The organism is Pseudomonas sp. MM213 (assembly GCF_020423045.1).
Taxonomy (GTDB): Bacteria; Pseudomonadota; Gammaproteobacteria; order Pseudomonadales; family Pseudomonadaceae; genus Aquipseudomonas; species Aquipseudomonas migulae.
In genome coordinates this window covers 3,733,011-3,789,254 of sequence record NZ_CP081943.1, presented here as the reverse complement: position 1 = coordinate 3,789,254, position 56,244 = coordinate 3,733,011, and the positions used below count along the sequence as shown (strand labels likewise).

Below are 56,244 nucleotides of genomic sequence, written 5' to 3'. Positions count from 1 at the left end.
GCAGGCGCTCAACAGGACCGCGAGGCCCATCACCAGCAAATTGCGTTTGATCATCTTGTTGCTCCCCTTGAAACCATGTGGGCCGATCATGCGGCCCGAAAGGTTTTACTCGGCGCCAGGCTCACCTGGCGCCTGATCCAATTAGCTGGCGACGATATTGACCAGTTTCCCGGGCACTACGATCACTTTACGAATAGTCAGGCCATCGACAAAACGCAGCACGTTTTCGTTGATACGGGCAGCGGCTTCGATCTCTTCACGAGTCGCGCTGGCCGGCATTTCGATCTGGCCGCGCAGCTTGCCGTTGACCTGGATAACCAGTGTCAGGCTGTCCTGCACCAGTGCGCTGTCGTCCAGCACTGGCCAACCGGCGTCGATCACCGGATCGGCGTGACCCAGGCGATGCCACAGCTCATGGCTGATGTGCGGGGTGATCGGAGCCAGAAGCAGCGTCACGGTTTCCAGACCTTCGTGAACCAGCGCGCGATCCTGTTCGGTCGCTTGCGGGGCTTTTTCCAACACGTTCATCAGCGTCATCACCTGGGCGATGGCGGTGTTGAATTTGTGGTTCTGGCCAACGTCGTGGCTGGCCTGTTTGATGGCCTGGTGGATCGAACGGCGAATGACTTTCTGCTCGTCGTTCAGGCTGGCGATGTCCAGTTTGCCCGGCAGACCCTGAGTCACGTGTGCTTGAGCCAGACGCCAGACGCGCTTGAGGAAACGGTGCGAACCTTCTACCCCGGAGTCGGACCATTCCGCGCTCATGTCAGGCGGCGAGGCGAACATCATGAACAGGCGGCAGGTGTCTGCGCCGAACTGGTCAATCATCGACTGAGGGTCGACGCCGTTGTTCTTCGACTTGGCCATCTTCTCGGTGCCGCCGATTTCCACCGGCAGGCCGTCGGCGATCAACTTGGCGCTGATGACCTTGGCCTTGCTGTCGCGTTCGAGTTCGACGTCCGCCGGGTTGAACCAGGTGTAAGCACCATTGGCTTCGCGACGATAGTAAGTCTCGGCGATCACCATGCCCTGGGTCAGCAGGTTCTTGAACGGCTCGTTGGAACTCACCAGGCCTTCGTCACGCATCAGCTTGTGGAAGAAGCGCGCGTAGAGCAGGTGAAGAATCGCGTGTTCGATACCGCCGATGTACTGATCCACCGGCAGCCAATGGTCGGCCGCGGATTTCTCCACCAGGCCGCCTTCATAGTGCGGCGAGGCGTAACGGGCGTAGTACCACGAGGACTCGACGAAGGTGTCCATGGTGTCGGTTTCACGTTTGGCCGGTGCGCCGCATTTCGGGCAAGTGCACTCGTAGAACTCGGGCATGCGGGCCAATGGCGAACCGGCGCCGTCCGGAACCACGTCTTCCGGCAGTACGACAGGCAGCTGGTCTTCCGGGACCGGCACGTCACCGCAGGTGCCGCAGTGGATGATCGGGATCGGGCAGCCCCAGTAACGCTGACGGCTGATGCCCCAGTCGCGCAGGCGGAACTGGGTACGCGAGGCGCCGAGGTTTTTCTTGATCAGCGCAACTTCAATGGCGTCGAAAGCGCCTGCGAAGTCGAGGCCGTCAAATTCGCCGGAGTTGATCAGCGTGCCATGTTCGCCGTAGGCGTCTTGCCACGGCGCCGGGTTGGTGTCACCTGAACTGGTGCGCACCACCGATTTGACCGGCAGGTTGTACTTGTGGGCGAACTCGAAATCACGCTCGTCGTGCGCTGGAACCGCCATGACAGCGCCGTCGCCGTAGTGCATCAGCACATAGTTGGCGACCCACACTGGCAGTTTCTCGCCGGTCAGTGGGTGCTCGACGAACAGGCCGGTCGGCAGGCCTTTTTTCTCTTGGGTGGCGACGTCGGCTTCAGCGACGCTGCCGCCCTTGCATTCAGCGATGAACGCTTGCAGCTCGGGATTGTTCTGTGCGGCCAGGGTGGCCAGGTGGTGTTCGGCGGCCACGGCGACGTAGGTCGCGCCCATCAGGGTGTCCGGACGGGTGGTGAAAACCTTCAGCGCGCCGGCTTCGCCGATGGAGTCGACGTTGTACGGGAACTGCACTTCCATGCCGCGGGACTTGCCGATCCAGTTGCGCTGCATGGTCTTGACCTGTTCAGGCCAGCCCGGCAGATCGTCGAGACTCTCCAGCAGTTCATCCGCGTACGCGGTGATCTTGAAGTAGTACATCGGGATTTCGCGTTTTTCGATCAGCGCGCCGGAACGCCAGCCGCGACCGTCGATCACTTGCTCGTTGGCCAGGACGGTCTGGTCGACCGGGTCCCAGTTCACGGTGCCGCTCTTTTTGTAGATCACGCCTTTTTCGAACAGGCGAGTGAACAGCCATTGTTCCCAGCGGTAGTAATCGGGCTTGCAGGTGGTCACTTCACGCGACCAGTCCACCGCCAGGCCCAGGCTGCGCAGCTGGTTTTTCATGTAGGCGATGTTTTCGTAGGTCCACTTGGCGGGCGCTACGTTGTTCTTCATCGCGGCGTTTTCCGCCGGCATGCCGAAGGCGTCCCAACCCATGGGTTGCAGGACGTTCTTGCCTTGCATGCGCTGGTAGCGGGAGATCACGTCGCCGATGGTGTAGTTGCGCACATGCCCCATGTGTAGCTTGCCGCTGGGGTAAGGGAACATCGACAGGCAATAGAACGTCTCCTTGCCTGGCTGTTCACTGACTTCAAAGGACTTTTGCTCGTCCCAGAACGACTGGGCGGCGGCTTCGATTTCACGGGGCTGATATTGTTCGTGCATGGCTACTTTTGAACTGAATAGGGGTGGCCTAATCCTCTTCAATGCGACGCTGGACGGTGATCACGCCAAATCGGCGTTTCGGTGCCCAGACGAGCTGGAAGTGGAGTTACAGGAAGCGCCGTAGCATACATGACCGCACTCTACCGAGGGAAACCCTGATTACTGCCGCGCGTCTCGCAGAAATGGCTGCGAGGGCCGTTGGTCGCGGCGTTCAGCCGGTTTGTTCATGGAAGCTAAGCTCTAAATGGGGAGTGAGTCTTATCTTCAATGAGGTGAGGGATGGTTGAGTCACAGCAAAAAGTTACAAAACCGGAGTTGTACGAAAGACTGATCGATCGTCTGGGATTGGCCTTGGACGCGGCAAAAACCGCTGGCCGGTTGCGCGATGAACGTCCCCTGGAGCTGGAGCTGCGTGGCCTGAGCCCCGCAGAGTTTGAACTGGTCAAGGCGTATCTGGATCGCAGTGAACGTGAAACACACGGATGCTTGTCAGAAGCAGTGAAGCAACTCGACGCACCACGTTCGGCCAAGATCATCTGGCTCAAGGACAAGGCACCCGGCAAAGACGCGGTAAAGGTCCGGTCTCTGCAATTCAAGTAAGGGCACTTGAACCCATGGCGTATGGTTTTTTAAAGCATAGTCCTTTCGCATTTGTTGTCGCATTGCGTCAACCCACTTAGGCTTCGGGCATCTTCAGGAGATGCTCGATGCCTTTTCGTTACTTCGTTAAAAACCTTCTCATGCCGCCCGGCATTTTGTTGCTGTTGCTGGTGCTTGCCTGGTGGTTTCGCCGCTCAAGACCGCGCCTGGCCGGTGTGTGCTTTGCGCTGGGGGCGGGCGGCTTCTGGCTGATGAGCCTGCCGGTGGCTGTGCAATGGGGCGCCAAAGCCCTGGAGCGCGAGCCGCCGCTGGCTCGCGAGGAGTGGGCAACCCTGGCTCAGCGCGCCGACGCGATCATCGTGCTCGGTGCGGGGCGCGAACGTGGCGACCTGGCCTGGGGCGCCGACCAGCCGACCGGTGTCGCGCTGGAGCGCGAACGCTATGCGGCGCGGCTGGCGAAGGCGTCGGGCTTGCCGATCCTGACCAGCGGCGGATTGCATTACGGGACACCTCCGAGCGAAGCCAGGTTGATGGCCGATTCGTTGCGCGATGATTTCGGCGTGACCGTGCGCTGGCAGGAAGAGCGCAGCCGCACCACGTGGGAGAACGCTCTATTCAGTGCTGAGATGTTGCTGCCGCAGGGGATCAAGCGTGTTGTGGTCGTGACGCAGGCCTGGCATATGCCGCGGTCAGTCTGGAGTTTTCAGAAAGCCGGCTTTGAGGTGGTGCCCGCACCGGTAGCGTTTCTGGGCGTGGACAATGCCCGGCCGCTGGGCGGCTGGATGCCGGAGTTCAAGTCGATCTGGCAGAGCGGGCAGTTGTTGAATGAGGCGGTGGGGCAGGTGGGGTATTCGTTGTTTTACCGATAACCCAAAGCTCACCCATTTCCTGTAGGAGCGAGCTTGCTCGCGATGGGCGTGAACGATGACGCGTGTTTGCGGGAAACAGGCGCCGCTTTCAAACTCATCGCGAGCAAGCTCGCTCCTACAGAGATTCAGACGGTTTTGGCCATCCGGTTCGCGACCAGCGTCCAGCCGAACAACAACACGCACACGATGATCAGCGGCCACGAGCGCCATTCAAGATACGGCGTCAGGTTGTGCATTGGCACCACTTCGCCATACAGAATGCCGCGTTCGAACTGTGGGATCTGGACAGTGATCTGCCCAAACGGGTTGATCAGGCCGGTGACGCCGTTGTTGGTGGCACGGATCATCCAGCGACCGGCCTCCAGCGCGCGCATCTGCGCCATCTGCAAGTGTTGCAGCGGGCCGATGGAAGTGCCGAACCAGGTGTCGTTGCTGATGGTCAGCAACAGATCGCTGCGAGCGGCAAGGCTGGCGGCGAATTCCGGATAAACCACCTCGTAGCAGATGAACGGCGCAATCTGATAACCCTTGGCTTGCAGCATCGCCTGATCGGCGGGGCCGCGGGCAAAGTCCGACATCGGCAAATCGAAGAAGGCGATCAGCCCGCGCAGCACTTCTTGCAACGGTACGTACTCACCGAACGGAACCAGTTTTTGCTTGAGGTACGTGCCATCGCCTTCACCCACTACGGTAATGCCGTTGTAGAAGCGCTTCTGGTGGTGAACTTCTTCACGGATCGGTACGCCGGTAATCAGCGCGCTCTTACGTTCTGCGGCGAAGTTTCCCATCATGTTCAGGTAGCCCTGGGCGGACTCCTTGAGCACCGGGACGGCAGTTTCCGGCCAGATCAGCAGGTCGACCGGCTTGGAGCTGAAGCTCATGTCGCGGTACAGCGCCAGTTGCGCATTGAGCTGCGCCGGGTCCCACTTCATGCTTTGTTCGATATTGCCTTGAATCGCCGCGACGCTCAGCGGCTCACCGGCCGGGGTGGTCCAGGCATGGCCCTTGAGTGCGATGCCGGCGACCCAAGGGCCGAGCAACAGCAATACGCCGGCGGCGATGAAGGCTTTGCGACCCGCTTTCACCAGGCGCAAGGCGTTGTAGATCAGTGCGGCGGTCAGGGCCAGGATGAAGGAAATCAGCCACATCCCGCCCACCGGGGCGAGTCCGGCCAACGGGCCGTCGAGCTGGCTGTAACCGGAGTAGAGCCACGGGAAACCGGTCAGGAACCAGCCACGAAACGCTTCCTGGCCGACCCACAACGCCGCAAATGCCAGGGCATCGGCCAGCGGCGCCTCGTTGCGTCGCAGCCAGCGCGCCCAGATCCAGGCGGGCAGGGCGAAAAACCAGGCAATCGCTGCGGTGAAGAGCAGCATCAGGAACCCGGCCAGCAGCACGGAAGCGCCACCGAAGTTGTGAATGCTGTAGTAGATCCAGCTGGTGCCCGCGCCAAACAGGCCAAAACCGAAACACCAGCCACGGCCAAGGGCCTGACGTGGGTTCAGTTCGCGCAAGCCGGCATAAAAGAACCCGACCGCCAGCAGTGCCAACGGCCAGATATCGAACGGCGCCAGGGCCAGGGTGGTGAGTGCGCCGGCCGCCACGGCCAGCAGGTTACCGGGCCAGCCGGGGCGGGTTACGCGGAGCATGTCAGTCCTTAACGGGCAATAGGTGTCAGGCGCAGCAAATGAATCCGACGACTGTCGGCGTTCAGGATGCGGAAGCGGTAAGGGCCGATTTCAGTGATTTCGTTGCGTTTTGGCAAGTGCCCGAACGCGCTCATCACCAGGCCGCCAACGGTGTCGAATTCATCGTCGGAGAACTCGCTGTCGAAGAATTCGTTGAAGTTCTCGATCGGCGTCAGGGCCTTGACCAGGAAATCACCGCTGGGCAGCGGCTTGATGTAGCTGTCTTCCTCGACGTCATGCTCGTCTTCGATGTCGCCGACGATCTGTTCCAGCACGTCTTCGATGGTCACCAGACCTGCCACGCCGCCGTATTCGTCGATGACGATGGCCATGTGGTTGTGGTTGGCGCGGAATTCGCGCAGCAACACATTCAGGCGCTTGGACTCGGGCACGAAGGTGGCCGGGCGCAGCAGGTCCTTGATGTTGAAGCTGTCACCGTTCTCCCTGAGGATCAACGGCAGCAAGTCCTTGGCCAGCAACACGCCCATCACGTCATCGTGGCTTTCGCCAATGACGGGGTAACGGGAGTGGGCCGAGTCGACCACTGCGGGCAAAAACTCGCGGGGTGTCTGGGTCGCCTTGATGCTGATCATCTGCGAGCGCGGGACCATGATGTCCCGTACTTGCAGGTCTGCAACCTGGATGGCGCCTTCGACGATGGCCAGCGCTTCGCTGTCCAGCAACTTGTTTTGATGTGCATCGCGCAGGAGCTCCAGCAGCTCCTGACGGTTCTTCGGCTCGTGGGCAAAAGCCTGGGTGAGCTTACCCAGCCATGACTTCTGCCCGTTGCTCGATCGATCTTCGCTCATAGCGATTACTCTGAATCCTTTGTTGTAACGATAGGGGATGTTTCTGTTTCGTCGTCCGCGTACGGGTCGGGATAGCCCAACTCAGCAAGCAACGTTCGTTCCAGTGCTTCCATTTCTTCGGCTTCGTCGTCATCTATATGGTCGTAACCCAGCAGATGCAAGCAGCCGTGAATGACCAGATGTGCCCAGTGGGCCTTGGGTTCCTTGCCTTGTTCGGCGGCTTCGCGCTCGACCACCGCCACGCAGATCACCAGATCGCCCAGCAGCGGGATGTCGAGAAACTCGTCAGGCACATCGGCAGGAAACGACAGCACGTTGGTGGCGTAGTCCTTTTGCCGCCAGGTGTGATTCAGCTCGCGACCCTCGGCTTCGTCGACCAGGCGAATGGTCATTTCGGAGTCGGCGGTGCGCTGGCGCAGGGCCAGTTCGCACCATTGGCGGAACTCGGCTTCACTTGGCGCAGATGCTTCGGTGGCCAGTTGCAGATCAAGCTCAAGCATCGCGGCGGCTGTCCTTTGGTGTTTCGTCTGCCCCGCGATTCTCGAAGCGCTCGTAGGCTTCGACGATCCGCTGCACCAGTGGATGGCGCACGACGTCCTTGGGCATGAAATGGGTGAAGCTGATGCCCGGCACGTCTTTCAGCACTTCGATCACGTGGTGCAGCCCGGACTTGGTGCCTTTCGGCAGGTCGACCTGGGTGATGTCACCGGTGATGACCGCTGTGGAACCGAAGCCGATCCGGGTCAGGAACATCTTCATCTGCTCGACGGTGGTGTTCTGGCTTTCGTCGAGGATGATGAAGCTGTTGTTCAGCGTGCGACCGCGCATGTAGGCCAGCGGCGCGACTTCGATCACCTGGCGCTCGATCAGCTTGGCGACGTATTCGAAGCCGAGCATTTCGTAGAGTGCGTCGTAGAGCGGACGCAGGTACGGGTCGATCTTCTGCGACAGGTCGCCGGGCAGGAAGCCGAGTTTTTCGCCCGCTTCAACCGCCGGGCGCACCAGCAGGATGCGGCGGATCTGCTCGCGTTCCAGCGCATCTACCGCGCAGGCAACGGCCAGGTAGGTCTTGCCGGTACCGGCCGGACCGATGCCGAAGTTGATGTCGTTGCCGAGGATTTCCTTCACGTAGCGCAGCTGATTCAAGCCGCGAGGGCGAATCATGCCTTTTTTGGTGCGCAGGGCCACGGAAGGTTCGGACGGCGAAACGTTGTCCAGCTCTTCGACGGCCGATTCCTGCAGGAACAGGTGAACCATGTCCGGCGACAGCTCGGTACCCTTGGTTTCCCGGTACAGGCGGCGCAGGAGATTTTCCGCGGAGGTGGTGTGTTTGGGGTCGCCGATCAGCTCGAACTGATTTCCGCGGTTGCGGATTTCGATGGTCAGGCGTTGCTCGATCAAGCGCAGGTGTTCGTCGAACATCCCGCACAGATTGGCAAAGCGGCGAGCCTCAAAGGGCTCGAGGATAAAACGATGTGGTTCTATGGGTGCGTTCAAGGTCGTATTTAGCCGCCCTGGGGCAATTAAGATGAAATCAAGGATAACGCCAGTGAGGCGGGTGCGAAAGCTCTTAAATATCTCGACCTGACACACCTCGATTCTGTAGGAGCCGGCTTGCTGGCGATGAACGATAACGCGGTTTGTCAGGCAGACCGTGGTGCGGCCTTCGCGGGCAAGTCGGATCGCCGCACCGCTCGCTCCTACAGGTTTTGTGGTGTCATTGAATTAGAGAGCCGCGCAGCGAGTGCGGTTGTGCCGCATCGATGTGCACGTCGGCAAATTGGCCGATCAGGGTTGGATTGTCGCAGCGGAAGTTGACGATCCGGTTATTTTCGGTCCGGCCCTGCAGCTCGCCAGGGTCTTTTTTCGAGTAATCGGTCACCAGGATCCGCTGGACCGAACCGACCATTTGTCGGCTGATCTCGAAACCTTGCTGGTTCAGGCGATGTTGCAAGGCGTTCAGGCGTTCTTTTTTCAGTTCTTCCGGCGTTTCGTCGGCCAGATCGGCCGCCGGCGTGCCTGGGCGCTGGCTATAGACGAACGAATAGGAGAAGTCGAAACCGACGTCTTCGATCAGCTTCATGGTCTGTTCGAAGTCTTTTTCGGTCTCGCCCGGGAAGCCGACGATGAAGTCCGAGCTGATGCAGATCCCCGGAACGGCGGCGCGCAGCTTGCGCAGTTTGGATTTGTATTCCAGCGCCGTGTGGTTGCGCTTCATCGCCGACAGAATGCGGTCCGAACCCGATTGCACCGGCAAGTGCAGGTGTTTCACCAGTTCCGGTACTTCGGCGTGGGCCTGGATCAGGCTGTCGGAGAACTCCAGCGGGTGGGAGGTGGTGTAACGAATCCGGTCGATGCCATCGACAGCGGCGACCACGCGGATCAGCTCGGCGAGGTCCGCCAGGCGACCATCGTGAGTGGTCCCGCGATAACCGTTGACGTTCTGGCCCAGCAACGTCACTTCACGCACGCCGTTCTCGGCGAGGTGGATGATCTCGGCAATCACGTCATCGAACGGGCGGCTGACTTCTTCGCCGCGGGTGTAGGGCACCACGCAGAATGTGCAGTACTTGCTGCAACCTTCCATCACCGACACATAAGCGCTCGGGCCATCGATGCGCGGCTCGGGCAGGTGGTCGAATTTTTCGATTTCCGGGAACGAGACGTCGACTTGCGGCAGCTTGGTGGCGCGTGCGGCGTCGATCATTTCCGGCAGACGGTGCAGGGTTTGCGGGCCGAACACCACGTCGACGTACGGTGCGCGATCGCGGATGGCGGCGCCTTCCTGGCTGGCGACGCAACCGCCGACGGCGATCACCATCTCCGGGTTGGCCAGTTTCAGTTCGCGCCAGCGGCCGAGCTGGGAATACACCCGGTCCTGGGCGCGTTCGCGGATCGAGCAGGTGTTGAGGAGGATCACGTCGGCGTCTTCAGCGCGAGCGGTGACTTCCAGGGCCTGATGTTCACCCAGCAGATCAACCATGCGCGAGCTGTCGTACTCGTTCATCTGGCAACCGTGGGTTTCGATGTAAAGCTTCTTGGCCATGGATACAGTCATCACGTGATTCAAAGAACCGCGCATTATAGGGAACATGTCCCAAGGTTCCTACCGTTGCGCGTCCGGTGGCTATGCTATAGTTCGCGCCCTCATTTTTATCCCCCGATGTGTTGCTCGCCCACCATGACCAAACGTGAAGCTCCAATCTACAAGGTGATTTTCCTCAATCAGGGCCAGGTGTACGAAATGTACGCCAAGCAGATCTATCAAAGTGATCTGTGGGGCTTCCTTGAAGTGGAAGAGTTCGTCTTTGGCGAGCGCACGCAAGTGGTCGTCGACCCGAGCGAAGAGAAGCTCAAGGCTCAGTTCGAGGGCGTGGTGCGCAGTTTTGTGCCGATGCATTCGATCGTGCGCATCGACGAAGTCGAGCGTCTGGGCACCCCGAAAATCAGCGAAGCCCGTGGCGCGGTCGGCAATGTGATGCCGTTTCCGATGCCAATGCCTGAGAAGTAAGCCTCAAGACCGGGTCGCCCCTTCGCGGGCAAGCCTCGCTCCTACAGGTTATGTGTGCGCATAAGACCTGTAGGAGCGAGGCTTGCCCGCGAAGGGGCCAGAAAGATCGAGGCAGAAATCAGGGAAGCGGCGAGAAAGGCGTACGCCCATCGGCGCTCTGCAATTCCATCAGGTACTTGCGGAAGATCTGCCCAAGCACCTGAGTCGCCACTTCAAGCTCTTCACGCGGCATCTTCTCGGCGACTTCATCCGCCGTATCCAGCGCTTCTTCCGCACCATTGACCGCCGCCATTTTCAGCACGATGTACGCCTGAACGTTATTGGCCGGTACACCTTCGCCGTGGAAGAACATGGTGCCGAGTTTGAATTGCGCCTGGGCATGGCCTTGCAGCGAGGCCTTTTCGAAGTAATCCAGGGCTTTTTTCAGATCGCGCGGGGTGTTTTTGCCGTCGTAGTAGAACTCACCCAACTCGTATTGCGCTTGCGCATCCCCTTCATCCGACGCTTTCTGACAGGCGGCGAGCGCCTGTGCCAGGTCTTGCGGCTGGGTATTGAGGGTGCAGCGACCCATCGCTGGGATTAACAACGAGTTGCCGCCTGCTTGTGCGAGCGCGAGCAGGGGCTGAAGGAGCAACAGGCAGCCCATTGCAAGGGCGCGGCCGGTGCGGTTCATGGGAATCGACTTACCTCTGAAGGGCGCGCGGACCCAACGAGGGGATCCAATAAGCGCGCATTATGAAATAAGCAGGGCCAACCTTACAAAGTCTTTACTCGTTTTTCTGCTGCACGGGGAATATATCGCCCACTTTACGGGGGATTATTGGCAGGTGAGTAGGAAAAGAGGCGGGAATGTAGGTGAAAGCTGACGCTGGCAATCGCCAACGTCAGCGGCACAACGTTATTTCAATGCAGCGAAAGCGCGCTCGGCGGCATCCAGGGTCAGTTTCAACTCGGCTTCGCCATGGGCGATCGAGGTGAAGCCGGCTTCGAATGCACTTGGCGCCAGGTACACGCCACCTTCGAGCATCAGGTGGAAGAAGCGGCCGAACAGCTTCGCGTCGCTGGCCATCACGTCATCGAAGGTGACGATGTCGTCGGCGCCGCTGAAGTACAAGCCGAACATGCCACCGGCCTGGGTGGTCACGAACGGAATGCCGGCAGCGTCGGCGCGCTGTTGCAGGCCATCGAGCAGGCGGCTGGTGTAGTCGCTCAGTTCGGCGTGGAAGCCTGGGCGGCTGATCAGGCGCAAGGTCGTCAGGCCGGCCGCCATTGCCAGCGGGTTACCCGACAAGGTGCCAGCCTGGTACACCGGGCCCAGTGGCGCGATGTGCGACATGATTGCGCGTTTGCCGCCGAAGCAGCCAACCGGCATGCCACCACCGATGATCTTGCCGAATGTGGTCAGGTCTGGCGTAACGCCGTAATGCGCTTGAGCACCGCCGAGGGCAACGCGGAAACCGGTCATCACTTCGTCGAAAATCAGCACCACGCCGTGCTTGTCGCACAGGGTCCGCAGGCCTTCAAGGAAGCCCGGTGCCGGCGGTACGCAGTTCATGTTGCCGGCCACCGGCTCGACGATGATGCAGGCCACGTCCTGGCCCACTTCAGCGAGCATGGTTTCTACGGCGTCGATGTCGTTGAACGGCAGGGTCAGGGTGTGTTTGGCGAAGGCCGCCGGTACACCGGCCGAGCTCGGCACGCCTTGGGTCAGGGCGCCGGAACCTGCTTTAACCAGCAGGCTGTCGGAGTGGCCGTGGTAGCAGCCTTCGAACTTGATGATGCTGTCGCGACCGGTGAAACCACGGGCCAGGCGAATCGCGCTCATGGTCGCTTCGGTGCCGGAGCTGACCATGCGCACCATTTCCATCGATGGCACGATCGAGCAGACCAGATCGGCCATCTCGGTTTCCATCTCGGTCGGGGCGCCGTAGGACAAGCCGTGTTCCAGCTGCTTGCGTACCGCGTCCAGCACGTCCGGATGGCTGTGGCCGAGGATCATCGGCCCCCAGGAGCCGACGTAATCCACATAACGCTTGTCGTCTTCGTCGGTGACGTAGGCGCCTTCAGCGTGTTTGAAAAACAGGGGAGTGCCGCCAACGCTCTTGAACGCGCGAACAGGCGAATTCACGCCACCGGGAATGTGTTTCTGGGCATTGGCAAACAGCGTTTCGGAACGAGACATGATGGGGCTCTCAAATCAGATTTTTAGTAATTCGTTGAATGCGCGGGCGCGACGGGTCACTTCAGCCGTGCTCTCGGCGCCAAACAGGCCGTGGACCACCGCCAGCAGATCGACCCCGTGGGCCACCAGCGGGGCGGCGTTTTCCAGGGTGATGCCGCCGATCGCGCAGATCGGCAGGTGCAATGTGCTGCGGGCCTGGTCGAGCAGTTCGAGGCTGCAAGTCGGGGCGCCGGGTTTGGTACTGGAATTGAAGAAACGGCCGAAGGCGACATAACTGGCGCCTTCCTTGGCCGCTTGTTCGGCGAGTTCGAGTTGCGCGTGACAGGTCGAGCCGATGATCGCCTGGCGACCGAGCAACGCACGGGCCGGGGTCAGCGGGCCGTCGGTCTGGCCCAGGTGCACGCCGACGTTCAGGCGTGCGGCCAGTTCGGCATCGTCATTGATGATCAGATGGGTCTTGTAGCGTTCGCACAAATCACGCAGGGCTTCAGCTTCACGCAGACGGCGGGCCTCGTCGCTGCTCTTGTCGCGGTATTGCAGCAGGGTGACGCCGCCTTCCAGCGCCGCCTCCACGTACGAAAGAAATTTACCGGCCAGTAACTGGCTGTCGGTAATGGCGTACAGGCCACGTAGTTTCATCGGGCAAGCCTCATGGCGTTACGAACAGAAATCCAGTGGCAGGCGGCGCGGCACGAACTGGCCTTTGCCCAACTGCTCGGCATCGCGCAGGGTGCGCCACGTGTAGTTAAGCGCGCTCTGCACGGCACTGATGAGGTTTTCACCCTGGGCCAGACGACCGGCGAGGGCGCTCGCCAATGTGCAACCGGAACCGTGGTAACTGCCGGGCAAGCGCTGGCAGGTATAGGTTTCGCGCAGACCGTCGCGGCTGTACAGGCGATTGTGTATTTCGTGTTCATCACCGTGGCCGCCGGTGATCAGCAGGTGTTTGACGAACGGCAGGAGTTTTTCAGCGCACTCGTCGGCGGTGCCTTCTGGCAGTTCAGCGAGGATGCGGGCTTCGGGAAGGTTAGGGGTGGCGATGATAGCCAAGGGCAGCAAGCGTTCGCGCATGGCGTAGCCGACTTCGTCCTTGCCCAGTCGTCCGCCACCGCCGGCGCGCAGCACCGGGTCGCAGACCATCGGCAAATGCGGGTGCGCCTGAAGCAGTTCGACGACGGTGTCGACCATTTCCAGGGAACCGAGCATGCCCAGCTTGACGGCGGCGACTTCGGAGTCGTTGAGCACGGCGTTGGCCTGAGCCAGCACCCACTCACGGTCGAGGACGCGGAAATCCGTGACGTTGACCGTGTCTTGCACGGTCAGGGCGGTGACGGCCGGAGCCGCATGACATCCCTGGGCAAGCAGGGCTTCGATATCTGCCTGCAAGCCGGCGCCACCACTTGGGTCGTGGCCGGAGAGACAGAGGACAACGGGGCGAGAGCTGTAGATATTCATGGTGCGCGAGCTTACCACCAAACATCGATTTTCGGGTGCAGTGCCCGCCAGGTCTGCCGATAGAGTGTCATGGGCTGGAAATGCAGTCGTCCGGGATTGTCACAATCTGACCGAGCAAACAGCTCTGGCTCTATATTCTTCTCTGGAACGCCTGTTCTAGAGCCTTTCCAAGAAAAATTTCAATGGTGTTCAATGGCCATCAACGGCTATGCTAGAGTGGATCCAAACCAATAACAGGTAATGCCGGTTTTACGTCTACTCAAAAGGAATGAGGGGCTTCCTGAGATAACCGGACAGGCCACGCTGGGGCTTAAATGCGCTATTTGCTGATGTTGCTGTTTTGCTTGCCCCTCATGGCAAGCGCAGTCGAGTTCGATGAGTTCACTCAAAGCCTGCCCTTGGGCCGAACCCTGCAAGTGTTCGAAGACGCCGATGGTCAGGCGAGCATTGCCGATATCCGCGCGCAAGCCGCTGCCGGACACTTCAAGCCCCATGACAAGGCCACGCTCAACGCCGGTTACTCGCGTTCGGTGTTTTGGCTGAAAATCGACCTGCATTACCGCCCGACCAATCCCGCTGCACAGCGGACGTGGCTGCTGGAACTGGCCTATCCGCCCCTCGACCACCTTGATCTGTATTTGCCTGATGCCGGCGGTAGCTATCAATTGGCCCGTCAGACCGGCGACGCCTTGCCGTTCAGCAGTCGCGAGATTCGCCAGAACAACTACCTGTTCGATCTGAACTTCACGCCCGACCAAGCGCAAACCGTGTACTTGCGCCTGCAAAGCGAAGGGTCGATCCAGGCGCCGGTCACGTTGTGGTCGAGCACCGCGTTCCTCGAAGAACAGCCGGTGCGGCTTTATGTGTTGGGCCTGATTTACGGCGTGTTGCTGGGGATGCTGGTCTACAACCTGTTCATCTACCTGAGCGTGCGCGACACCAGCTACCTCTATTACATCTTTTATATTGCCTCGTTCGGCCTGTATCAGCTGTCGGTGAATGGCGCGGCCGTAGAGTATTTCTGGCCAGATAATCCGTGGTGGGCCAACGCCGCGACGCCGTTTTTCATTGGTTGTGCAGGGCTGTTCGGCAGCCAGTTCGCCCGCAGCTTCCTGCAAACGGCGACCCTCAGCCGCTGGCTCGATCGCTTGCTGCTGGCGTTGATTGCGTTCAGTGCGGTCGTCGTCGGGTTGTCATTGATGACCAGTTACGCCCTGGCCCTGCGCCTGGCGACGACGCTGGCCCTGTCGTTCACCGTGGTGATTTTCGCCGCAGGGTTTTTCGCCTGGTGGCGCGGCTTGCGGGTGGCGCGCTATTTCATCATCGCCTGGTCGGCGTTTTTGCTCGGCGGCATCATCAATACGATGATGGTGCTGGGTTACCTGCCGAACGTATTCCTGACCATGTATTCCAGCCAGATCGGTTCGGCCATCGAGGTGGCGCTGCTGTCCCTGGCCCTGGCCGACCGCATCAACGCCATGCGCGAGCAACAGGCGCAAACCTTGTTCGATGCTGGCCAGAAGCTTGAAGTGCTCAACCAGCAACTGGCGCACAGTAACAAGCTCAAGGATGAATTCCTCGCCACGCTGACCCACGAATTGCGCACCCCCATGAACGGCGTGATCGGTTCGCTGGAATTGATGCAAACCGTCGAGATGGACCCGGAGCTGGAGCAATACCAGCAAACGGCCGCCGGTTCGGCACGCGACATGATGCGCATGGTCAACGGCATTCTTACCCTGACCGAATTGCAGGCCGGCAAGCTCAAGGCTTCGGCGTCCACCTTCAGTTTGCGCAGCGTGGTCGATACCTTGCGCGTGCAGTTCGAAGGCAACGCGTCGGGCAAGTCGCTGGACTTCAAGGTCGAGGTGACACCGGGCCTGCCGGACCGCTTGTACGGCGATAACGTCAAGTTGGCGCAATGCCTGGAATGCCTGCTGGATAACGCGATCAAGTTCACGCGAGTGGGCGGGGTGGCGCTGCGGGTCTCGGGTAAAAACGCGGAGCCCGGCAAGCTGGCATTGTCCTTTGCGGTGATCGACACCGGCATCGGTTTCACCGATCTGGGCGAGGCGACGCTGTATCAGCGGTTCTTCCAGCTCGACGGCTCGATGACCCGTGAATATGGCGGCCTCGGTGTCGGCCTGGCGATCTGTCGACAACTGGTCGACCTGCTCGGCGGGAACCTCACGCACCGCTCCGAACCTGGTCGCGGCAGCCGCTTCCAGCTTGACGTCGAGTTTGAATTGCCGGTGGTCGAGCGCGTGACAACGCCATTGATGACCCGGGAATTCCCGCGTCTGCGCTTGCCTCAGGACTGCACGGTGCTGCTGGTGGACGACAACAGCATCAATCAATTGGTGATGCGCGGCATGTTGCTCAAGCTCGGGTTTCGGGTCCGTACGGCGGATAACGGGGTGGCCGCGCTGGAAGTCCTGCAGCGTGAAACCTTCGACGCCGTACTCCTCGATTGTCAGCTACCGCCCCTCGACGGGGAGTCTGTCTGCTGCCAGATCCGGGACTTGCCGGGTTGTGCCGAATTGCCGGTGTTCATGATTGCCTTGAGCGCTGATCGGGAGCGTTGCCCAACCGGTGCACTGATCGATTACTTGAGCAAACCGGTGAAATTCGAAGACTTGCAGGCCGCGTTGTATCGACGCGTGCTTTGTCCAAAACAAGGCGAAAGCGCCGACAGTTAGGCGGATATGCCACTTTGTTCGGCCTCGGGGCAGTGCTTAACTGAACTCCTTGGCTGACCAAAGGAGCCCCGTCATGAACCTGCATCAGTTCGCCGAAACCCACGAAGTCACCAACCAGCCGCCGTCGCTGGACGGCGCCAACCTGTATCGCATCGACCTGCCTTTGCAGGAGTGGTCGCAGCGTTTCGGGGCCGGTTGGGCCGAGTCGCGGATCGACACTTACGGCGCGCTGGCCGGCGGGCCGCTGATGGAAGCGGGGTTCCTGGCCAACCAGAACAAACCGGTGTTCAGCAGCCACGACCGCTACGGTCACCGCATCGATCTGGTGGAATTTCACCCGGCGTATCACGAGCTGATGCGCACGGCGATCGAGCACGGTTTGACCTCGCTGCCCTGGGCGCATCCACAGGACGGCGCCCATGTCGCCCGCGCTTCCATGACCTACCTGCACAGCCAGGCCGAAGCCGGCAGCGGTTGCCCGCTGACCATGACCTTCGCCAGTGTGCCGGCGATGCGCTTGCAGCCCGATCTCGCCCGGCAGTGGCTGCCGAAAATCCTCGCCACCGAATACGACCCGCGCAATGTCGGCATGGCCCACAAGGCCGGTGTCACCATTGGCATGGCGATGACCGAGAAACAGGGCGGCACCGATGTGCGGGCCAACACCACCAAGGCGTATCCGGTGGGTGCCAGCGGACCGGGCCAAGCCTACGAACTGGTGGGCCACAAGTGGTTCTGTTCCGCGCCGATGTGCGATGCCTTCCTCACGCTGGCCCAGACTGACAAAGGTTTGACCTGCTTCCTGTTGCCGCGCCATCGTCCGGACGACACGCGCAATCAGTTCTACATCCAGCGCCTGAAAAACAAACTCGGCAATTGCTCCAACGCCTCCAGCGAAGTCGAGTTTCGCGGTGCGCTGGCGTGGATGGTTGGCGAAGAGGGGCGCGGCGTTCCGACCATTATCGAAATGGTTGCCATGACCCGCTTCGATTGCATGGTCGGTTCCAGCGCCTTGATGCGTCAGGCGCTGACCCAGGCCAGTCATCACTGCGCCCATCGCAGCGTCGGCGGCAAGCTGCTCAGCGAACAACCGTTGATGCAGAACGTCCTCGCCGATCTGGCCTTGGAGAGCGAAGCCGCGTTGGCGTTGAGCCTGCGCATGGGCAAGGCGCTGGATCATCTGGATGACGGGCACGAAGCCAAATTCGCCCGCCTGGTGACCGCCGTGGGCAAGTACTGGATCTGTAAGCGCGCGCCCGCGATGATCAACGAAGCTGCCGAATGCATGGGCGGTGCCGGGTATGTCGAAGACAGCATCCTGCCGCGCTTGTACCGCGAGGCACCGGTCAATTCGACGTGGGAAGGCTCCGGCAACGTGCAATGCCTGGATGTGTTGCGGGCGCTGTCGAAAGAACCGGGTGTTCTGGATGTGCTGTTCAGCGAGTTGGGCGATGGTCACGGCGACAAGCGGCTGGCCGCGCACATCAGCCAATTGCAGGCGGCGTTCAAGGACACCAGCGACATTCAGTATCGTGCGCGGCAGCTCACCGAAGACATCGCGTTGGGGCTGCAAGCCAAACTGTTGCTGGAGGCCGGCAATTCGGCGGTCAGCGATGCGTTCATCGCCAGCCGCCTCGGCGACGCCGGTCGCGTATACGGTGCGTTGCCGCGTGGGCTGGATGTCGAAGCGATCGTCGCCCGCTCGACCCCATCTATGTAACCAACACCGAACCCCTGTGGGAGCGAGACCGGCTTGCCGGCGATGACGGACTCTCAGCCAACAACATTGCTGAATGTTGAACCGCTATCGCCGGCAAGCCGGTCTCGCTCCCACATTGGATCTACTGTGGACTTGGCATTTGTGTAGCCACCACTGTTCCCGTGAAGCGACGATGCAGGCAAGATGAAGGCCTGCAAGTCAGAACACAGGATGCTGATCGTGACCGAAGCTTTTATTATCGTTCAAACCGCCGAGCAAGCCGTGGACCGGCTTGCTCACTTGCACAATCGCGCAACCACCGCACTGAGCCAGGCGCTCAAGCGTTACCTCAAGGATCGAGTTGAACCGGACGCCGAACAGCGTGCGATGTTTCGTTATCCTGAACTGCGTCTGACCTACCACTGCCAGGGCGAAGTCCCGCAAACCACCCGCGCCTACGCCAAGGTGCAGTTGCCGGGGACCTACAGCGTCACCGTCACCCATCCGGCGGCTTTCCGTAAATACTTGCTGGAACAGCTCGTACCGTTGATGCACGACTTCACCGTGACCGTGGAAGTCGGCATCAGTCAGCAGAACATTCCTTATCCGTATGTGGTCGAGCAGGGCGATGAACTGGCCGGCTCCGGTGTGACCGCGGCCGTGCTGGCGCGGGTGTTCCCGAGTACCGATCTGTCCGCCGCGACCGATGGCATCGCTGACGGTTTGTACGATTGGGAAAACACCGACCCGCTGCCGCTGGCCCTGTTCGACGCCGCGCGGGTGGATTTCTCCCTGCGCCGCCTCGTGCATTACACCGGCAGCGACTGGCGCCATGTGCAGCCGTGGATTCTGCTGACCAACTACCACCGCTACGTTGACCAGTTCATTGTTCATGGCCTCGAGCAGTTGCGCAGCGATCCGCGTTTCGTGCGCATGGTGCTGCCGGGCAACGTGATCATCGAAAAGAGCATGGATCACGGCGAAGCCTCGGCGATTGCTGCCGGCGTGGTCTGGCATCGCTATCAAATGCCGGCCTATCACCTGATTGCCAGCGACGGTCATGGCGTGACTTTGGTGAACATCGGCGTCGGCCCGTCCAACGCCAAGAACATCACCGACCATTTGGCGGTATTGCGTCCGCATTGCTGGCTGATGATCGGTCACTGCGGCGGTCTGCGTCAGTCGCAGACCATTGGCGATTACGTGTTGGCTCACGCCTACATGCGCCGCGACGGGATTCTCGATCGGGTCGTGCCGCCGAACATTCCGATTCCGGCCCTGGCCGAAGTGCAGATGGCGTTGCAGCAAGCGGCGGCCAACATTACTGGCGAAAAGGGCGACGAGCTGAAGAAACGCCTGCGCACCGGCACCGTGCTGACTTACGACGACCGTAACTGGGAATTACGCTGGGCCCAGGAACGTCCGTTGATCAACCTGTCCCGCGCCGTGGCGGTGGACATGGAAAGCGGCACCATCGCCGCGCAAGGTTATCGCTTGCGGGTGCCGTACGGCACATTGCTTTGTGTCTCGGACAAACCGCTGCACAGCGAAATCAAGCTGCCGGGTTCGGCCAACGCCTTTTATGAGCGCGCGGTCAGCCAGCACTTGAAGATCGGTATCGAGGCGGTGGACTTGTTGCGCACCGAACTCAACTCGTTGCACTCACGCAAACTGCGCAGCTTCGACGAGCCGCCGTTCCGGTAATAGTTGTCATGGTCATTTGGCGGTCAGGGCACTAGCATTAGCAGCCCTGACCGTTAGATGTTCTCTTCGCCATGTCCCGTCCCCAACGTCCTGTGTCCCGCCGCCTTGGCGCGAACACCCCGTCATCAGCCCCGCGCCGTGTCGCCAAAGCGCCGCCGGCCGAACCGAAGCTGATTCTGTTCAACAAACCGTTCGATGTGCTGACGCAATTCAGCGACGGCGAAGGGCGGGCGACGCTCAAGGATTTCATCGAGATTCCCGGGATTTACCCGGCAGGCCGTCTGGATCGCGACAGCGAAGGGTTGTTGCTGCTGACCAACGACGGCCAGCTCCAGGCGCGGATTGCCGACCCCAAGCACAAACTGGCCAAGACTTATTGGGTGCAAGTGGAGGGCGAACCGAGTGCCGAGCAGTTACAGCGTTTGCGTGATGGCGTCGAGCTGAATGACGGCATGACCTTGCCCGCGCAAGCGCGGCAACTGGATGAGCCGCAACTGTGGCCGCGAAACCCGCCGGTGCGCTTTCGCAAAAGCGTGCCGACCAGTTGGCTGGAACTGGTGATTCGCGAGGGGCGTAACCGTCAGGTCCGGCGCATGACCGCCGCGGTCGGCTTGCCGACGTTGCGGCTGGTGCGGGTCAGGATCGGCGACTGGTCGATCGAAGGACTCGATCAGGGCCAGTGGAAAGAAGTGCCGGCGCGCTTATAACGTGCCGGATTCGATCAGGCCGATCACCACGCTTTTGATCACGAACGCGGCCACGCCCAGACCGAGCACGAAGAACAGGATGAACGAGCCGAAGCGCCCGGCCTTGGATTTCTTTGCCAGATCCCAGACGATGAAACCCATGAAAATGATCAAAATGCTGACCAGTCCGGTCATCATCCACTCTTCGAATACTGCAGGATCCATCGGACATCTCCAGCGGGGGCGGGGCTAAAAGGCGCTGGAGTATACGGCATGGGGCATTGGCGCGGCATTGACCTGCGGCAGCGTGTCGCAGCTATTCGTCGCCTGTTCCGGCCCCTTCGCGGGCAAGCCTCGCTCCTACAAAGGCTCGCGCGAGCCCTTGTAGGAGCGAGGCTTGCCCGCGAAGGCGTCCTCAGCTACGCAGATGAGTCAGCGGCAGTTCGGTGCTGTTGAGCACCTGGTTCAACACAAAACTCGACCGCACACTCGTCACCCCTTCAATCCTTGTCAGGTGCCCCAGCAGCAACTTCTGATAGTGATCCATGTCCGGCACCACCACCTTGAGCTGATAGTCCGCATCCATCCCCGTCACCAGGCTGCATTCAAGCACTTGCGGCAAGGTGCGAATCGCCGCTTCGAAGTTCTCGAATCGCTCCGGCGTATGCCGGTCCATGCCGATCAACACATAAGCAGTCAGGCTCAGGCCAAGCATTTTGCGATCCAGCAGGGCCACCTGGCGGGTGATGTAGCCGTCGTCTTCCAGTTGCTTGACCCGGCGCGAGCACGGTGAAGGTGACAGGCCGATGCGTTCGGCCAGCTCCTGGTTGGAGATGCGCGCGTCGCGCTGCAATTCCGCCAAAATGCTCAGGTCGTATCGGTCGAGTTTGCTCATCAATCAGGCCTTTGTCATATCGATTGCGGCAGATTATCTATCCAGGGTTAAAAATTGCGCAAGTCATGTTTATTTGAGCAATCTTCGCAATCCTCTGCCGGCGCCCCAAGCCTATTCTTATCACCAGAATCACTGCTCGGACAAACAGTCCACAGCGGCTCGCCCAATCAGGCCAGTCGCGGCCGCCACCCCCACCGGGGATGTGCCGGCCCCCGAGCTGCACACTGTCCAGAAGACGGTGTGAGGTGAGCCGACGTCATAAGCGTCGAGCACGGACGAAGTTCTCAAAGGGAGGCCGACGGGTCTCCCTTTTCTTTTGCCCGCAATTTTTCACCCGCCCTCAATAAATAAGTTGCGCGACTGATAACCTGTTGCAGAACCGGCCTGTGCTTTCCCAGTCTTACGTACAGGCCATAACCCGCAGTGAGGAAAAGCATGAAGTCGCGCATCTGGCGTTTGGCCGGTGTTGGTTTGCTGTGTGTCAGTGTCACTGCGCAATCGCTGGCCGATGAGCCGCAGAACCGGGGTCCCGACAATGGACAACGCGGTGACGGTCATCAGGGCAACAATCAGGGCCGTGGCGGCAACAATCAGCCGCGTCCGCAAAACAACGACATCATTCGTGGCGACAACAGTCGTCAGTTCGAGAACAACGGCCAGTCGCGCAATGGCGGGCAGTGGCAAAACAATCAGCCGCGAGACAACCCGCCGCGCGACTTCAACAGCCCCGTGCGGCCGCCACCGCCGCCGCCACAATTGCCGGCCAACGACTTGCCGATCCAGGGCCGGCCCGACACCGTGCGCCAGACCCAGCAGCCGCAACGTGGTTACTATCAGGACATCCCGCGAAACAATGGTTACAACCAGCAATGGCAGACCGGCGGGCCGGGTTCACGTCCCGACGATCATCATTGGGCCGGTCGCCCGAATGGCCACGGTAACGGTTGGGGGCCAGGCCCGCAGTACCGTCCCGGGCATGTGATCGACCGCTTCCCGGACCGCGACTATCGCGTGCCGTATCGTGGGCAGGATTATTTCTTCTCCGGCGGCTACTGGTATCGCCCGCTCGGCCCGCGTTATGTCGTGGTGCAGCCGCCGCGCGGGATTCGCGTCAGCTACCTGCCTGATTACGCCCGTGAAGTGTGGATCGGCGGCGCGCTGTTGTTCCTGGCGGCGGGCTCGTATTACGCCTATCAGGAAAGCACTCAGGATTACGTGGTGGTCGAGCCGCCCGTGCAACCGCAACCGACCGGCAATGGCTATGACGTGGTGGCGTATCCCGCCAACGGGCAGTCGCCACAGCAGGTCAATCAGGACGGCTACGAGTGTTATCAATACGCAGTGCAGCAGAGTGGCTTCGATCCGCGCACGGCCATCTACCAGCCGGATCCGTCGGTGGTGCAAGCCTACCGCCAGGCCCAGGGCAACTGCCTGAGCAGTCGCGGGTATCAGGTGAGTTTCTGATTTGCCCTGGCAGCCTTCACCACTTCCTGCGGGTCGGCGTGCACCAGCACCTCGGCTCGCGGGTACGCCGCGTGAATTGCATCGGCCGCCTGATCGCTGATGCCGTGAGCGACTGACAGGGTCAGCTCCCCCGGCAATTCCAGGTGCAATTGCACGAACCACTGGTTGCCGGACACCCGTGTGCGCAGGTCATGCGCGCCCAACACCCCCGGTACGCTGCAGGCCAGTTCGAGCATGTGTTGGCTGACGTCTGGCGGCAGCTCCTCGTCCATCAGCACCTTAAAACTTTCCCGGGCGATTTGAATGGCGCTCCAGAAGATGTAAGCGGCGATCCCCAATCCAAACCACGCGTCCATCTGATGCCAGCCAACCCCGGCCAGCAACAGCGCAACCAGAATGCTGCCATTGAGCAGCAAGTCCGAACGGTAATGCAGGGAATCGGCGCGCACCGCGTTGGAGCCGGTGGCCTTGACGACCCGATGCTGCAACATCAGCAGGACCAATGTCAGCGCCAGGGAAAACACGATCACGCCGATGCTGATCCACGGCGCACCCACCGGTTCCGGATGCTTGAGCCGATCAAACGCCTGCAACGCAATCAGCACCGCACTGCCACCAATGAACAACGCCTGCGCCATGCCCGCCAGCGATTCGGCCTTGCCGTGCCCGTAACGGTGATCTTCATCGGCGGGGCGCAAGGCGTAATGCACTGCCAGCAGGTTGAGCAGCGAGGCGATACCGTCGAGGGCCGAGTCGGTCAACCCGGCGAGCATGCTCACCGAACCGCTCAACCACCACGCGATGGCTTTGGCGACGATCAACGTGCACGCCACCGCCACCGAGGCACGGGTCGCCAGCCGCAGCAGGCGGGCGTGTTCGGAGCTGGAAATCATAAGTGCGGCTATTCCTTTATGTGCACGGATTACGCGGCAGGTTGCAGGCCGAGCAAGGCCAGTTGCTGAGTGCTGCCCTTGTGTTGAATCAAACGTGGATCGTCCAGCGGGAAGCTGCGGCCCAGTTCGGTTTCAAGAATAGTCTGCAATTTGTGGGTATCGACCTTGCCGTCGGCACCGATCGCTTCCTTGAGTTTTTCCGGTGCCACCTGTGCGGTCTCGCCCGGTGCGTAGTAGATCGCGCCGGTGGCGAAGTCCACGGCAAAGGCGATCAGGCCGGGGATGATGTAGAACAGCAGGCCCACGGCATCCAGCGCGGCGATGGCCGGGTCAATCTTGCCTTCGATCTGCCCGCGGCGATCAGGGTAGAAGATCGATCCGCAAGCGGTTACCTGAGTCAGCAAGGTGGCAACCAATACACCGCCAATCAGGCGAAAGGGAACACGCATATGAAATCTCCTGGGTAATTTCAAAACGAAAGGGCGTCTCTATGAGTTAGGACCCTGATAAACGCCGAGCAGTTCGCCGTTATACTCGGCCCTCTGTTTGGGAGCCAGCATGATTTCTTTGCCGATTGATGAAGTTTTACCCGCCCTGCGTGAAGCCTTGGCGACACGCCACGAAGCCGTGCTCGAAGCACCGCCCGGTGCCGGTAAAACCACCCGTGTTCCATTGGCCCTGCTCAACGAGCCATGGCTGGCCGGGCAGACCATTCTGATGCTCGAACCGCGTCGGTTGGCTGCACGTGCGGCGGCGGAGCGCTTGGCCAGTGAGCTGGGCGAGAAGGTCGGTGAAACCGTCGGCTATCGCATTCGGCTGGACAGCAAAGTCGGGCCCAGGACGCGGATTGAAGTGGTCACCGAAGGCATCCTCACCCGGCGCTTGCAGGATGATCCGGCGCTGGAAGGCGTGGGCTTGCTGATCTTCGACGAATTTCATGAACGCAGTCTTGATGCCGATCTGGCCTTGGCGCTCAGCCTGAATGGCCGGGAACTGTTCCGCGATGATCAGCCGCTGAAGATTCTTTTGATGTCGGCCACCCTTGAAGGCGAACGCCTGGCCGGGTTGCTCGATGACGCGCCGATCCTGCGCAGTGAAGGGCGCATGTACCCGGTGGCGATGCGCTGGGGCCGACCGTTCCAGCCCGGTGAATTCATCGAGCCGCGCCTGGTGCAAACCATCCTCGAAGCCTTGAACGATGAAACCGGCAGCCTCCTGGTATTCCTGCCGGGGCAAGCGGAAATCCGCCGGGTGCATCAACAACTGGCCGATGCGTTGGGCGAGAACACACAGGTGTTGCTCTGCCCGTTGCACGGTGAACTGGACCTCGCCGCGCAGCGCGCTGCGATTGATCCAGCCCCGGCGGGCAAGCGCAAAGTGGTGCTGGCGACCAACATCGCCGAAACCAGCCTGACCATCGACGGCGTACGTGTGGTGATCGATGCCGGGTTGGCGCGGGTGCCGCGTTTCGATCCGGGCAGCGGCATGACCCGCCTCGACACGCAGCGCATCTCTCGCGCCAGTGCCACGCAACGTGCGGGGCGGGCAGGGCGGCTGGAGCCGGGCGTGTGTTATCGCTTGTGGTCGCAGGATCAACACGAGCAACTGGCGGCGTATGCGAGTGCGGAAATTCTTTCGGCGGACCTTGCCGGTCTGGCGTTGCAACTCAGTCGCTGGGGCGTGACACCGACGCAACTGGTGTGGCTCGACGTGCCGCCCGCCGCCGCGTATGCCCAGGCTCAGGACTTGCTTGATCGCCTTGGCGCACTGGACGGTGAGTCGCTGACCCGCCACGGTCAGGCCATGGCCGAACTGCCGGCGCATCCGCGCATCGCCCATTTGCTGCTGCGCGGTCAGGCGCTGGGCTTGGCGGACATGGCGTGTGATGTCGCGGCGTTGCTCGGCGAACGGGATATTTTGCGCGGTGCCGGCGCCGATCTGCACAGTCGACTGGTGCTGTTGTCCGGCGAAGAGCGTGCCGCACGCGGTGCTCAGGGCGGTGTTCAGCGAGCGCGGCAACTGGCGCGTCAATACCGTGGTTATCTGCGTGGCAAGGCGTCGGAACCGGTCAGCGATCCGGAGCACCCGCGCTGGCTCGGCGCCTTGCTGGCGCTGGCCTATCCCGACCGTGTTGCGCAGCAACGTCGAGCGGGTGGTGCGGAATATCGCCTGGCCAACGGCCGTGCCGCGTTGTTCGCCGAAGCCGACAGTTTGATGAAGCAGCCGTGGCTGGTAATCGCCGATCTCGGCAGCCGTCAGGGGCAGTGCGAGGAACGGATTTATCTGGCGGCGGATTTCGATCCGGCGTTGTTCGATTCGGTGCTCGCCGAGCAGGTGCGGGTGGTCGATCAGCTGGATTGGGATGAGCGCGAAGGCGTGTTACGCGCCGAGCGTCAGCGCAAGGTTGGCGAGTTGATCCTCAGCCGTGAACCGTTGACCGGGCTCGATGAAACCGCGCGCAGTCAGGCGTTGGTGAATCTGGTGCGGCGCAAGGGGCTGGAGCTGTTGCCGTGGACGCCGGAGTTGCGTCAGTGGCAGGCGCGGGTGGCGTTGTTGCGGCAGTTGGACCTTGTCGGCAAGGGCGAGAGCGAGTGGCCGGATGTCAGTGATGCTGCGCTGCTCAAAAGCCTTGAGCACTGGTTGATGCCGTACCTGGGGAAGGTCTCGCGGCTCAGTCATTTTGCCAGTCTGGATCTCTCAAGCATTGTTCATAACCTATTGCCGTGGCCGCTGCCGCAACGGCTCGATGAGCTGGCGCCGCATCATTTGGGCGTGCCGTCGGGGTCGTCGATTCGTCTGGATTACAGCGAGCAGCCGCCGATTCTGGCGGTGCGGTTGCAGGAGTTGTTCGGTTTGGCCGAAACCCCGCGCATTGCTGGCGGGCGGCAGGTGGTGAAGTTGCATCTGTTGTCCCCGGCGCGGCGGCCGGTGCAGGTGACGCAGGATCTGGCAAACTTCTGGCGCAGTACGTACGCCGAGGTGAAAAAGGATCTGAAGGGGCGGTATCCGAAGCATTACTGGCCGGATGATCCGTTGGTGGCCGAAGCGACCGCACGAATCAAACCCCGGAAGTGAGGTGCCCCCCACTGTAGGAGCCGGCTTGCTGGCGATAGCGGTGGGTCAGTTATAGATTTATTGGCTGGACGGACGCCATCGCCAGCAAGCCGGACTCCTACAAGGTCGGGTGTGATCTTTCGGCCTTGGCGGTGAGTTGTTCGCGGCAGTAATCGGCAAACAACTGCGCCGGTTTGGTCAACTGCCCGCGCTTCAGCCACGCCGCCACCAGCCCTGAGCCGGTGATGTCTTCGACGATGTCCACGCACACCACTTTCTGCCCGTCGTAGGTGCACTCCGAGTGCGGGCGGGTGACCAGGATCGAGAAGCCGAACCCTTGGCCGACCATGCCCCGGACCATCTCGATCGACGGTGAGCTGAACGCAATGTTCGGCGACAGGCCCAGTTCTTCGAACAGGCTGACGAAGTAGGTCCGGCTCGGTTGCACGTCCAGCAGAATCATCGGCTCCAGGCACAGATCACGCAGGGACACTTGCTTGAGTTGGGCAAAGCGATGATCCGCCGGCAGCAAGGCATAAGGCCGCTGCGCCGGCATCAGGGGTTCGGTTTCGATGGTGGCGTCGAGGTCGTGTTCATAGAGGATCGCCAGATCGAAGGTGCCCGAGGTCAGGCCTTGCACCAACTCCTGCTGTTCGCCGTCACGGATGCGGATTTTCACGCCGGGATACAGCGCCGAGAACCCGGCAATCAATTGCGGCAGGTACAGCGGCGCGACGGTTTCGAAGCAGCCGATGTCGATTTGCCCGGCCACCACGTCGTTGTCGGCCAGGGCGTTCTGTTCGAACTCCTTGGCCATGCGCAACAGTTCCTGGGCCTTGCGGTAGAAGCGTGCGCCGCTGGGCGTCAGGGACACGCCTTGGGCGTGATGACGGATCAGCAGTTGCACGCCGAAGCTGTCTTCCAGGCCTTTGATCGCCGTGGAAATGGCCGGCTGGGCGATGTACAGCTTGCGCGACGCCTCGGCAACGCTGCCGCATTCGACGGTGGTGATGAAGTACTTCAATTGACGCAGGTTGTAGGCAGCCACGGCAAACCTCGGGGTGGATGGACTCGACATCCAGCAATTTTTGCGCCGACTGCGTCCGTTCTGACGACGGTGTTGTTGTGCCTGAACAATAACCACATACCGCACGACCGGGGAGATGGGCTGCCCAGTTTTTTCATGGTCTGCGAAGACATTTTTACTATTTTTCCTCGACACGGGCCTGGGCCACCATCCAATTCACAAGAAAAGCCCATGGAGCATCTGAACGTGTTCGAGCTTACCTACTGGCAAAACAAGGCCGCTGCGCTGGCGTTTCCCGACCAGGCCCTGATTGATGGCAAACCCCGTTCGGCGCAGTCGGGACAAACCTTCGCCGCGATCAACCCGGCCACCGGCCAGCGCCTGGCCAACGTGACAGCGTGCGGTGATGAAGAAGTGAACGCCGCCGTCAAAAATGCGCGGCAGGTGTTCGAGGCCGGCACCTGGTCGTCGCGTTCGCCAAACGAGCGCAAGCAAGTGCTGCTGCGTCTGGCCGATCTGATCATGACCCACCGCGAAGAACTGGCGCTGCTGGATTCGCTGAACATGGGCAAGCCAGTGATGGACGCCTACAACATCGACGTGCCGGGCACCGCCGGAGTGTTTCGCTGGTACGCCGAAAGCCTCGACAAACTCTACGATCAGATCGCACCGAGCGCGCAGAACGTACTGGCGACCATCACCCGCGAAGCGCTGGGCGTGGTCGCCGCCGTGGTGCCATGGAATTTCCCGCTGGACATGGCTGCATGGAAACTCGCGCCCGCGCTGGCGGCAGGCAATTCGGTGATCCTCAAACCCGCCGAGCAATCACCGTTTTCTGCCCTGCGTCTGGCCGAGTTGGCGCTTGAAGCCGGCTTGCCAGCAGGCGTGCTCAACGTGCTGCCGGGACTCGGCGAGCAGACCGGCAAAGCCCTTGGTTTGCACCCGGATGTCGATTGCCTGGTGTTCACCGGCTCCACCGAAGTCGGCAAATTTTTCATGCAGTATTCCGCGCAATCGAACCTGAAACAGGTGTGGCTGGAGTGCGGCGGCAAGAGCGCCAACCTGGTGTTCGCCGATTGTCAGGACCTTGATCTGGCGGCCGAAAAAGCTGCGTTCGGCATCTTCTTCAATCAGGGCGAAGTGTGTTCAGCCAACTCGCGGTTGCTGGTGCAGCGTTCGATCCATGACGAGTTCGTCGAGCGCCTCAAGGCGCAGGCCGAACGCTGGCTGCCGGGCGATCCGCTGGACCCGTCGAGCAGCGCCGGGGCGATTGTCGATAGTCGCCAGACCGCGCGCATCATGAAGTTCATCGAGCAAGCCCAGCGCCAGGGTGCGACCAAGGTGTGCGGTGGTCGGCAGTCGATTTTCAACGGCTCCGACAACTTCATCCAGCCGACGATTTTCACTAACGTGAGCCCGGACATGCCGCTGTTTCGCGACGAAGTGTTCGGCCCGGTGCTGGCGATCACGGCGTTCGACGACGAGGCACACGCCTTGCAACTGGCCAACGACAGCGTCTACGGCCTGGCCGCTTCGCTGTGGACCGACGACCTCAATCGCGCCCACCGCGTGGCGCGGCAATTGCGCGCCGGCACGGTGTCGGTGAACAGCGTCGATGCACTCGATGTGACGGTGCCGTTCGGCGGCGGCAAGCAGTCCGGTTTCGGCCGTGACCTGTCGCTGCACTCATTCGATAAATACACCCAGTTGAAGACCACCTGGTTTCAACTGCGCTAATAACAAAACGGAGAACTGGCGATGACCACACCACGTGAAACCCGCGACTACCAGGCCGCCGACGCTGCGCACCACATCCACGCATTCGTCGATCAGAAAGCGCTCAACGATGAAGGGCCGCGGGTGATGGTCCGTGGCGAGCGCCTGCACCTGTGGGACAACGATGGTCGGCGCTACCTCGACGGCATGTCCGGGTTGTGGTGCACCAACCTCGGTTACGGCCGCAAGGATCTGGCGGCGGCAGCGGCTCGGCAGCTTGAGCAATTGCCGTACTACAACATGTTTTTCCACACCACTCACCCGCAGGTGATCGAGCTTTCGGAGCTGCTGTTCAGCCTGCTGCCGGGGCACTACAGCCACGCGATCTACACCAACTCCGGCTCCGAAGCGAACGAGGTGCTGATCCGCACCGTGCGCCGTTACTGGACGATCCTCGGCAAGCCCGAGAAGAAAGTCATGATCGGTCGCTGGAACGGTTACCACGGTTCGACACTGGCGGCGACGGCGCTCGGCGGCATGAAGTTCATGCACGAAATGGGCGGCATGCTGCCGGACATCGAGCACATCGACGAGCCGTACTTCTTCGCCCACGAAGGCAACCTGACCCCGGCTGAATTCGGCCTGCGGGCAGCGCAGCAACTGGAAGCGAAAATTCTCGAACTGGGCGCGGACAAGGTCGCCGGGTTCATCGCCGAACCGTTCCAGGGTGCGGGCGGGATGATCTTCCCACCGGAAAGTTACTGGCCGGAAATTCAGCGGATTTGCCGCAAGTACGACGTGCTGCTGTGCGCCGACGAAGTGATCGGCGGCTTCGGTCGCACTGGCGAATGGTTCGCCCACGAGCACTTCGGTTTCGAGCCGGACACGCTGTCGATTGCCAAGGGGCTAACCTCCGGCTACATCCCCATGGGCGGGCTGATCCTGTCGAAGAAAATGGCGCAGGTATTGGTGGAGCAGGGCGGGGTGTTTGCCCACGGCCTGACCTATTCCGGACACCCGGTGGCGGCAGCGGTGGCCATCGCCAACCTCAAGGCGTTGCGCGATGAAGGCGTGGTGACGCGGGTCAAGGACGACATCGGGCCGTACCTGCAACAGTGCTTGCGCGAAGTGTTCGGCAATCACCCGTTGGTGGGGGATATCCAGGGTGTCGGGATGGTGGCGGCGTTGCAGTTGGCCGAAGACAAAACCAGTCGCAAGCGCTTTGCCAACGAGAACGACATTGCCTGGCGTTGCCGCACGATTGGGTTTGAGGAGGGGGTGATTATTCGTTCGACGTTGGGGCGGATGATCATGGCGCCGGCGTTGATTGCCAGTCGGGAAGAGGTTGATGAGCTGGTTGGCAAGACGCTGAAAGCGGTCGATCGTACGGCGCAGGAATACGGCCGGCTCTGATGTAGCCGAAGGTCCTTCGGACCTTAATCGCGAGCAGGCTCGCTCCCACATTGGATCTGTGTCGATCACAAATCCCCTTGTGGGAGCGAGCCTGCTCGCGATTGCTATTGCCGATTCAACACACCTCTCAGGTTTTGCACCCACCCCGTGCACCCCCGCCAACCCCGCCCTTTTACCGCGCACGCTACCCAGTTTTTTCATCACTCCCACCGACATATTTCCTAATTTTCCTTCTCCCCACCTTGGTCCAACATCGACCTCGCCAGTCAGCCGAACACTGCCCACCCAAAGGTCCATCAGAGACCACCCGTGGCAGCTCTTCTCCAAAGGCTGCTGGCCGTACTGCCCATGACAAAACTAAATCAACAGCTTTGGGAGTGCTCCATGATCAAGTCCTTGCTAACCCGCGTCGCTCATCCACTGGCGATCACCGCCATCGCCGCCACGATCGCCACCAGCGCCCAGGCCGGCACCCTGTCCATCGGCCATACCACATGGGTCGGTTACGGCACGCTCTACCTCGCCCAGGACCTGGGCTACTTCAAGGAAGGCGGTTTGACCGTCGAGTTGCCCGTCGTCGAAGAGGCTTCGATGTACATGGCTGCGCAAGCCTCGGGCGAATTGTCCGGCTCGGCGTCGACCATCGACGAAGTACTGAAATACCGTCCGCAATTCTGCTTCAAGGCCGTAGCCGCACTCGATGACAGCCATGGTGGCGACGGTGTTCTGGTGGGCAAGGACATCAAGAGCCTGCAAGAGCTGAAAGGCAAAGCCGTGGCGGTGAACGAAGGTTCGACTTCGCAGTTCTGGCTGTCGTACTTGCTGAAAAAACACGGCATGAGCATGAGCGACATCACCGTGCAGAACATGACGGCCGACGACGCCGCCACCGCGTTCATCGCCGGTCGTGTGCCTGCCGCCGTGACCTGGGAACCGCACCTGTCGATGGTGCGTGACAAGAAACAAGGCAAAGTCTTGATCGACAGCAGCAGCACGCCTGGCGTGATTGTCGATGTGGTCGCGCTCAACTGCACGGTCATCGAGAAACAGCCGGAAGACGTCAAGGCGTTGGTCGCCGGTCTGTACAAAGCAGTGCAGTACACCAAGGACCATCCGCAGGAAGCCTACAAAATCATGGCCAAGGGTGTTGGCGGCTACCTCGCCGATCCGAAGGAACTGGAGGCCGCCGCGCAAGGCGTGCGCTTCTACGATCAGGCCATGAGCGAAAAACTCCTGGGCTCGCCGGGCAAGCCGGGTGACAGCGAACCGTTGATCAAACTGGCCAACGAAACCGCCAGTGAATTGCAGGGCAAACCCTACAACGTCAGCAATGACGACCTGATCGACAACCGTTTCGTCAGCCCGCTGTAGGAGGTTCGCATGTTCAAGCGCAATTCATGGCTGAGCCGTTGCATCACGCCCAAGACCGGCTTGCCGGTTTCGGTGATCTGGAGCGCGAGCGGCCTGGCCTGGGTGTTGTTGGTGGGCCTGTGGGCCGGGTTGTCTTACGGCGGCGTGGTGCCGGGCATGTTCTTGCCGACGCCGGGCGCGGTGGTCGAAGCCGCCGTGCGCCTGAGCCGCGACGGCACGCTCGGTTTGCACGTGTGGGCCAGTCTTGAAGTGGTGGTGGTCGGTTTCGTCGTTTCGTCGCTGGTGGCGGTGCCGCTGGGGTTACTGATGGGCAGCTTCCGCATCGTTCAGGCGTTCCTCGAACCGATGGTCAATTTCATCCGCTACCTGCCGGTGACCTCGTTCGTGCCGCTGTTCATTCTGTGGATCGGTATCGGTCTGGAGCAGCGGGTCTCGGTGATCATCTTCGGCGTGTTTTTCCAGCAACTGGTGATGATCGCGGACGTGTCAAAAGGCATCTCCAAAGACCTGATCAACGCCTCTTACACACTCGGTTCGAACCGCCGCGATGCGGTGTTGCATGTGATCGCGCCGGCCTCGTTGCCGGGTGTGCTCGACACCTTGCGCGTGACCATGGGCTGGGCCTGGACGTACCTGGTGGTCGCCGAGCTGGTCGCCGCTTCCAGTGGCCTGGGTTACCTGAGTCTTAAGGCCATGCGCGGCTTTCAGGTGGATGTGATTTTCCTCGCCATCGCGATCATCGGCCTGTTGGGCCTGATCACCGATCAACTGTTCCGTTTCCTTCGTCTGAGGATTGCCGCATGGGCTCAGTAACCGCCGTCAACCCGCGTATCGTCACACCGATGACTGCCCCGGCCTACGCCGCACCTCGTTTGCAAGTGGACAAAGTCAGCCTGCGTTACCAGAAGCCCGACGGCGGAATGTTCACCGCGCTGGATCAGGTTTCGTTCGAAGTTCCGGATCAGCAATTCGCCGTGCTGGTCGGGCCGTCGGGTTGCGGCAAGTCGAGCTTGCTGTACCTCACCGCCGGTTTGAACGAGCCCACGGAAGGCGAGATCTACGTCGGCGGCCAGCAAGTTCAAGGGCCTGGCGCGGACCGCGGCATGGTGTTCCAGAGCTACACGCTGTTCCCGTGGCTGACCGTGCGGCAGAACGTCGAGTTCGGCCTCAAGCGTCGCGGCATGGCGGCGGCGCAGCGCAAGGACATCGTCGATTACTACGTCAATGAAGTCGGCCTCAGCGGGTTTGCCGACAACTACGCCAAGCAGTTGTCCGGCGGCATGATGCAGCGGGTGGCGATTGCCCGCGCTTTGGCCAATGACCCGCAAATCCTGCTGATGGACGAACCCTTCGGCGCCCTCGACAGCCAGACGCGCCTGCAAATGCAACAGCTGTTATTGCGCGTTTGGGGCAACAGCAAGAAGACTGTGTTGTTCGTGACCCACGACATCGACGAGGCGATTCTGCTGGGTGATCGGGTCTACGTGATGGGCGCGCGGCCTGGGCGGATCAAGCAGATTCTCGACGTGCCGATCGAACGCCCACGGACCCTGGATATGGTCATGGAGCGTTCATTTATCGAGATGAAACGCGATATTTTCGGGCTGCTGCATGATGACCTGGAGGAGGTGCATTGAACAACGCGATCCCTTGTAGGAGCCGGCTTGCTGGCGATGGCGTCGGTACCTTCAACGATGATGTTGCCTGACACATCGCTATCGCCAGCAAGCCGGCTCCTACAGGGGATTGTGTCCGGCCCGGATTACGGCGCAGCCGGCAGGAGGAAACGCGCAATCACCGGCAGGTGATCGGAGATCCGCAACGTATCGTCCTGTCGTACCGTCGCCTCGACCCGTTTGATCCGAGGGCTGTAAAACAGGTAATCGACGGTGCGGTCCGGGCCGTTCAGGCCTGGATCATTCGGGTAGTGCGTCAGCCAACGCGCTCGATCGATGCCGCTGGCTTCATTGTTGGTCGGGATCATCGGGTACTTGTCCCACAACAGGTGCAGCGCGCTGTCGGCGGAGTAGGGCGTGCGTTGTTCGGTGGGCAGGCGTCGATATTGCCCCAGCGGCAACAGGTTGAAGTCGCCGCCGATCAGCCACGGGGTGCCACGGCTTTCGTATTTGTCGAGGACTTTGGCCACCGCCGTCACCTGGGTCTGTAGCGTTTCGTCAGGTTGGGTGGCGCGGTCCAGATGGGTGTTGAGGACGGCCAACTGCCCGCCGTCACTCAACGGCAGGTAAGTGACCAGCAAGGCATTTTTCGGCTGGAACTGACGGCTGATGAAGTTAGTCGGCGCGACCGGCAGTTGCAGGCGTTCGGCGTGTTCGATCCGGTAGCGGCTGAGGGTTGCCAGTTGCCGGCCGACACTGCCGAAGATGTGCGGTTGCGGGACGAAGTCGGCTTTCCAGTCGAAGGCATGGGCGCTGCACGGATAGAGATCGGCGAGGCGTTCCTGAAGCAGTTTGAACTGGTTCTGGTAATCGCTGGCCTTGGCGCCGTCATCGAGCTCTTGCAGCAACACGAGGTCGGGTTGTTCGTCGCGAATCACCCGCGCCACTTCATCGAGGCTGAAGGCCATGTCTTCAGGCGTCGGTTTTTCGTCGTCGCCGGCGGCCAGGTCATTCCAGAACACATAGCGCTTACCCGCCAGGTACTGAACGTTCCAGGTCATCACCTTCAACGCCTGGCCGGGCACCAGTGTCGGTGCTTGAGCGTTGCAACTGACGGGCAAAACTTCCTTGGCTTCGGGGCGCCAGGTCAGGCTGTAGATCAGCAAGGCAATCAGGCCGATTGCTATCAACAGGCCCAGCAGGGTGTAGCGCAGTAGTCGGGTCATGGCTCGGCTTATAGCGTTACAAAAGATGGATCCGAGCATAACCGAGAGCCGGGCCGAAGCCCACGATCAGAGCGGCCGGTCGATTTTCTCGGGAACGTCGCTGATCAGCATGAACAAACGGAACAACACCACGCTGGTGAACAGTTGCAGGAAGCTGTGGGCGCTGTCGATCAGCAGGGAAATCACCGGGTTCTGCGGTTCCGGATACACATTGAGCGTCACACCCTTGAGCACCCACAACGGGCCCATCACACACAGGATGCACACCAGAATGCGCAGGAAATGACCGCGGGTCAGGCGCAGGCTTTCCTTCATTGCCGCCAGCGGCGCCAGGCCGCGCAGCACCAACAGGTATTCGCTGAACGCCAACGTCACCATCAGCCAGATGCCCGGCAGGAAGTACAACGACAGGCCGAGCAGGATCATCAAGGTATTGAGCGCCGTGAGCAGGGCGAAGCGCGGCCACAGGTACGCGGACCTCGCCAGCAGGTCACGGTTGCGCGGCGATTCGCCACGGCTGCGCGCGTCGAGAAACAGGATCAGGGCGGCGGTGTACAGCGGGTATACCAGCAGGCCGACGATCACGCTCACGCCGGGAAAGCTGTCCGGCACGGTGTTGTGGTCGACCACTTGTTGCAGCAGCGCTTCGAAAATCACCAGCGGCAGGCACAGCCGCACGATCTGGCTCAGATTGCGCTTGAAGAAATACAGCGAGTCACGCAGTACATCGAACGGATTCATCAGTCGGTATCGCAGGTTGAAAGCAGTGGCCCACTTTAACCGATGCAGCGCGTCGGGGCGCAAACGTAAACGTTCGGTAAAGGTCATTGAAACAACTTGTTTCAGCCTCCATTAAGGTCGAGCGCCGTATCCTCCCTGGAGAAGGTCAACGATTTCCCCGGCAATCTACGAGGTCGCCATGAACACCGAAGAGCAAACCCTGATCGATGGACTGTTTTCCCGGCTGCAACAGGCCGAAACGGACGCAGCCCCGCGCGATGCCCTGGCCGAGGCGCGGATCAAGGAACATCTGGCTCGCCAACCCGCGGCGGGCTACTTCATGACCCAGGCGATTCTGGTGCAAGAGGCAGCGATCAAGAGCCTCGACGCACAGAACAAGCAACTCACCGAGCAAATCCAGCAATTGCAGGCCGAACTGCAATCGGCCAAGTCCCAGGCACCTGCTCCGGCGCCGAGCAGCGGTGGGTTCCTGTCGAGCATTTTCGGTGGCAGTTCCCGTGAAACGCCTGCGCCAAGTGCACCGCCCTCCAGCGGCGGCTGGCGCGAGCCGGGACGGCCTTCGTTCAACGCGCAGCCGCCACAGCAGAATTTCGGTGCGCCGCCACCGCAGCAGAACTACGCGCCGCAACAGCCTGCGCCAGCGGTTGGCAGCGGTTTCCTCGGCGGCGCGCTGAAAACTGCCGCGGGTGTGGCGGGTGGCGTGATGCTGGCACAAGGCATCAGCAGCCTGTTCCATCACAACCAGCAGCCGGAAGTGGTGGAAGTGATCAAGGAAGAGCCGGCTCAGGTCAACGATCACAGCGGTGACAACGGCTGGGGCGATGACCAGCGCGTGGCTGACAACTCCCAAGACTATGCCGACACCGACTACAACGATGACAGTTCATCGTTCTTCGGCGGCGACGACGATTCCTTCGTCTGACACGCCATTCGTCCGGAGCGCTGCGGCGCTCCGGGCCGATTATTCGCGGAACAATCCTCCAGGCTGGCATACTGGGCAACTTTTCGGGCCCGGTGCCTGATCCCGCCTGCGCGAAAGAGGATGCACGGTGAAAAAAATTGCAGTGTTCGCCGACGTTCAAAACCTCTATTACACCGTGCGTCAGGCCTATGGTTGCCACTTCAACTACGCCGCGCTGTGGGCTGACATCAGCAAACAGGGCGATATCGTCGAAGCCTATGCCTATGCGATCGATCGCGGCGACAGCAAGCAGCAGCAGTTCCAGCAGATCCTGCGCAACCTCGGTTTCACCGTGAAGCTCAAACCCTACATCCAGCGCAGCGACGGCTCGGCCAAGGGCGACTGGGACGTGGGCATCACCCTCGACATCATGGACGCCGCCGATCATGTCGACGAAGTGGTGCTGGCCTCCGGCGACGGTGATTTCGACATGCTGCTGGAACGCATCATCGCCAAGCATGGCGTGCAAGCGGTGGCCTACGGCGTACCGGGCCTGACGGCCAACTCGCTGATCCGCGCCGCCAGCCGCTACGTGCCGATCGAAGGCGCGTTGCTGCTCAAGAATTGATTTTTACGGAGTTGAAACAGGTTTGGAACGCATAGCAGTCATCGACTTTGAAACCACCGGGATCTCCCCGAGCAGCAGCTGCCGGGCCACGGAAATTGCCGTGGTGATCCTTGAACAGGGGCGCATCGTCGAGCGTTACCAAAGCCTGATGAACGCCGGCGTACGCGTCCCGGCCTTCATCGAACAACTGACCGGCATCAGCAACGCCATGCTGCGCACCGCGCCATCGGCGGAACAGGTGATGAACGAGGTCAACGAATTTGTCGGCACCACGCCGCTGCTGGCGCACAACGCCGCGTTCGACCAGAAGTTCTGGGACTTTGAACTGGGGCGGATCAAGCGTACGCGGTTGCAGAATTTTGCCTGCTCGCTGCTACTGGCCCGTCGGTTGATGCCGGCGGCGCCGAATCACAAGCTCGGCACGCTCACCACCTTCGCCAGCCTGCCAAACACCGGTAAGGCTCACCGGGCCATGGCCGACGCCGAGATGGCGGCCAACCTGACGGCGCATCTGGCGCAGGAACTGCGGCAGAAGCATGGGTTGCGCGAGTTGTCCCATGATCTGCTGGTCAGCTTGCAGAAAGTCCCGGCGGCCAAAATCAATGAGCATCTCAAGCGCCATCGCGGGTTTTAAGTTCAGCGGTGTTCGGACGGGCCTCTTCGCGGGCAAGCCTCGCTCCTACGGGTACGATGAAATCCTGTAGGAGCGAGGCTTGCCCGCGAAGACGTCATCCGCATCACTACTTACCGTTCCCCTCCAACTGTCCCAACGGCACGCGCTTCTCTATCGCGCTCGACAACACAATCGACGTCTTGCTGAACCCGAACGTGGCAATCCGGTTGATCAGCTCTTCCAGTTCCGGCATCGAACCCACCGCCGCTTGCATGATCACGCATGGATCACCCGTCACCCGGTGGCATTCGGTTAGCTGTGGGATTTTGATCAGGTCGTCGTAGGCTTTCTGATTACCGTGCTGGTTCAGGCGCAGTTCGATCACGCACTGGATCGGCAAACCCAGCTTGGCCATGTCGACTTTCGCCTGATAACCGGTAATCACCCCGCTGGCCTCAAGTTTGGCCACGCGCTCGGCTACGGCCGGGGCGGACAGGTTCACTTTGCGTGCGAGGTCGGCGTAGGACGCACGACCGTTTTCCAGTAGGGCGCTGAGGAGCATGCGGTCGTATTTGTCCATGAGCGAATTCCTGAAAAATGGCTGACTTTCGAAAGCACGGTTTATAGCGCTGATCTCCGTGATTTGAAAAGTGTACCGGCGCTATAAACAGGTTTTGTAACTTATTTTCTGCTGTTCGCCTTTCTAGAATAGCTGTTCATTTGTCCTTGCCTGCGAGCTGCCCCCCATGCCTGGCCTCCGTCGTTTTCCCTTGCCGTTGATCGCTGCCTTTTTCGCCTTGTACGTGATTTGGGGCTCGACTTACCTGGTGATCCGCATCGGCGTGGAGTATTGGCCGCCCTTGTTGCTCGCCGGTATTCGCTTCGTCATTGCTGGCACGTTGATGTACGCCTTCCTGCGCTGGCGCGGGGCGCCGGCACCGACGTGGGCGCAGTGGAAAGCGGCGGGGATCATCGGGATTTTGCTGTTGGCGTGCGGTAACGGCGGGGTCAGTGTGGCGGAACACATGGGCGTCGCTTCCGGCGTCGCGGCATTGGCGGTGGCGACGGTGCCGTTGTTTACCTTGCTCTGCGGCTATTTCTGGGGTGCGCGTAATACCCGTCTCGAATGGGCGGGGATTGTGCTCGGGTTGATCGGCATCGCCATGCTCAACCTCGGTTCCAACCTGCAATCGAGCCCGCTGGGTGCGATGTTGCTGATCTTTGCGGCGGCGGCCTGGGCGTTCGGTTCAGTCTGGAGCAAACACTTGCCGTTGCCCCAGGGCGCGATGGCCAGTGCCGTGGAAATGCTGGAGGGCGGCGTGGCGTTGCTGATCGGCAGTGCGATGAGTGGTGAACATCTGGAAGCCATGCCACCGATTGAAGGGTGGGCGGCGCTGGCCTATCTGACCTTCTTCGGTTCGATCATCGCCTTCAACGCCTACATGTACCTGTTGAAAAACGTGCGTCCGGCAGCGGCCACCAGCTATGCCTACGTCAACCCGGCGGTGGCGGTGTTGCTGGGGATCGTGTTTGTCGGCGAGACCATCGGCATCGAAGAAGCCTTGGCCATGCTGGTGATCATCAGTGCCGTGGTGTTGATCGGTTTGCCGCAGTGGCGCCGGGCGCCGGAACGACCTGCTGCGGTGGTGCAGACAGAATCGAGTGTGAATTAGGGTAAACTGCGCGCCATTGCACATTTGTTCTGCACAACCGCGCTGAATTTTCCTACGGTAATCCCATGACTTTCGCCACCCTTGGCCTGATCGAACCCTTGCTGCGCTCTCTCGAGACGCTCGGCTACCAGACCCCGACGCCGGTTCAGGCGCAAGCCATTCCGGCGGTGCTGGCCGGTCGCGACCTGATGGCCGCCGCCCAGACCGGCACCGGCAAGACCGCCGGTTTCGCGCTGCCGCTGCTGCAATTGCTGGCCATGGAAGGGCCGAAAGTCACCGCCAACTCGGTGCGCGCATTGATTCTGGTGCCGACCCGCGAACTGGCCGAGCAGGTTCACGAAGCCGTGCGTCAGTACGCTGAGAACCTGCCACTGAGCACTTATGCGGTGTATGGCGGCGTCAGCATCAACCCGCAAATGATGAAGTTGCGCAAAGGCGTCGACCTGTTGGTGGCGACGCCGGGCCGTCTGCTCGACCTGTTCCGCCAGAACGCGCTGAAGTTCAACCAGTTGCAAACCCTGGTGCTCGACGAAGCCGACCGCATGCTCGACCTGGGTTTTTCCGAGGAGCTGGGGAACATTTACCGCGTGCTGCCGAAGAAACGTCAGACACTGCTGTTCTCCGCGACCTTCTCCGATGCGATTCGCCTGCTGGCCGGGCAAATGCTCAATGATCCGCTGAGCATCGAAGTCAGCCCGCGTAACGTTGCCGCCAACACCGTTAAACAGTGGGTGGTGACGGTGGACAAGAAGCGCAAGCCGGAGCTGTTCATCCACCTGCTGCGCAAGGGCAAGTGGAAGCAGGTGCTGGTATTCGCCAAGACCCGTAATGGCGTGGACGCGCTGGTGGAAAAACTCCAGGGCCTGGGCATCAACGCCGACGGCATCCATGGCGACAAACCTCAGGCTACGCGTCAACGTGCGCTGGACCGTTTCAAGGCCAGTGAAGTGCAGATCCTGGTGGCCACCGATGTCGCGGCCCGTGGTCTGGACATTGAAGATTTGCCATTGGTGGTCAATTTCGACCTGCCGATTGTGGCGGAAGACTACATCCACCGGATCGGTCGTACCGGCCGTGCGGGTGCCACCGGGCAGGCCATTTCGTTGGTCTGCGCCGATGAAGTGAATTTGCTGTCGGCCATTGAGACGTTGACGCGTCAGACGTTGCCTCGGCAGATGGAACACGATTTCGAACCTGAGCACCGTGTGCCGGACACTGATGCCAGCGGCCAGGTGGTGAAGAAACCGAAAAAACCGAAGAAGCCGAAGACGTCCAGCGGCGGTAAGCGCAATTTGGGTAAATGGGTCGAGAGCGGGGATGCTTCGGCGCCGGAGCCTTCGATCAAGCCTGTGCGTAAGGTGCCGGTGTTTAATACTGGGCCGCGTAAGCGTAAGCCTTGATTGATTGCGGCGGCTGTTAGGCCGCCTTCGCGGGCAAGCCTCGCTCCTACAGAATTTACGTCGAACCTGTAGGAGCGAGGCTTGCCCGCGAAGGGCGCAACTCGGTCTCAAGCCTTGCGCTTGAGCCACTCCACCATCCCCAACCCCGCTGCTCGCCCACTGGCAAAACACGCGGTCAGCAGATAACCGCCGGTCGGCGCTTCCCAATCCAGCATTTCCCCCGCGCAGAACACGCCAGGCAACTGCTTGAGCATCAAACGTTCATCCATCGCCTCGAACATCACGCCACCGGCAGTGCTGATGGCCTCGTCCAGTGGACGGGTTTTCATCAATGTCAGCGGCAGCGCCTTGATCGCTTTAGCCAACAACGCCGGATCGGCGAAGCATTCTGCCGGCGTCAATTCGCGCAGCAGTGCCGCTTTCACGCCATCTATCCCGAGCTGACTGTGCAGATGTTTGGACATTGAACGAGACCCGCGCGGTTTGCTCAGTGCCGCCTGAACTTTATCCACAGGCCGGCCCGGCAACAGGTCGAGGTGAATGGTCGCCGAGCCATGCTGATTGATCGCTTCGCGGATGGGCGCCGACAGGGCGTAGATCAAACTGCCTTCAATCCCGGTGGCCGTAATCACACATTCGCCGAGCCGAGGGATGTCGTCATTGAGTCCGATAGCGATATTTTTCAGCGGCGCGCCGGCGAATTTGCTGACCATCAATTCGCTCCAGGCCTGCACCTCGAAGCCGCAATTGCTGGGCTGCAGCGGCGCCAGTCCTACGCCGTGCTGCTCCAGTGGCAGCATCCATGCGCCATCCGACCCCAGGCGCGACCAGCTTCCGCCACCGAGGGCCAGCAGGGTTGCTTCGGGCTTCAGGGTTTTTTCACCCTCAGGACTTTCAACACGCAAACCACCGTTGTTATCCCAGCCGAGCCAACGATGGCGGGTGTGGATAACTACGCCGGCCTCTCGCAGGCGTTTGAGCCAGGCGCGCAACAGCGGCGCGGCCTTCATGTCGGTCGGAAAGACCCGGCCGGAGCTGCCGACAAAGGTTTCGATGCCCAGGTCATGAATCCACTGGCACAGCGCCTCGGCACCAAAGGCTCGCAGCAGCGGTGCGATATGCGGTGCGCGCTCGGCGTAGCGTGAGAGGAATGCCGGATAGGCTTCGGAATGGGTGATGTTCATGCCGCCTACGCCCGCGAGGAGAAATTTCCTGCCTACGGAAGGCATGCCGTCGTACAGATCGACCTTGATCCCTGCCTGGCTCAACACTTCGGCGGCCATCAGGCCGGCGGGGCCGCCGCCGATGATGGCGACTTTAGGGGGGAGGGCGGCGGAAGATTGGGTCATGGAATGCGCTGCGGTTCGGCGGAATAAGCCGGGCATTCTACCAGCCCAAATCCCTGTGGGAGCGAGCCTGCTCGCGAAAGCGGTGGTTCAGTCGACATCAATGTGACTGTTCAATTGCTTTCGCGAGCAGGCTCGCTCCCACAGGGGATTTATGTCGGGTTGAAGAGTTGGTTAAAAAACAACCACCCCTTTGCAGGCTATATGCAGCATGGCCTGTAGGCCCTTTCGCTCAGGTTATCCACAGGCAGTTCCACAGGCATTGTGGGTAAAGGCGCACACCTCAATGACAACCTGATGACGCCCACACCCGCTGTGCGCTGTGATGCAGGATGCCGTGCCGCCGCGCCAGCGCCTTGCGGTCCTTGCTGTAGCCGCCGCCAATCACCCCGACCACCGGAATATCTCGCCCGAGGCAATGGCGCATCACGCTTTCATCCCGAGCGGCCACGCCTTCGTCTGTCAGCTTCAGGTAACCGAGCGCGTCGTCCTTATGCACATCGACACCGGCGTCATACAGCACCAGGTCCGGTTGATAGAGCGGCAGCAAATAATTCAGCGCGTCGTCGACGACCTTCAGGTATTCGGCATCGCCCATGCCCTTGGGCAGCGGGATGTCCCAGTCACTTTCGGCCTTGCGTGCAGGAAAGTTCTTCTCGCAGTGCAGGGAAACGGTCACCGCGTCCGGGGTGTTGTGCAGAATCCGTGCAGTCCCGTCGCCCTGATGCACGTCGCAATCGAAGATCAGCACCCGATTCACACGACCGCTTTCCAGCAGGTAATGGCTGATCACCGCCAGGTCGTTAAAGATGCAGAACCCCGCCGGGTAATCGTAATGCGCGTGATGCGTGCCGCCGGCCAAGTGACAGGCCAATCCATGTTCCAGCGCCTGTTCTGCCGCCAGTAGCGAACCGCCGACCGCCCGCACCGTGCGCCGGGCCAGGGCTTCGTTCCACGGCAGGCCGAGGCGCCGCTGGTCTTCGCGGGACAACTCGCCGCTCATGTAGCGTTCGATATAGGCAGCGTCATGTGCGAGGGCGAGAATTTCCGGCGGGCAGAGTTCCGGGCGCAGCAGGTCGGCGTCCCGGGTCAGCCCGCTGTCCACCAGGTGATCGCGCAGCAGGCGAAACTTGTCCATGGGGAAGCGGTGGTCCGCCGGGAACTCGGGGCTGTAGTCTTCGTGGTAGATCAGTGGCAGCGGCATGACGGGCTTTTATGAGTACGGCGTGTAGGAATGAGTGAACGATCCTACCAGCGATGTAGACTTGCGGCATGGAAACGGAGGGGCACGATGGAGCCGATACTGGAACTCGAGAGCGCGCGACTGCTGTTGCGGCAGTGGCGTGACGAGGATTTGCCGGCGTTTGCGGCGATGTGCGCCGATCCACAGGTGATGCGCTATTTTCCGGCGCCCTTGAGTCGACTGGAAAGTGCTTCGCTGATCGGGCGGATTCGTGGGCATTTCGCCGAGCATGGTTTTGGTCTCTGGGCGCTGGAGCGCAAGGACACCGGTGCATTCATCGGTTTTACCGGGCTCGGCGTGGTCGGTTTTGATGCGCCTTTCACGCCGGCCATCGAGATCGGCTGGCGCCTGGCCCGCGAACACTGGGGCTTGGGTTACGCCAGTGAGGCGGCGTGGACCGCTCTGCGCTGCGGGTTTGACCGGGTGGCGCTGCAAGAGGTCGTGTCCTTCACCACGGAAACCAACACGCCATCGCAGAAAGTCATGCAGGCCATCGGTATGCACCATGATTCAGCCGGTGACTTCGACCACCCGAAACTCGCGGTCGATCATCCTCTGCGTCACCATGTGCTGTACCGCATCACCCGTGAGCAATGGCTGCAAACCTTGCATGGATAAGACGGCCCGGACGTTTACAATGGCGCCAATGATGGCCCTGGCCGGAAACTGAATCGACCGCCGCAGCCAAGACTGCGCGGCATTGCGATGTGTGAGGAGAGTCTGAATGAGCCAAGTGTTGGATGATCTGGTCGATTTGCTGACCCTGGAACCGATCGAAGAAAACCTGTTCCGTGGCCGCAGCCAGGACCTGGGCTTTCGTCAGTTGTTCGGCGGCCAGGTGATCGGTCAATCCCTGTCGGCGGCCAGCCAGACGGTCGAAGTCGCGCGTCATGTGCATTCGATGCACGGTTATTTCCTGCGTCCGGGCGATTCCACGTTGCCCGTGGTGTATCAGGTTGATCGGGTTCGCGACGGCGGCAGTTTCAGCACGCGTCGGGTCACGGCGATCCAGAAGGGCAACCCGATCTTTACGTGCAGCGCGTCGTTCCAATATGACGAAAAAGGCTTCGAGCATCAGGGCCAGATGCCGACGGTGGTCGGGCCGGAAAACCTGCCCTCGGAACTGGAGCTGACCCATCAGCGCGCGCACCTGATCCCCGAGCACATGCGTGAAAAACTGCTGTGCCCGAAGCCGATCGAATTCCGCCCGGTCACCGAGAAAGATCCCTACAACCCGCAGCCATCCGACCCGGTCAAGTACGTCTGGTTTCGCGCCGACGGCGCGCTGGCCGACTCCCCGGCGCTGCACAAATACCTGCTGGCCTACGCGTCGGACTTCAATCTGCTGACCACCTCGATGTTGCCCCATGGCAAGTCGGTCTGGCAGAAAGACATGCAGGTCGCCAGTCTCGATCACGCGCTGTGGTTCCATGCGGATCTGCGTGCCGATGACTGGTTGCTGTACGCGATGGACAGCCCGTGGGCCGGCAATTCCCGTGGGTTCAGCCGTGGCAGCGTGTTCAATCGCGCCGGGCAACTGGTGGCGTCGGTCACTCAGGAAGGCCTGATCCGTCACCGCAAGGATTGGGCATGAGCCTGGCCGAGGTGCGGCACTGGGTGTTCGACATGGACGGCACCCTGACGGTGGCCGTGCATGACTTCGCGGCAATTCGCGTGGCGCTGGCGATCCCGGCCGAAGACGACATCCTGACCCACCTCGCCGCGCTGCCGGCTGCTGAAGCCGCGGCCAAACATGCATGGTTGCTGGAGCATGAACGGGATCTGGCGCTGGGTTCGAAACCGGCGCCGGGTGCTGTGGAACTGGTGCGCGAGTTGGCGGGGCGCGGTTATCGCCTGGGCATTCTTACGCGCAATGCTCGGGAGTTGGCGCATGTGACGCTGGAGGCCATTGGCCTGGCGGACTGCTTCGCGGTGGAGGATGTGCTGGGGCGTGATGAAGCGCCGCCCAAGCCGCACCCCGGTGGTTTGTTGAAATTGGCCGAGGCCTGGAACGTGCCGGCGAGCGAGATGGTGATGGTCGGTGATTACCGGTTTGATCTGGATTGCGGGCGGGCGGCGGGGGCGCGGACGGTGTTGGTGAACTTGCCGGATAACCCGTGGCCTGAATTGACGGATTGGCATGCGGCGGATTGCGTGGCGTTGCGGGAAATGTTGTTGGCTTGAGGGACCCTTCGCGGGCAAGCCTCGCTCCTACAGAGTTACACGTAGGAGCGAGCGGTGCGGCGACCCGACTTGCCCGCGAAGGCGTCATCACTGCCCGAACAACACTTTCTGCCCCTCCGGCGACGTAAACATCCCATCCCCGTTATGCCCAACCCCGGGCACTTCGATCAATTGCTGATTCAATCCTTGCGGATGGCTGCGCTTCAAAAACTCAAAATAATTGCGCCCGCGAATCAATCGATTAGCGCCCTGGGCTTTCGCCTCACAACTTTTATCCAGCGCCGGATGGTTCGGATCAATGTCCTGCTGCCCCAGTAGATAAACGATGTCACGCTGAACGTAGTTTTCCTCCAGTTGTGCGGGTTTTTGTCCTTCTGCGTAAGCAGGCAAATCTGACAGGCCGTACTTCCAGCGATTGAACGCCGGGCAGCCGGCGTGACTGAACGCCACTGGCCGCCGCTCATCGAAATACGCGTAGGAAGACGGGTTGGCGATGACGTAGCGCACGTGCACGCCCGCCGCCTTGAGCTCCGGTTGATCGTGACTCAACAACGCATAACGTTGAACCACCTGAGCACCGCCCGAGTGGCCCGCGATGACGACATCCTTCACGTCCGGAAACTGTCGACGATCGCCGAGCCGGGCGATGATCTGGTCGAGCGCCGCGTAGGAACTCAGGGCAAACGGAGCGGTGGATAAACCGCCGGCCATCCAGTCATTGCCTTGCCAACGCAACACGGTGTCGGCGACTGGATGGAGTGCTACGTCGGTTTCATTGAGAAACTGCGGAGCGATCACCAACGTGTTGGCGCTTTGCCCGGCTTGCTCTGCCGCCCGCTCGGCACTCTGGCGGTAGGTTTCAGCATTGCGTAACCGACCGTGGATGATGATCAGCACGCGCTCGATTTTCGCCGGCGCCGGGCCGATGCCCACCGCTATCTCACCTTCTTTCAACAAGAGTCGGCCGGGGCTGATCTCCTTGACCCCATGCTCGTCAGCCTGGGTACAGGTGCAAGTAAACAACAACATCAACAACCACTTTTTCATTTACAGATTTTTCGCCGCAAAGGTATCGCACTGGCCCACCTGGCCTTGCGCAAATCCGGTTTTGAACCAGCGCACCCTTTGCGCCGACGTGCCATGGGTAAACGAGTCCGGCACCACGCGACCCTGGCCTTGCTGCTGCAAGCGGTCGTCGCCGATGGCGTTGGCGGCATTCAAGGCTTCTTCGATGTCGCCCGGCTCCAGCCAGTTCAGGCGTTGCTGTGCATTGTTGGCCCAGACACCCGCGAGGCAATCCGCTTGCAGTTCCTGGCGCACCAGCAAGCCACCGTCGCCTTCCATTTGCCGGCCTTGCTGACGGGCGGCCTGAATTTTCGCGGAAACGCCGAGCAAGGTCTGAACATGGTGTCCGACTTCGTGAGCGATCACGTAGGCCTGAGCGAAATCACCCGCAGCGGCAAAGCGTTGCGACATTTCCTGGAAGAAACTCATGTCCAGGTAAACCTTCTGGTCTGCTGGGCAATAGAACGGACCGGTCGCCGAGGTGGCCAGGCCGCACGCCGAGTTCACCCGGTTGCTGAACAGCACCAGCGTAGGATCTTTATACTGCCGCCCGGCCTGCTGGAAAATCTGGCCCCAGGTGTCTTCGGTGTCACCGAGGATCGAACGGACGAATTCCGCTCCTTCATCATTGGCTGGCGGTGCCTTGCGGGTTTGCGTCGGTGCCGGTGCCGATTGCTCGGTCATCTGCCCGGTGAGTTGGCCGAGGATCTGCAAAGGGTCCTGGCCGGTGATCCAGCCGATCCCGACAATCAGAATGATCGCGGTCAGGCTCAGGCCCTTGCCGCCACCAAAACGCATCCCGCCGCCACCACCGCCGACATCATCACCACGGGCATCGACCACGTTGTCGCTGCGTCGGCCTTTTTTCCATAGCATGTGGGAATCCTCTGATTATCGTGGGGATGAGTGTTGCTGGTGAGTGGGAGCGGCGCCAGTCCGGTCGTCCGGCTTTTATGCGGGCGGGAGCATTACTGAGTGTATTGAACATGGATAGCCCATCGAATTCCGTCAGGTGATGGGTTTTTTATGACGTCAGGGCGAACGCCCGATGACTTGTAGGAGCCGGCTTGCCGGCGATAGCGTCCGTGAGACCGCCATCGCCGGCAAGCCGGCTCCTACAAAAAGCAGTTCTGTGCTTACCGGTCGAACGCATCCCACGCCGGTGCAAAGTCAGGGCTGACCAGTCGTTCGCGTTTCGACAACCCGGCAATCAACGCCCGGTCTGCGTCATCGAGCTGGACGTCCAGCGAGGCCAGGTTGGCCAGTTGATTAGCTTCGCTGCTGGCCTTGGGGATCGCCGCAACGTTCGGTTGATCAAGCAGCCATTTGAGTGCCACTTGTGTCGGCAGAACCCCGTGTCTGGCGGCGATCTGCTGGATTTGCGGGATGTCCGAGACCTTGTTGCGGGCCAGCGGCGAGTAGGCCGTCAGTGCCAGGTCATGTTGACGGGCGTAGTCCAGCAGCGCGTTTTGTCCGAGCAACACGTGGTATTCAACCTGGATGGCTGACAGCGGGGCGCCCAGTTCTTCAACGACTTTACGCAGCAGCGGCAGCGGAAAATTCGCCACGCCGATGTTGCGTGCCAGGCCTTGCTCCTTGAATGACACCAGGGTTTCGATCGTGCGTGGCAGGTCCCAATCGGTGGTCGGCCAGTGGACCATGAACAGGTCAACGTAATCGCTGCGCAAGGCCTTGAGGCTGCGATCCATGGAGTGGCGCATGGCATCGGATTGCAGTTGATCCCACCAGACTTTGGTGGTGACGTGGATCTGCTCGCGAGGCGTAGGACTGTTCACCAGCGCCTGACCGACGGCCTCTTCATTGTTGTAGGCGGCAGCGGTGTCGATGTGCCGATAACCCAACTTCAACGCCTGTTCAACGGCGCGTGTGCATTCTTCGCCGAGCATCGGCCAGGTGCCGAGGCCGAGTTTGGGCATGTTCAAACCCTGTGCATTAACGATGCGCTGCATGGTCGATCTCCTGTTCGTAAGCAGTGATGCCGGCGATATGTCGCGCGGCGATGTAGCCGAACGTCAGCGCCGGGCCGAGATTAATGCCGCCGGCGGGGTAATGCCCGCCCATGATGCTGGCCATGTCGCCGCCCGCGGCGTACAGCCCGGCGATGACCTGGCCGGATTCGCCGAGGACCTGGGCGTGTTGATTGACCTTGAGCCCGGCGAAGGTGCCGAAGCAGCCGGGCAGGACCTTCACCGCGTAAAACGGCCCTTGCTCGATGGGTGCGACGCACGGGTTGGGTTGCTGCAAGGCGTCACCCTGTTTGCGGTTGTAAGGCGTCGAACCGCGGCCAAACAAGGGGTCTTCACCGTTGCGCGCATGCTGGTTGTAGTCCGCCACAGTGCTGCGCAAGCCGTTCGGGTCGATGCCGCAGGCGTGGGCCAATTCCTCGATCGTGTTGCCGGTTTTCAGATAGCCGCTGCGGATAAAGGATGACAACGGAACCGGAAACGGCCGAGAGATGCCCAGCCCATATCGGCGTTGAAAACCATGGGTGCAAATCAGCCAGGAGGCAACCTCTTCGCCGGCAGGCGCAGCGGCGACCATGGCCGTTACATAGTCGTAGTAGCCGTTCGCTTCATTGACGAAGCGCTGGCCGTTGCTCAGTACGCCGATGATCCCCGGTTTGCCCCGCTCGATGATGTGCGGGAAGTGACCGATGCTGCCATCCCTGTGTGGCACTTGCGAGACCGGTGCCCACGCTACGGGAGAGGCCATGTCGGTGTTGACCCGGGCCCCGGCGCTTTCGCCCAGGCGCAAACCGTCACCGGCCACGCCGAGGGGGGCAGCGCCCAGTGTTCGTTGCCGGTCGGTGTGCGCGGGAACAGTGCCTTGCGCCGCTCGGTGTCATTGGCAAACCCACCGGCCGCGAGCACCACAGCCTTGCGTGCATGGATGCGGACCTTGCCCTTGGCGGTGCTCACCAGCGCGCCCCGGACCTGATCGCCTTCGCGAAGCAACTCGCTGACAGGCGCTGATTCCCAGAGCAGCACGCCAAGGTCTTCGGCAGATTTTGCCAGGCGAGCGACCAGCGCCACGCCGTTGACCAGTTGCATCGCCCGGCCATGCACAATCAGGTCGAGCAGGTGCCGGGTGAAGCGCCGGGTGACGTGCCACGCGGCGGGCACCGAACGGGTCAGGTTGAGAAATGCGGCCAGGTCCGCCCCCGCCATGATCGGCATGCCCATGAACGAAGTTTCCCGCATGGTTTTGCGAAGACGCCTCAGCAGCTTGCCGACTTTTCGCCCGTCATAGGGCGCAGCAATCACCGAACGTCCGCCCGTTCCGGCACCGGGCGTATCGCCATGTATGTCGGCGATGGCATTGCCATCGGCGAATTGCAGCGAGGTGTGCTGTTCGAAGAAGGCGACCATCCGTGGGCCCGCCTCAAGGAACGCATCGATCATTGCCGGTTCGTAGCGCTCACCGAGTTCATGCTTGAGATAGGTGCGCGGCAACTCGACGTCTTCGACGATGCCGGCGCGGCGGGCCAGAGGATTGCACGGCACCCAGGCCCAGCCGCCGGACCACGCCGTGGCTCCGCCGAATACCGGGTCTTTCTCCACCACGATGACTTTCAATCCGTGCCATGCAGCGGTGACCGCTGCCGATAACCCGGCTGCACCGGAGCCGACGACCAATACATCGCAGTCGATGTCTGGTGAGCTGTGGGATTCGGCAGGCATTGTTTAAAACTCCAGTGCATATTTTTAGAATTAGATTCCAGAAAATATAGCGACGTGAATCCGCTCGGCAACCACTCAGCCGATAAAACGGGCGGTTACCGAACAAGCAGTTCCAGATTTCGCATTAGGCGGTTTGTCTTCTAGAATCGGGCAAATTTCAGGCGGAACCTTCCATGGCCGGCAGTCAGATCGAACGTGTTTTCAGCGTGCTGGAAAGCCTCACCAGTGACCCTCGCGGCCTGCCGATGCAGACGCTGGCAGAGCAACTGGACATCCCTAAAAGCGCGACTCATCGCTTGCTCGCCGAGCTGATTCGGCTGGGTTACGTGCGGCAGAATCCGGATAACCTGCGCTATCACCTGTCGACCAAACTGGTGGCCATGGGGTTCCGTTATCTGTCGGGAAGCGGCGCCGATATCGTGCAGCCAGTGCTTGATCGCCTGGCCCAGGAAACCGGCGAACTGGTGCGCCTCGGGGTCATCGAGGGCGAGCGTCAAACCTGGATCGCCAAGTCCCAGGGCGCCCGCTCCGGTCTGCGTTACGACCCGGACATGGGCCGTGATGCGCCGCTGTTTTACACGGCGTCGGGCCATGCGTGGCTGGCGTGCATGAGCGATGCCGAAGCGTTGTCGCTGGTGGAACGCCAGGGCGGCGAGCGGCCAAAAGACCTCGGGCCGAACGCGCCGCGCTCCAACATTGAATTGCTCGAGCGCCTGCGTCTGGCGCGGGAGCAGGGCTACGCCTGGGTCGAAGAGAGCTCGGCGGTGGGCACTTCGGCGATTGCGGCGGTGGTGCGTCACCCGAGTGATGGGCGAGTGATCGGGGTGCTGAGCATTGCCGGGCCGAGCGCGCGGATGCCGGGGGTGCGGCTGCATGAGTTGGCGCCGCTGTTGTTGAGATTTGCCGAAGAGTTGTCGGCGGCGAGTCTCGCGTCAGAATTCTTCAGTTAACCACCGCCGCACAGGAATCTTTGTTCGCCGGAAAGTTGTGCGTTGTTCGCACGCTTTCGTGAATCGCTTGTGTAAGAATCTGGAACCAGGTTCTAAATTGTTGAGGGTCAATCAACAATAATCACAAGAGGACCGCACCATGACTTCGCCCGTTCGCATCGCCCTGATCGGTGCCGGCAACATGGGCCAGCAGCATTACCGGCATCTGCACACCCTGAAGGACGCGACCCTGTGCGCCGTAGCCGATCCTGGCCCGCAAGCGGCAGGCCTCGCCGCCGAATGGGGCGTGGGGTATTTCGCCGATCACCGTCAGATGCTGGAGCAGGTGAAGCCGGACGCGGTCATCGTGGCCAACCCGAACACGCTGCACGTCAGCACTGCACTCGATTGCCTGGCTGCCGGCGTGCCGGTCCTGCTGGAAAAACCGGTCGGCGTGCACCTGGATGAGGCGCGCGAGTTGGTAGCCGCCTCGAAAGCCACCGGCGTCCCGGTGCTGGTCGGCCATCATCGTCGGCACAATCCACTGATCGTCCGCGCCCGCGAACTGGTGCAAAGCGGTGCTTTGGGACGGCTGACGACGGTGACCGCGCTCTGGCAATTACGCAAACCCGACAGTTATTTCGAAACGCCGTGGCGCCGCGAACCAGGCGCGGGAATGTTGCTGACCAACCTGATCCATGACCTCGATCTGCTGCGCCATCTGTGCGGCGAAGTGCGGCAGGTTCAAGCGATCACCAGTAATGCCGTGCGCGGGTTTGCCAACGAGGATTGTGCGGCGGTGTTGCTGCAATTCGACAACGGCGCACTGGGCAGCCTGACCGGTTCCGACGCAGTGGCGGCGCCCTGGAGTTGGGAGCTGGATTCCGGGGAGAACCCGGTGTATCCGCGTCAGGCGGATCAGCCGTGTTACTTGTTGGCCGGTACCGGCGGCGCGTTGAGCATTCCGCAACTCAAGCGCTGGCATTACGCCGACGCTGATGGGGGATGGCATCAACCCTTGTTGCCGATGCAGGAAAGCGTCAGCGCCGATGAAGCCCTGGGTTTGCAGTTGCAGCATTTCGTGCGCGTGGTGCGTCGGGAAGTCGAGCCGTTGGTCAGCGCTGCCGATGCGGCACGCACACTGGCGTTGATCGAAGCCATCCGCGAGGCCGCCGAAACCGGTCGCGCCTGCACCCCCGTGGTGATCGAGGAATGAACATGAATGAACGGATCTTTTCCCTGGCCAGTCTGACGGTACTGGAATTGTCACCGCCGCAGATGGTGGACGTCGCGGCACGTGCCGGGTACAGCCACGTGGGACTGCGCCTTGAGCCGGCGACACCCGAAGAACATCACTTTGCGCTGGTAGCCGATGTCGGTTTGCGGCGTGAGACGCTGGCGCGGCTGCGCGACACCGGTATTCGTGTGCTGGATGTTGAAATCCTGCGTCTTAAACCGGACACCGTCGTCGCCGACTTCGAGAAAACTCTGGCAGTCGGTGCGGAGTTTGGTGCCAGTGAATTGCTGGTGGCGGGTAACGATTCTGACGAGCAGCGGCTGACGGAAAACTTCGCCCGGCTCTGTGATCTGGCGGCGCCTTACGGACTGCACCCGCACCTGGAGTTCATGCCCTGGACTGATGCGCGCAATCTTGAACAAGCGGTGCGCATTGTCGAAAACGCTGATCGTGAAAACGGCGCGGTATTGGTTGATGCTTTCCATTTCGACCGCTCGGGTTCTCGGCTGGAAGATCTGGCCAAAGTCGCCCCGTCACGGTTACGGTATGCGCAGTTGTGCGATGTGGCGGGGCCGCGACCGACGGACATGGCGGAGATTTTGCGTCAGGCCCGCAACGAGCGACGTTTTCCAGGTGATGGCGATTGTGATCTGGCGGGGTTGTTGCAGTGTTTGCCGGCCGATATTCCGCTAAGCCTGGAGATTCCGACGGTGAAGTTGTTGGAGCAGGGCGTGAGCGGGTTGCAGCGGGCGCAGATGGCGCTGGATAAGGCCCGGGAATTGTTGGCAAGAATCTAGAAGGTGCTGCGCACCTGTTCGCGGGCAAGCCACGCTCCTACAGGGTTTTCCATTGCTTTTGTAGGAGCGAGGCTCGCCCGCGAAGCTTTTGACTTTCGAAGTAAAAAAGGAACCCCAATGACCGTCAGCACCCCGCTCTCCGGCGTAAACCAACCCTTCAAAGGGATTTTGCTGATCGTCTTCGCCACCTTTCTCTTCTCCAGCCATGACGCCTTGTCGAAATACCTTTCGGGGTTCTACCCGATCGTCATGGTGGTGTGGGCCCGGTATGTGGTTCACACCTTGTTGATGGCCGGGATTTTTCTGCCGCAATCCGGGCTGCGAGTCCTACGCACCAAACGACCGTTGCTGCAGTTGCTGAGGGCGTTGTGCCTGTTGGGCACCAGTCTGTTTTTCACCACCGGCTTGCAATACATCCCGTTGGCCGAAGCCACCGCGGTCAACTTTCTTGCTCCGGTCCTGGTGACTGCGCTGTCGGTGCCGCTGCTGCGTGAGCGCGTTACCCGTGGCCAATGGATCGCGGTGATTTGCGGATTTATCGGCGTATTGATCATCGTCCACCCCGGCGGCGATCTGTTCACGCCAGCGGTGCTGCTGCCGCTCTGCTCGGCGCTGTTTTTCTGCTTCTATCAATTGCTCACCCGCAAGCTCAGCAGCGTCGACAGCCCGACCACCAGCAACTTTTTCGCCGGGTTGTGCAACACCCTGGTGATGAGCGCGCTGGTGCCGTTCTTCTGGCAAGTGCCGAGCCTCGGGCATGGATTGATGATGGTGGCGCTGGGGGCATGCGGGATGACGGCGCACTTGTTCCTGACTCAGGCATTCCGCTACGCCGCTCCGGCGCTGTTGGCGCCGTTCGGCTATTGCCAGATTGTCTTCGCCGGCTTGCTCGGCTGGTTGCTGTTTTCCCACACGCCGACCCTGACCACGGTGGTCGGGATCGCGGTGATTTGCTGCAGCGGTTTGGCGGCGGCCTGGCAGCAAAGCCGTCGCTGAACAGGGTCAGAATCTGAAGCGCACCACCAGGTTTTGCAGGCCGGTCGCCAGTTGCGACAATTCCTGGCTGGTGGCGCTGGTCCGGGTCGAAGCGTCGGCACTTTCCAGTGACAGGTCGCGGATGTTCAGCAAATTGCGATCCACCTCGCGGGCCACTTGCGCCTGTTCCTCTGACGCGCTGGCGATCACCAGATTACGTTCATGGATCTGCTCCATTGCCCGGGTGATTTCTGCCAGTGCCAGACCCGCCTGTTCGGCAATCGACAAGGTATCGGCGACGCGCTGACTGTTGTCGTGCATCGACAGCACCACGCTGTCGGTATCGCCCCGCACCCGGCCAATCATCTGTTCGATTTCGCGGGTCGATTGCTGGGTGCGATGAGCCAGCGCCCGTACTTCATCGGCCACCACTGCAAACCCACGCCCGGCTTCCCCGGCGCGCGCGGCCTCGATGGCGGCATTGAGCGCAAGCAGGTTGGTCTGTTCGGCGATGGCGCGGATCACGTCCAGCACCTTGCCGATTTCCCGGGATTGCTCGGCCAGCGTCTGCACCTGTTGCAGAGCAATGCCGGCATTGCTGCTCATCGCCTGAATCGAATCCAGTGTCTCAATGACCCGCGTCTGGCCCTGGTTGGCTTGCTGCGTGGACAGGCGAGTGCTGTCGGAAGTCGACACCGCGTTACGTGCGACTTCTTCCACCGCGACTGTCATCTCGTTGACGGCCGTGGCGGCTTGCTCGATTTCATTGTGTTGCTGTTGCAGCCGAGCGGAATCCTGCCGAGTGTTCTGATTCATCTGCAGCGCAGCCGCCGCCAATTGCGTCGAGGTGCCGCTGATCAACTGCAGGGTTTCGCGCAGGCTGGTTTGCATGGCCGACAAGGCTTTGAGCAAACGTGCGGTTTCATCGCTGCCGTGGCTGTGGATCGGTTTACTCAAGTCCCCGGCGGCGACTTGCTCGGCCACGGCGACGGCCTGACGGATCGGAACGACGATGCTGCGAATCAGCAGCCAGGCCAGGCACAAGGTCAGGAGCGCAACGGCGATCAGCGCACCGATCACGGTGAACTTCACCTGGTTGTAAAGCGAGTCGGCCTGGCTGGCCGACAGGCTGACTTCATTGGCGGCAAGGGCCATCAATTCGGCGAACTGGTCACCGGTCTGGGTCGAGTACTCCTGGATTTTGCCGTTGAGCAGCGCGGTCATGTCTTCGCTGCGGTTCTCCCGCGACAGCGCTTCATATTGAGCCAACGCCTGACGGTAACGGGTGACGGTGGCAACGAACTTTTCGTACGGCTCCCGGTTGTAATCACCGACCAGCGGGGTGAATTTTTCCAGCGTCTCGCCCAGCCAGCCTTGTACTTGATGCAGGCGTGTGACGGTAGCATCGAGCACTTTGGGGTCGCGGTTGAGTGCCATGCGCAGGCTGAGTACGCGAATGCTCAGGACATAGTCGCGGATTTCACCC

Annotated in this window: 50 protein-coding genes and 3 pseudogenes (2 of these 53 running past the window's edge); 26 read left to right on the top strand and 27 right to left on the bottom strand. The window is 61.0% G+C overall.

The window, feature by feature from the left end; all coding sequences use genetic code 11:
* Nucleotides 1-54 carry the beginning of an LPS-assembly lipoprotein LptE gene (locus tag K5R88_RS17205; RefSeq protein ID WP_223453277.1) on the bottom strand. Its footprint begins 552 nt before the window's first position, so the window shows 54 of its 606 coding nt (coding positions 1-54); the start codon lies at nucleotides 52-54; its stop codon lies off the left edge, out of view.
* Between the two features lie 87 nt (nucleotides 55-141).
* On the bottom strand, nucleotides 142-2,748 hold the full coding sequence (gene leuS, locus K5R88_RS17200; protein WP_226298100.1) for a leucine--tRNA ligase: 2,607 nt from the start codon (nucleotides 2,746-2,748) through the stop codon (nucleotides 142-144).
* A 279-nt stretch (nucleotides 2,749-3,027) separates the two neighbouring features.
* Here leuS and K5R88_RS17195 point away from each other — a divergent pair, with 279 nt between their 5' ends.
* Entirely contained in the window at nucleotides 3,028-3,348 is a 321-nt protein-coding gene (locus K5R88_RS17195) for a hypothetical protein (protein ID WP_008044553.1), read from the top strand.
* A 107-nt stretch (nucleotides 3,349-3,455) separates the two neighbouring features.
* Nucleotides 3,456-4,217 carry a YdcF family protein gene (locus tag K5R88_RS17190; RefSeq protein ID WP_223453279.1) on the top strand — a complete coding sequence of 254 codons (762 nt, stop codon included), beginning with the start codon at nucleotides 3,456-3,458 and terminating at the stop codon, nucleotides 4,215-4,217.
* A gap of 125 nt (nucleotides 4,218-4,342) precedes the next feature.
* Here the strand turns inward: K5R88_RS17190 and lnt are convergent, their stop codons facing one another.
* From lnt to miaB, 5 genes are all read right to left on the bottom strand, one after another.
* A complete protein-coding gene (gene lnt, locus K5R88_RS17185) occupies nucleotides 4,343-5,866 on the bottom strand; it encodes an apolipoprotein N-acyltransferase (protein WP_226298099.1) in 1,524 nt (507 codons plus the stop codon).
* A gap of 8 nt (nucleotides 5,867-5,874) precedes the next feature.
* Nucleotides 5,875-6,714, bottom strand: coding sequence for an HlyC/CorC family transporter (locus K5R88_RS17180; RefSeq protein ID WP_008035118.1), 840 nt, complete (start codon nucleotides 6,712-6,714; stop codon nucleotides 5,875-5,877).
* A 5-nt stretch (nucleotides 6,715-6,719) separates the two neighbouring features.
* Complete coding sequence (ybeY, locus tag K5R88_RS17175; RefSeq protein WP_008035119.1) at nucleotides 6,720-7,214, bottom strand: rRNA maturation RNase YbeY; 495 nt, start codon at nucleotides 7,212-7,214, stop codon at nucleotides 6,720-6,722.
* Entirely contained in the window at nucleotides 7,207-8,211 is a 1,005-nt protein-coding gene (locus K5R88_RS17170) for a PhoH family protein (RefSeq protein WP_032829221.1), read from the bottom strand. The genes ybeY and K5R88_RS17170 overlap by 8 nt, the downstream gene beginning before the upstream one ends.
* Nucleotides 8,212-8,431: 220 nt before the next feature.
* Complete coding sequence (miaB, locus tag K5R88_RS17165; protein ID WP_032832882.1) at nucleotides 8,432-9,760, bottom strand: tRNA (N6-isopentenyl adenosine(37)-C2)-methylthiotransferase MiaB; 1,329 nt, start codon at nucleotides 9,758-9,760, stop codon at nucleotides 8,432-8,434.
* Nucleotides 9,761-9,895: 135 nt separating this feature from the next.
* On the opposite strand from miaB, the gene K5R88_RS17160 reads away from it, so the two are divergent.
* Nucleotides 9,896-10,225 (top strand): DUF1820 family protein, encoded by a 330-nt coding sequence (locus K5R88_RS17160; protein WP_007894425.1) that lies wholly within the window; start codon nucleotides 9,896-9,898, stop codon nucleotides 10,223-10,225.
* A gap of 118 nt (nucleotides 10,226-10,343) precedes the next feature.
* Here the strand turns inward: K5R88_RS17160 and K5R88_RS17155 are convergent, their stop codons facing one another.
* The 4 genes from K5R88_RS17155 to K5R88_RS17140 all read right to left on the bottom strand — a co-directional run bounded on the left by K5R88_RS17155 (nucleotide 10,344) and on the right by K5R88_RS17140 (nucleotide 13,862).
* A complete protein-coding gene (locus K5R88_RS17155; RefSeq protein WP_008035122.1) occupies nucleotides 10,344-10,898 on the bottom strand; it encodes a tetratricopeptide repeat protein in 555 nt (184 codons plus the stop codon).
* Between the two features lie 225 nt (nucleotides 10,899-11,123).
* The gene (gene hemL, locus K5R88_RS17150; RefSeq protein WP_008035126.1) at nucleotides 11,124-12,407 is read right to left on the bottom strand and encodes a glutamate-1-semialdehyde 2,1-aminomutase; all 1,284 of its coding nucleotides are present in this window, start codon (nucleotides 12,405-12,407) and stop codon (nucleotides 11,124-11,126) included.
* 15 nt (nucleotides 12,408-12,422) lie between these two features.
* Complete coding sequence (gene thiE, locus K5R88_RS17145; protein ID WP_008044565.1) at nucleotides 12,423-13,046, bottom strand: thiamine phosphate synthase; 624 nt, start codon at nucleotides 13,044-13,046, stop codon at nucleotides 12,423-12,425.
* Between the two features lie 18 nt (nucleotides 13,047-13,064).
* Nucleotides 13,065-13,862, bottom strand: a complete 798-nt coding sequence (locus K5R88_RS17140; protein WP_008044566.1) for a hydroxymethylpyrimidine/phosphomethylpyrimidine kinase — start codon at nucleotides 13,860-13,862, stop codon at nucleotides 13,065-13,067.
* Nucleotides 13,863-14,176: 314 nt separating this feature from the next.
* Between K5R88_RS17140 and K5R88_RS17135 the strand changes: the two genes are divergently transcribed.
* From K5R88_RS17135 to K5R88_RS17120, 4 genes are all read left to right on the top strand, one after another.
* The gene (locus K5R88_RS17135) at nucleotides 14,177-16,561 is read left to right on the top strand and encodes a hybrid sensor histidine kinase/response regulator (protein WP_223434722.1); all 2,385 of its coding nucleotides are present in this window, start codon (nucleotides 14,177-14,179) and stop codon (nucleotides 16,559-16,561) included.
* A gap of 73 nt (nucleotides 16,562-16,634) precedes the next feature.
* A complete protein-coding gene (locus K5R88_RS17130; RefSeq protein ID WP_223453281.1) occupies nucleotides 16,635-18,281 on the top strand; it encodes an acyl-CoA dehydrogenase family protein in 1,647 nt (548 codons plus the stop codon).
* A gap of 183 nt (nucleotides 18,282-18,464) precedes the next feature.
* The gene (gene amn, locus K5R88_RS17125; RefSeq protein WP_177318196.1) at nucleotides 18,465-19,964 is read left to right on the top strand and encodes an AMP nucleosidase; all 1,500 of its coding nucleotides are present in this window, start codon (nucleotides 18,465-18,467) and stop codon (nucleotides 19,962-19,964) included.
* Between the two features lie 71 nt (nucleotides 19,965-20,035).
* On the top strand, nucleotides 20,036-20,671 hold the full coding sequence (locus tag K5R88_RS17120; protein ID WP_226298098.1) for a pseudouridine synthase: 636 nt from the start codon (nucleotides 20,036-20,038) through the stop codon (nucleotides 20,669-20,671).
* Here K5R88_RS17120 and K5R88_RS17115 read toward each other — a convergent pair.
* Together K5R88_RS17115 and K5R88_RS17110 are read right to left on the bottom strand one after the other, a co-directional pair.
* Nucleotides 20,666-20,875 carry a DUF2788 domain-containing protein gene (locus tag K5R88_RS17115; RefSeq protein ID WP_007937369.1) on the bottom strand — a complete coding sequence of 70 codons (210 nt, stop codon included), beginning with the start codon at nucleotides 20,873-20,875 and terminating at the stop codon, nucleotides 20,666-20,668. The genes K5R88_RS17120 and K5R88_RS17115 overlap by 6 nt on opposite strands.
* A gap of 190 nt (nucleotides 20,876-21,065) precedes the next feature.
* Nucleotides 21,066-21,545 (bottom strand): Lrp/AsnC family transcriptional regulator, encoded by a 480-nt coding sequence (locus tag K5R88_RS17110; RefSeq protein ID WP_007894448.1) that lies wholly within the window; start codon nucleotides 21,543-21,545, stop codon nucleotides 21,066-21,068.
* Between the two features lie 435 nt (nucleotides 21,546-21,980).
* On the opposite strand from K5R88_RS17110, the gene K5R88_RS17105 reads away from it, so the two are divergent.
* On the top strand, nucleotides 21,981-23,009 hold the full coding sequence (locus tag K5R88_RS17105) for a DUF6515 family protein (protein WP_226298097.1): 1,029 nt from the start codon (nucleotides 21,981-21,983) through the stop codon (nucleotides 23,007-23,009).
* Here the strand turns inward: K5R88_RS17105 and K5R88_RS17100 are convergent.
* Both K5R88_RS17100 and K5R88_RS17095 read right to left on the bottom strand, forming a co-directional pair.
* Nucleotides 22,994-23,902, bottom strand: a complete 909-nt coding sequence (locus K5R88_RS17100) for a cation diffusion facilitator family transporter (RefSeq protein WP_226298096.1) — start codon at nucleotides 23,900-23,902, stop codon at nucleotides 22,994-22,996. The genes K5R88_RS17105 and K5R88_RS17100 overlap by 16 nt on opposite strands.
* Nucleotides 23,903-23,931: 29 nt before the next feature.
* Nucleotides 23,932-24,351 (bottom strand): hypothetical protein, encoded by a 420-nt coding sequence (locus K5R88_RS17095; protein ID WP_008035153.1) that lies wholly within the window; start codon nucleotides 24,349-24,351, stop codon nucleotides 23,932-23,934.
* A gap of 109 nt (nucleotides 24,352-24,460) precedes the next feature.
* Here K5R88_RS17095 and hrpB point away from each other — a divergent pair, with 109 nt between their 5' ends.
* A complete protein-coding gene (gene hrpB / locus K5R88_RS17090; protein ID WP_226298095.1) occupies nucleotides 24,461-26,977 on the top strand; it encodes an ATP-dependent helicase HrpB in 2,517 nt (838 codons plus the stop codon).
* Between the two features lie 97 nt (nucleotides 26,978-27,074).
* Here hrpB and K5R88_RS17085 read toward each other — a convergent pair whose 3' ends face one another.
* Nucleotides 27,075-28,004, bottom strand: a complete 930-nt coding sequence (locus K5R88_RS17085) for a LysR substrate-binding domain-containing protein (RefSeq protein WP_008031766.1) — start codon at nucleotides 28,002-28,004, stop codon at nucleotides 27,075-27,077.
* A 225-nt stretch (nucleotides 28,005-28,229) separates the two neighbouring features.
* Here K5R88_RS17085 and K5R88_RS17080 point away from each other — a divergent pair, with 225 nt between their 5' ends.
* The 5 genes from K5R88_RS17080 to K5R88_RS17060 all read left to right on the top strand — a co-directional run bounded on the left by K5R88_RS17080 (nucleotide 28,230) and on the right by K5R88_RS17060 (nucleotide 34,120).
* Entirely contained in the window at nucleotides 28,230-29,720 is a 1,491-nt protein-coding gene (locus tag K5R88_RS17080) for an aldehyde dehydrogenase (RefSeq protein WP_226300269.1), read from the top strand.
* Nucleotides 29,721-29,741: 21 nt separating this feature from the next.
* Nucleotides 29,742-31,112 (top strand): aspartate aminotransferase family protein, encoded by a 1,371-nt coding sequence (locus tag K5R88_RS17075; RefSeq protein WP_008031762.1) that lies wholly within the window; start codon nucleotides 29,742-29,744, stop codon nucleotides 31,110-31,112.
* Between the two features lie 384 nt (nucleotides 31,113-31,496).
* On the top strand, nucleotides 31,497-32,483 hold the full coding sequence (locus K5R88_RS17070) for an ABC transporter substrate-binding protein (RefSeq protein WP_226298094.1): 987 nt from the start codon (nucleotides 31,497-31,499) through the stop codon (nucleotides 32,481-32,483).
* A 9-nt stretch (nucleotides 32,484-32,492) separates the two neighbouring features.
* The gene (locus tag K5R88_RS17065; RefSeq protein ID WP_226298093.1) at nucleotides 32,493-33,296 is read left to right on the top strand and encodes an ABC transporter permease; all 804 of its coding nucleotides are present in this window, start codon (nucleotides 32,493-32,495) and stop codon (nucleotides 33,294-33,296) included.
* Entirely contained in the window at nucleotides 33,284-34,120 is an 837-nt protein-coding gene (locus K5R88_RS17060) for an ABC transporter ATP-binding protein (RefSeq protein ID WP_226298092.1), read from the top strand. Before K5R88_RS17065 ends, K5R88_RS17060 begins: the two co-directional genes overlap by 13 nt.
* A gap of 125 nt (nucleotides 34,121-34,245) precedes the next feature.
* Here K5R88_RS17060 and K5R88_RS17055 read toward each other — a convergent pair whose 3' ends face one another.
* Both K5R88_RS17055 and K5R88_RS17050 read right to left on the bottom strand, forming a co-directional pair.
* Entirely contained in the window at nucleotides 34,246-35,325 is a 1,080-nt protein-coding gene (locus tag K5R88_RS17055; protein WP_226298091.1) for an endonuclease/exonuclease/phosphatase family protein, read from the bottom strand.
* 66 nt (nucleotides 35,326-35,391) lie between these two features.
* Nucleotides 35,392-36,066: a YciC family protein gene (locus K5R88_RS17050; protein WP_032828940.1), complete on the bottom strand. Its 675-nt coding sequence runs from the start codon at nucleotides 36,064-36,066 to the stop codon at nucleotides 35,392-35,394.
* A gap of 178 nt (nucleotides 36,067-36,244) precedes the next feature.
* Here K5R88_RS17050 and K5R88_RS17045 point away from each other — a divergent pair, with 178 nt between their 5' ends.
* The 3 genes from K5R88_RS17045 (at nucleotide 36,245) to K5R88_RS17035 (ending at nucleotide 38,229) form a co-directional block, all read left to right on the top strand.
* The gene (locus tag K5R88_RS17045; protein WP_226298090.1) at nucleotides 36,245-36,988 is read left to right on the top strand and encodes a DUF2076 domain-containing protein; all 744 of its coding nucleotides are present in this window, start codon (nucleotides 36,245-36,247) and stop codon (nucleotides 36,986-36,988) included.
* A 127-nt stretch (nucleotides 36,989-37,115) separates the two neighbouring features.
* Nucleotides 37,116-37,595 carry a LabA-like NYN domain-containing protein gene (locus tag K5R88_RS17040; protein WP_008031749.1) on the top strand — a complete coding sequence of 160 codons (480 nt, stop codon included), beginning with the start codon at nucleotides 37,116-37,118 and terminating at the stop codon, nucleotides 37,593-37,595.
* Between the two features lie 22 nt (nucleotides 37,596-37,617).
* Entirely contained in the window at nucleotides 37,618-38,229 is a 612-nt protein-coding gene (locus tag K5R88_RS17035) for a 3'-5' exonuclease (RefSeq protein ID WP_008031746.1), read from the top strand.
* Between the two features lie 106 nt (nucleotides 38,230-38,335).
* On the opposite strand, the gene K5R88_RS17030 is transcribed toward K5R88_RS17035, so the two are convergent.
* Nucleotides 38,336-38,788, bottom strand: coding sequence for an Lrp/AsnC family transcriptional regulator (locus tag K5R88_RS17030; protein WP_008041273.1), 453 nt, complete (start codon nucleotides 38,786-38,788; stop codon nucleotides 38,336-38,338).
* Nucleotides 38,789-38,954: 166 nt separating this feature from the next.
* Between K5R88_RS17030 and yedA the strand changes: the two genes are divergently transcribed.
* Nucleotides 38,955-39,881, top strand: a complete 927-nt coding sequence (gene yedA / locus K5R88_RS17025; RefSeq protein ID WP_226298089.1) for a drug/metabolite exporter YedA — start codon at nucleotides 38,955-38,957, stop codon at nucleotides 39,879-39,881.
* A gap of 65 nt (nucleotides 39,882-39,946) precedes the next feature.
* Entirely contained in the window at nucleotides 39,947-41,281 is a 1,335-nt protein-coding gene (locus tag K5R88_RS17020; RefSeq protein ID WP_008031738.1) for a DEAD/DEAH box helicase, read from the top strand.
* Between the two features lie 107 nt (nucleotides 41,282-41,388).
* Here K5R88_RS17020 and K5R88_RS17015 read toward each other — a convergent pair whose 3' ends face one another.
* Both K5R88_RS17015 and K5R88_RS17010 read right to left on the bottom strand, forming a co-directional pair.
* Nucleotides 41,389-42,630: a TIGR03862 family flavoprotein gene (locus K5R88_RS17015; protein ID WP_226298088.1), complete on the bottom strand. Its 1,242-nt coding sequence runs from the start codon at nucleotides 42,628-42,630 to the stop codon at nucleotides 41,389-41,391.
* 280 nt (nucleotides 42,631-42,910) lie between these two features.
* A complete protein-coding gene (locus K5R88_RS17010; protein WP_226298087.1) occupies nucleotides 42,911-43,831 on the bottom strand; it encodes a histone deacetylase family protein in 921 nt (306 codons plus the stop codon).
* Nucleotides 43,832-43,918: 87 nt separating this feature from the next.
* On the opposite strand from K5R88_RS17010, the gene K5R88_RS17005 reads away from it, so the two are divergent.
* The 3 genes from K5R88_RS17005 (at nucleotide 43,919) to K5R88_RS16995 (ending at nucleotide 46,054) form a co-directional block, all read left to right on the top strand.
* Nucleotides 43,919-44,488, top strand: coding sequence for a GNAT family N-acetyltransferase (locus K5R88_RS17005; protein ID WP_008041912.1), 570 nt, complete (start codon nucleotides 43,919-43,921; stop codon nucleotides 44,486-44,488).
* Between the two features lie 106 nt (nucleotides 44,489-44,594).
* The gene (tesB, locus tag K5R88_RS17000) at nucleotides 44,595-45,464 is read left to right on the top strand and encodes an acyl-CoA thioesterase II (RefSeq protein ID WP_008031730.1); all 870 of its coding nucleotides are present in this window, start codon (nucleotides 44,595-44,597) and stop codon (nucleotides 45,462-45,464) included.
* Nucleotides 45,461-46,054: an HAD family hydrolase gene (locus K5R88_RS16995; protein WP_008041913.1), complete on the top strand. Its 594-nt coding sequence runs from the start codon at nucleotides 45,461-45,463 to the stop codon at nucleotides 46,052-46,054. The genes tesB and K5R88_RS16995 overlap by 4 nt, the downstream gene beginning before the upstream one ends.
* Nucleotides 46,055-46,141: 87 nt before the next feature.
* On the opposite strand, the gene K5R88_RS16990 is transcribed toward K5R88_RS16995, so the two are convergent.
* From K5R88_RS16990 to K5R88_RS16975, 4 genes and pseudogenes are all read right to left on the bottom strand, one after another.
* Entirely contained in the window at nucleotides 46,142-47,101 is a 960-nt protein-coding gene (locus tag K5R88_RS16990; protein WP_226298086.1) for an alpha/beta hydrolase, read from the bottom strand.
* Nucleotides 47,102-47,995: a KPN_02809 family neutral zinc metallopeptidase gene (gene ypfJ, locus K5R88_RS16985; RefSeq protein WP_008028943.1), complete on the bottom strand. Its 894-nt coding sequence runs from the start codon at nucleotides 47,993-47,995 to the stop codon at nucleotides 47,102-47,104. It abuts the gene before it with no gap.
* A gap of 260 nt (nucleotides 47,996-48,255) precedes the next feature.
* Nucleotides 48,256-49,089, bottom strand: coding sequence for an aldo/keto reductase (locus tag K5R88_RS16980; protein ID WP_226298085.1), 834 nt, complete (start codon nucleotides 49,087-49,089; stop codon nucleotides 48,256-48,258).
* A pseudogene (locus K5R88_RS16975) lies at nucleotides 49,073-50,820 on the bottom strand (FAD-dependent oxidoreductase). The gene K5R88_RS16980 and the pseudogene K5R88_RS16975 overlap by 17 nt, the downstream one beginning before the upstream one ends.
* A gap of 173 nt (nucleotides 50,821-50,993) precedes the next feature.
* Between K5R88_RS16975 and K5R88_RS16970 the strand changes: the two are divergent.
* The 4 genes from K5R88_RS16970 (at nucleotide 50,994) to K5R88_RS16955 (ending at nucleotide 54,779) form a co-directional block, all read left to right on the top strand.
* Nucleotides 50,994-51,770 carry an IclR family transcriptional regulator gene (locus K5R88_RS16970; RefSeq protein ID WP_008041922.1) on the top strand — a complete coding sequence of 259 codons (777 nt, stop codon included), beginning with the start codon at nucleotides 50,994-50,996 and terminating at the stop codon, nucleotides 51,768-51,770.
* Between the two features lie 139 nt (nucleotides 51,771-51,909).
* Nucleotides 51,910-52,965, top strand: coding sequence for a Gfo/Idh/MocA family protein (locus tag K5R88_RS16965; protein WP_226298084.1), 1,056 nt, complete (start codon nucleotides 51,910-51,912; stop codon nucleotides 52,963-52,965).
* 2 nt (nucleotides 52,966-52,967) lie between these two features.
* A complete protein-coding gene (locus K5R88_RS16960) occupies nucleotides 52,968-53,783 on the top strand; it encodes a sugar phosphate isomerase/epimerase family protein (protein ID WP_226298083.1) in 816 nt (271 codons plus the stop codon).
* Nucleotides 53,784-53,900: 117 nt separating this feature from the next.
* Nucleotides 53,901-54,779, top strand: coding sequence for a DMT family transporter (locus K5R88_RS16955; protein WP_008028930.1), 879 nt, complete (start codon nucleotides 53,901-53,903; stop codon nucleotides 54,777-54,779).
* A gap of 6 nt (nucleotides 54,780-54,785) precedes the next feature.
* On the opposite strand, the pseudogene K5R88_RS31015 reads toward K5R88_RS16955, so the two are convergent.
* Together K5R88_RS31015 and K5R88_RS31010 are read right to left on the bottom strand one after the other, a co-directional pair.
* Nucleotides 54,786-55,385 (bottom strand): annotated as a pseudogene (locus tag K5R88_RS31015) (methyl-accepting chemotaxis protein); the annotation flags it as partial.
* Between the two features lie 303 nt (nucleotides 55,386-55,688).
* Nucleotides 55,689-56,244: pseudogene (locus K5R88_RS31010) on the bottom strand (MCP four helix bundle domain-containing protein) (its annotated part continues 164 nt past the right edge of the window); the annotation flags it as partial.

Excerpts from the sequence above, each read along its gene's own strand:
- leuS (WP_226298100.1), bottom strand. The coding sequence starts at position 2,748 with ATGCACGAACAATATCAGCCCCGTGAAATCGAAGCCGCCGCCCAGTCG.
- K5R88_RS17195 (WP_008044553.1), top strand. The coding sequence starts at position 3,028 with ATGGTTGAGTCACAGCAAAAAGTTACAAAACCGGAGTTGTACGAAAGA.
- K5R88_RS17190 (WP_223453279.1), top strand. The coding sequence starts at position 3,456 with ATGCCTTTTCGTTACTTCGTTAAAAACCTTCTCATGCCGCCCGGCATT.
- lnt (WP_226298099.1), bottom strand. The coding sequence starts at position 5,866 with ATGCTCCGCGTAACCCGCCCCGGCTGGCCCGGTAACCTGCTGGCCGTG.
- K5R88_RS17180 (WP_008035118.1), bottom strand. The coding sequence starts at position 6,714 with ATGAGCGAAGATCGATCGAGCAACGGGCAGAAGTCATGGCTGGGTAAG.
- ybeY (WP_008035119.1), bottom strand. The coding sequence starts at position 7,214 with ATGCTTGAGCTTGATCTGCAACTGGCCACCGAAGCATCTGCGCCAAGT.
- miaB (WP_032832882.1), bottom strand. The coding sequence starts at position 9,760 with ATGGCCAAGAAGCTTTACATCGAAACCCACGGTTGCCAGATGAACGAG.
- K5R88_RS17160 (WP_007894425.1), top strand. The coding sequence starts at position 9,896 with ATGACCAAACGTGAAGCTCCAATCTACAAGGTGATTTTCCTCAATCAG.
- K5R88_RS17155 (WP_008035122.1), bottom strand. The coding sequence starts at position 10,898 with ATGAACCGCACCGGCCGCGCCCTTGCAATGGGCTGCCTGTTGCTCCTT.
- hemL (WP_008035126.1), bottom strand. The coding sequence starts at position 12,407 with ATGTCTCGTTCCGAAACGCTGTTTGCCAATGCCCAGAAACACATTCCC.
- thiE (WP_008044565.1), bottom strand. The coding sequence starts at position 13,046 with ATGAAACTACGTGGCCTGTACGCCATTACCGACAGCCAGTTACTGGCC.
- K5R88_RS17140 (WP_008044566.1), bottom strand. The coding sequence starts at position 13,862 with ATGAATATCTACAGCTCTCGCCCCGTTGTCCTCTGTCTCTCCGGCCAC.
- K5R88_RS17135 (WP_223434722.1), top strand. The coding sequence starts at position 14,177 with ATGCGCTATTTGCTGATGTTGCTGTTTTGCTTGCCCCTCATGGCAAGC.
- K5R88_RS17130 (WP_223453281.1), top strand. The coding sequence starts at position 16,635 with ATGAACCTGCATCAGTTCGCCGAAACCCACGAAGTCACCAACCAGCCG.
- amn (WP_177318196.1), top strand. The coding sequence starts at position 18,465 with ATGAAGGCCTGCAAGTCAGAACACAGGATGCTGATCGTGACCGAAGCT.
- K5R88_RS17120 (WP_226298098.1), top strand. The coding sequence starts at position 20,036 with ATGTCCCGTCCCCAACGTCCTGTGTCCCGCCGCCTTGGCGCGAACACC.
- K5R88_RS17115 (WP_007937369.1), bottom strand. The coding sequence starts at position 20,875 with ATGGATCCTGCAGTATTCGAAGAGTGGATGATGACCGGACTGGTCAGC.
- K5R88_RS17110 (WP_007894448.1), bottom strand. The coding sequence starts at position 21,545 with ATGAGCAAACTCGACCGATACGACCTGAGCATTTTGGCGGAATTGCAG.
- K5R88_RS17105 (WP_226298097.1), top strand. The coding sequence starts at position 21,981 with ATGAAGTCGCGCATCTGGCGTTTGGCCGGTGTTGGTTTGCTGTGTGTC.
- K5R88_RS17100 (WP_226298096.1), bottom strand. The coding sequence starts at position 23,902 with ATGATTTCCAGCTCCGAACACGCCCGCCTGCTGCGGCTGGCGACCCGT.
- K5R88_RS17095 (WP_008035153.1), bottom strand. The coding sequence starts at position 24,351 with ATGCGTGTTCCCTTTCGCCTGATTGGCGGTGTATTGGTTGCCACCTTG.
- hrpB (WP_226298095.1), top strand. The coding sequence starts at position 24,461 with ATGATTTCTTTGCCGATTGATGAAGTTTTACCCGCCCTGCGTGAAGCC.
- K5R88_RS17075 (WP_008031762.1), top strand. The coding sequence starts at position 29,742 with ATGACCACACCACGTGAAACCCGCGACTACCAGGCCGCCGACGCTGCG.
- K5R88_RS17070 (WP_226298094.1), top strand. The coding sequence starts at position 31,497 with ATGATCAAGTCCTTGCTAACCCGCGTCGCTCATCCACTGGCGATCACC.
- K5R88_RS17065 (WP_226298093.1), top strand. The coding sequence starts at position 32,493 with ATGTTCAAGCGCAATTCATGGCTGAGCCGTTGCATCACGCCCAAGACC.
- K5R88_RS17060 (WP_226298092.1), top strand. The coding sequence starts at position 33,284 with ATGGGCTCAGTAACCGCCGTCAACCCGCGTATCGTCACACCGATGACT.
- K5R88_RS17055 (WP_226298091.1), bottom strand. The coding sequence starts at position 35,325 with ATGACCCGACTACTGCGCTACACCCTGCTGGGCCTGTTGATAGCAATC.
- K5R88_RS17050 (WP_032828940.1), bottom strand. The coding sequence starts at position 36,066 with ATGAATCCGTTCGATGTACTGCGTGACTCGCTGTATTTCTTCAAGCGC.
- K5R88_RS17045 (WP_226298090.1), top strand. The coding sequence starts at position 36,245 with ATGAACACCGAAGAGCAAACCCTGATCGATGGACTGTTTTCCCGGCTG.
- K5R88_RS17030 (WP_008041273.1), bottom strand. The coding sequence starts at position 38,788 with ATGGACAAATACGACCGCATGCTCCTCAGCGCCCTACTGGAAAACGGT.
- yedA (WP_226298089.1), top strand. The coding sequence starts at position 38,955 with ATGCCTGGCCTCCGTCGTTTTCCCTTGCCGTTGATCGCTGCCTTTTTC.
- K5R88_RS17020 (WP_008031738.1), top strand. The coding sequence starts at position 39,947 with ATGACTTTCGCCACCCTTGGCCTGATCGAACCCTTGCTGCGCTCTCTC.
- K5R88_RS17015 (WP_226298088.1), bottom strand. The coding sequence starts at position 42,630 with ATGACCCAATCTTCCGCCGCCCTCCCCCCTAAAGTCGCCATCATCGGC.
- K5R88_RS17010 (WP_226298087.1), bottom strand. The coding sequence starts at position 43,831 with ATGCCGCTGCCACTGATCTACCACGAAGACTACAGCCCCGAGTTCCCG.
- K5R88_RS17005 (WP_008041912.1), top strand. The coding sequence starts at position 43,919 with ATGGAGCCGATACTGGAACTCGAGAGCGCGCGACTGCTGTTGCGGCAG.
- tesB (WP_008031730.1), top strand. The coding sequence starts at position 44,595 with ATGAGCCAAGTGTTGGATGATCTGGTCGATTTGCTGACCCTGGAACCG.
- K5R88_RS16995 (WP_008041913.1), top strand. The coding sequence starts at position 45,461 with ATGAGCCTGGCCGAGGTGCGGCACTGGGTGTTCGACATGGACGGCACC.
- K5R88_RS16990 (WP_226298086.1), bottom strand. The coding sequence starts at position 47,101 with ATGAAAAAGTGGTTGTTGATGTTGTTGTTTACTTGCACCTGTACCCAG.
- ypfJ (WP_008028943.1), bottom strand. The coding sequence starts at position 47,995 with ATGCTATGGAAAAAAGGCCGACGCAGCGACAACGTGGTCGATGCCCGT.
- K5R88_RS16980 (WP_226298085.1), bottom strand. The coding sequence starts at position 49,089 with ATGCAGCGCATCGTTAATGCACAGGGTTTGAACATGCCCAAACTCGGC.
- K5R88_RS16970 (WP_008041922.1), top strand. The coding sequence starts at position 50,994 with ATGGCCGGCAGTCAGATCGAACGTGTTTTCAGCGTGCTGGAAAGCCTC.
- K5R88_RS16965 (WP_226298084.1), top strand. The coding sequence starts at position 51,910 with ATGACTTCGCCCGTTCGCATCGCCCTGATCGGTGCCGGCAACATGGGC.
- K5R88_RS16960 (WP_226298083.1), top strand. The coding sequence starts at position 52,968 with ATGAATGAACGGATCTTTTCCCTGGCCAGTCTGACGGTACTGGAATTG.
- K5R88_RS16955 (WP_008028930.1), top strand. The coding sequence starts at position 53,901 with ATGACCGTCAGCACCCCGCTCTCCGGCGTAAACCAACCCTTCAAAGGG.